Raw genomic sequence first — 54,971 nt, forward strand, 5'->3', positions numbered from 1 at the left:
CCGCCAGCGCGACCTTGCCGTGCAGCGGGCGCTCGCAGTACTCGTGGATCTGCACCCCGGCCCGGAGCAGGTAGTCGTAGGTCAGGCGTGCGGCGAGCTTGGCCACCTGCATGTCCGGCTGGCCCTGGAGGATCAGCCGCACCTCGACGCCGCGCCGGGCCGCGTTGCGGATCTCGCGCAGCAGCCGGTAGCCGGGGAAGAAATACGCGTTGGCGATCACCACCCGACGCCGGGCGCTGCGCAGCACTTGCAGGTACACGTCCTCGATGTCGCGGGGGTGGCGGTCGTTGTCGCGGAACACCAGCCGCACCTGACCGTCGTGCCCGTCCAGCGCCAGTTGCGCACGGCGGTCGCGGCGGCGCAGCCACCAGAACCGCGCCCGGCCCGGACGGCCGCTCTGCAGCAGGGCGAAGTGGTGGATGTCGGCCACCGCCGGCCCCTGGATCTGCACCGAGTAGTCCTGCTTGGCTTCGGGGCCGAAATCCGCCAGGTGGTCGCCGGAGAAGTTGATCCCGCCCATGAACGCGATTTGGCCGTCGACCACCACGATCTTGCGGTGCAGGCGCCGGAACCAGTTGGTGCGGATGCCCAGGCGCTTGGGCGCCGGGTCGAAGATCTGCAGGTGCACGCCGGCCTCGCTGAGCGCCGCGAGGTAGCCGGCGCTCAATTCGCCGCAGCCGAACCCGTCGAAGTTGACGGTGGTGCGCACGCCCCGCCGGGCGGCGTCGATCAGGATCTGCTGCAGTTCGAGGCCGACCTTGTCCTCGAACACGATGAACGTCTCCAGCAGGATTTCGCTCTGCGCCCCGCGCAACGCGGCGAACACCTTGGGGAAGTAGGCTTCGCCGTTCACCAGCAGTTCGACCCGGTTGTTGCCCTGCCAGCCGTAGTCGACCTCGACGGCGCCGGGCTCGCGCACCGGGGCGGCAGGGACGGGCGCCAACCCGGATTTCTCCAGCGGTGCGCTGCTCATGCTTCGATCTCCACGGACAGCGGCACATGGTCGGAGAGGTGCGACCAGGGCCGGTTGGCCAGCACTTGCGGACGGCTGGCCTTGAGGTTGCGCACGTAGATGCGGTCGAGCCGCAGCGCAGGGAAACGTGCGGGAAAGCTGCGCGCCGGCTTGCCGTGGTGGGCGGCGAACACCTCGCGCAGGCCGCAGGGCCCGAGCATCGCATCGGCCTGCTGGCGCCAGTCGTTGAAGTCGCCGGCGACGATCACCGGCGCGTCGGCCGGCAGTTCGGCCAGGTATTCGGCGAGCCGCGTCAGCTGGCGGCTGCGGTGGCTTTCGCGCAGGCCCAGGTGCACGCAGACCGCATGCAGCTCGCGGTCGTCCCCCGGCAGGCGCAGCACGCAATGCAGCAGCCCGCGGTTCTCGTGGCCGCTGATCGACACGTCGAGGTTGTCATGGCGCACGATCTGGAATTTCGACAGCAGCGCATTGCCGTGGTCGCCCTCCGGGTACACCGCGTTGCGCCCGTAGGCGAACTGCGGCCACAGGCTGTCGGCGAGGAACTCGTATTGCGGCATGGTCGGCCAGTCGGCGAAGCGCTTGGGGTGGTGTTCGTGGGTGCCGTGGACTTCCTGCAGAAACACCACGTCGGCGGACACGCTGCGCACTGCCTCGCGCAGTTCCGGCAGGATGAAGCGCCGGTTCAGCGCGGTGAAGCCCTTGTGGGTGTTGACGGTGAGCACCGTGAACCGGCACGTGGCGACGGACACCGACGCCTGCTCGTCGGTGACGCCGATCGGCTCGGGAATGCTCATGGCCGCACCTTGCGATGCATTGGGTATTGGATTGGATTCGCCGCCATGCCGTCCTCCCGTCCGAGGGCCGCTGCGGGCCCTGTCTGTGGATGACTGACGGCATGACGGGAAAGTTTCGGCGGAGCTACGGGCGGTCGTCGGCCGGGTGCGCATCGGGCTCAGGCGATCCAGGCGGCCGCCCCAGAGGTTGCCCGCCGCGACCGACACGCCTCTATTTGTGCTGGATCAGTCTGTTGCGCAGCGCCGTCATGGCGTCCGGCGCCAGCTCCAGCCAGTATTGCTGTTTGCCGGCGATCTCGGCGGCCGCCGGCACGCCGTCGCGGTACACCAGCCGGTTGCCCGCCAGCGCCGGCACTTTCGCGCCCGGCAACAGGGTGCCGGCCAGGTTCAGCGGGTCGACCCCGCACACCGCCACGAGGCTGCCGTCAGGGGGCCGGCGACGGACCTCGCGGAGCAGCGGGATCGCTTCGGGCAGGGCGAACTGCTCGCCCGCCAGGCCGCTGACGAAGCGTCCGCCGCGGATCTCGCCCCGGGCCTCGAGGCGATGGAAGGTGTGGAGCAGCTCGCGCCAGCTCGGCAGCCAGTCCGCCTCGCGCTCCAGCAAGCGCCAGAACACCACGCCGTAGCGGCGCAGCAGGGTCATGGCGATGTGTTCCAGGGCCTGGTGTTTATCCACAGGCGCGCCGCGCCGCAGCAAGGCCCAGCGTCCGGCATCGTCCATGCCGCCTGTGAAGGCGCCGCGACCGCGCCGGTGGCTGCGTTGCGGGCGTTTGCCGGCCGGGGCGGTCAGCGCCCGCAGGCCGGCGAAGCTGTCGGCGTTCACCAGGCCCGCGCCCACCAGTTCCTGCAAGGCGGTCTCCAGTTCCGAACGCAGCAGGTGCGCTTCGTGGATCAGTTCGTCGAAAAACAGCGCGCCGTGCAGGCTCAGGGCCTCGAACACCTTTTGGGCTTTGGGCGACAGTTCATCGCTCGGCGTCTGCTCGGCCAGCCCGCTCCACAGCCCCACCCGGCTGCGCGGCAGCAGCACCACCGGCGTGCTGCGCAGGGCGTTGCCGCCCGGGGCAGGGCGGGCGTTCAGGCGCATCCACACCTGTTTGCCGCTGCGGCACAGCTCGTCCAGCCAGCCCGGCGAATAGTCTTTGAGCCTGGCCGGCAGCAGGTCGCTGTCCCAGGCCGACGCGGCCGCCGGGTAGCCTTCGAACTGGGCGACGATGGCCGGCAGCACGGCGTTGCCCTGGCCTTGGGTGGCGGCCGACAGATGCTGCCAGTCGAACAGGAACCGCATGAAGTCCTGCAGCGTCACCGGTTCGATTTCCCGGCGCAGGCGCTTGACCGTGTAGCGGTGGATCCGCGCCAGCAGGTGCCGCTCGCACCACTCTTCGGTGTCCAGCCCCGGCGTGAAGCGCCCGCGCAGCACATAGCCCTCGTGCTCCAGGCGGGCCAGGGCCTGCTGGACGAGCGACGCCGACAACGCCAACGGCTCGCCGATGGCCTGCACCGGCAACGGGCCGAAGCCGCTGAGCCGGGCACGGATCACCTCGACCAGCGCCTCATCGGCCGACCAGGCCTCGTCGAAGCCGGGCAGCGGCGCTACGGCCGGATGCCGTTCGGCCTGTGGATAAAGCGCCAGCAGGCAGGCCAGGCGTTCCCGCGCCAGCCACAGTTGCCGCTGCGGATCGATCCGCAAACGGCAGGCGCGGCCGCTGTCGGCCAAGGTCTCCAGCCATTGCGGCCAGCGGGGATTGGCCTGGGCCTCGCGGTCGCTGACGCAGGCCAGGCTCATCAGCGCTTCGTGCATTTCGTCGATGTTGCCCGGCGCCGGCCAGGCCTCTTGCGCCACGGCGGCAATCGCCTCGGCGTCCAGCGCGCCGAGGTCGTCGGTGGACTGCGGGTCGCTCCAGCGTCGGTTGAGCACCGCTTGGGTGCGGCGTTCCTCCAGCGGTGCGTCGTCGAGGAAGGTGTAGGGGCGGGCGCTGAGGATCTCGGCGGCCAGCGGCGAGGGCGCCGGCAGGTCGCGGCTGACCAGGCGCACGTCGCCGCGCTCGATGCGCCGCAACAGGGCGAGCCAGCCTTCGGTGTCCATCGCTTCGTGCAGGCAGTCGTCGAGGGTCTGCTCGACCAGCGGATGGTCCGGGATCTCACGCTCGCCGGCGAGGTTCTCGAGGCAGGCGATCTGGTCGGGAAACACGCTGGCGATCAGGTCTTCGCTTTTCATCCGCTGCAATTGCGGTGCGACCTTGCGCCCGCCGACGAAACGCGGCAAGGCCAGCGCCACCCCGGCGTTCCAGCGCCAGCGCACGCCGAACAGCGGTGCGTCCAGCAGCGCCTGGATCAGCACGTGTTCGGCGCTGTCGCTGCGCAGGTAACGCCAGACGTCGTCGAGGGCGAAGCTGTGGCTGGTGGACAGCGACAGCACGATCGCGTCTTCGCTGGCGGCCGCCTGCAGCTCGAAGTTGAAGGTGCGGCAGAAGCGCTTGCGCAGGGCCAGGCCCCAGGCGCGGTTGATGCGGCTGCCGAACGGCGAGTGGATGATCAGTTGGGTGCCGCCGGACTCGTCGAAGAAACGCTCCATCAGCAGCGTGTCCTGCGAGGGCAGGGCGCCGAAGGACTGGCGGGCGCAGGCCAGGTAGTCCACCAGTTGCCCGGCGCTTTCAGGGTTCAGGCCGAGGATCGCGGTCAGCCAGTCGAGGGCCGGTTGCAGCTCGCCGGGGCGGGCGCCGAGCAAGGCGTCGAGCTGCGCATGCAGGCGGGCCACCGCCGCCGACAGCTCGGCGCTGCGTCCCGGCGCCTCGCCGAGCCAGAACGGAATGGTCGGCGGCTGACCTTGGGCGTCTTCGACCCGTAGCTTGCCGGTCTCCACCCGCAGGATGCGGTAGGACGTGTTGCCGAGCTGGAACACGTCGCCGGCGATGCTCTCCACGGCGAAGTCTTCGTTGACGCTGCCGACGTTCAGGCCCTGAGGCTCCAGCAGCACGCTGTAGTCGGCGTTGTCCGGGATGGTGCCGCCGCTGGTCACCGCGGTCAGCCGCGCGCCGCGCCGGCCGCGCAAGGTGCGGCCGACGGCGTCGCGGTGCAGGTAGGCGCTGCGGATGCCCTGGCGGCCGTTGTAGCCTTCGGCGAGCATCGTCAGCAGCGCCTGATAGTGCTTGTCGTCGAGGCCGGCATAAGGCTCGGCCTGGCGCAGCAGCGCCAGCAGCCCGGCTTCGTCCCATTCCCGGCAACTGACTTCGGCGACGATCTGCTGCGCCAGCACGTCCAGCGGCGCCTCGGGGATGTGCAGGCGGTCGAGTTCGCCCCGGCGCACGCAGTCGAGCAGGGCCGCGCATTCGATCAGGTCATCGCGGGAGGTGGCGAACAGGCGGCCCTTGGGCGTGCCGCCGACCTGGTGCCCGGAACGCCCGACCCTTTGCAGGAACGCGGCGATCGAGCGCGGCGAGGCGATCTGGCACACCAGGTCGACTTCGCCGATGTCGATGCCCAGCTCCAGCGCGGCAGTGGCCACCAGCACGCGCAGCTCGCCGCGCTTGAGCCGCTGTTCGGCCTCCAGCCGCGATTCCTTGGCCAGGCTGCCGTGGTGCGCCGCCACCGCGTCCTTGCCCAGGCGCTCGCTCAGGTGCCGGCTCAGGCGTTCGGCCAGGCGCCGGGTGTTGACGAACACCAGGGTGGTGCGGTGCTCGCGCACCAACGTGGCGAGGCGCTCGTAGACCCGTTCCCAGACGTCGTTGGCCATCACCGCCGACAGCGGCACGGGCGGCACCTCGATGCCCAGATCCCTCGGCCGGGCATGGCCGATATCGATGATCTCGCAGGGGCGGCCATGGCCGACCAGAAACCGCGCCACCGTCTCGATGGGCGTCTGCGTGGCCGACAGGCCGATGCGCAAAAGCGGCTCCGGGCACAATGCCTGCAAACGCTCAAGGCTCAGGGCCAGGTGGCTGCCGCGCTTGCTGGCGGCCATGGCGTGGATCTCATCGACGATCACCGTGCGCGCGGTGCCGAGCATCTGCCGTCCGGACTCCGAGCCGAGCAGCACGTAAAGCGATTCGGGGGTGGTCACCAGAATGTGCGGCGCACGCTTGCGCATCGCGGCGCGGTCGTTCTGCGGGGTGTCGCCGGTGCGTACGGCGGTGGTGATCTCCAGCGCCGGCAAGTCCGTGCGGCGCAATTGGTCGGAGATGCCGGCGAGCGGATCCTGCAGGTTGATGCGGATGTCGTTGGACAACGCCTTGAGCGGCGAAACGTAGACCACCAGGGTCGCGTCCGGCAGCCCGTCGGGGTTTTCCAGGCCACGGCGGACGAGATCGTCGAGCACGGCAAGGAAAGCGGTGAGGGTCTTGCCGGAGCCGGTGGGCGCCGCGATCAGGGTCGAGCGGCGCTGGCGGATCAGCGGCCAGGCGCGGGCCTGGGCGGCGGTGACCGTCGGGAACGTGCTGGCGAACCAGGCGCTGACGGCGGGATGAAAGCCTGCCAGGGCGCTGTCGGCGGGGAGGGGCAGATTCATGGGCCAGTTATGCGGGCGGGCGTTCGAAGATGCAAGTACCGCTGGGGATCTTCGGTGACCCCGATCGCCGCACCACAAAACCGGGGGGATCTACACTTTGCGGGTGACGGTTGCGCACTAAACCCGCAAAATGCAACGATTCCGGCAATGACCGGCGGCGGCGCCCGCCGCGCCGCCGCCATCGCCATGTTTCCCATCAGACTGGGCCTGCTGACTCTATGCGAATGCGCCTTATGTTACTGGGCGGCGGAAATGCCCTTGGGCAGGCGCTGATTCGCCTCGGTGCAGAGGAAGACATCGGTTTCCTCGCCCCCCGCCCGCCCGAAGACGGCTGGGATGCCGCGAGCCTGACCCAACTGCTCGACGACACCCGTCCCGACGCGTTGATCAACCTCGCCTACTATTTCGACTGGTTCCAGGCCGAGGCCGTCAGCGAAAGCCGCCTGGCCGGGCAGGAACGCGCCATCGAGCGTCTGGCCGAACTGTGCCAGCACCACAACATCATCCTGTTGCAGCCTTCCAGCTACCGGGTGTTCGACGGCTCCCGCGCCACCGCCTACAGCGAAAAGGACGAACCGGTTCCGCTGGGCCTGCGCGGCCAGGCCCTGTGGCGCATCGAGCAGAGCGTGCGCGCCACCTGCCCGCAGCATGTGCTGCTGCGCTTCGGCTGGCTGCTGGACGACAGCCCTGAGGGCACGCTGGGCCGTTTCCTCGCCCGCGCCGAACAGCCGGACGAACTGCTCCTGGCCGATGACCGCCGGGGCAATCCGACCCCGGTGGACGATGCGGCACGGGTGATCATTTCGGTGCTCAAGCAACTCGATTGCGCGGCGCCGCTGTGGGGCACCTACCATTACGCCGGCCAGGAGGCGACCACGCCGTTGGCGCTGGGCCAGGCGATCCTGACCGAAGCCCGCGGCCTGCATCCGCTGGCCGTCGAGGCGCCGACCGCCCAGGCCCACGCCGCGCGTCCCGACGCCGCCGAAGAGCCGCAGCACGCGGTGCTGGCCTGCAAGAAAATTCTGCACACCTTCGGGATCAAGCCGCGCGCCTGGCGCGCCGCCCTCCCGGGCTTATTGGATAGGTTTTACCGTCATGGCTGAAGGCCCTGTTTTAATCACCGGCGGCGCCGGTTTCATCGGCTCGCACCTGGTCGACGCCCTGCTCGCCACGGGCCGTTCGGTGCGGGTGCTCGACGACCTGTCCACCGGCAAGCGCAGCAACCTGCCGCTGGACAACCCCAAGGTCGAACTGGTGGTCGGCGATGTCGCCGACGCGGCGCTGGTCGCCACGGCGATGCAGGGCTGCAGCGCGGTCGCCCACCTGGCCGCCGTGGCATCGGTGCAGGCATCGGTGGACGACCCGGTGAAGACCCACCAGAGCAACTTCATCGGCACCTTGAACGTCTGCGAGGCCATGCGCGTGGCCGGCGTCAAGCGTGTGCTGTTCGCCTCCAGCGCGGCGGTGTACGGCAACAACGGCGAAGGCCAGGCAATTGACGAAGACACCCCCAAGGCCCCGTTGACGCCCTACGCGTCGGACAAGCTGGCGGGCGAGCATTACTTTGACTTCTACCGCCGTCAGCACGGCCTGGAACCGGTGATCTTCCGTTTCTTCAACATTTTCGGCCCGCGCCAGGATCCGTCCTCGCCGTATTCCGGGGTGATCAGCATCTTCAGCGAGCGGGCGCAGAAAGGCCTGCCGATCACCGTGTTCGGCGACGGCGAGCAGACCCGCGATTTCCTCTACGTCGAAGACCTGGTCGATGTATTGGTGCAGGCCATCGAAAAACCGGAGGCGCAACCGGGGGCGGTGAACGTCGGCTGGAACCGCGCGACCAACCTCAAGCAGATGCTGGCCGAGCTGGAAAAGGTCGTCGGGCAGCTGCCGGCCGTGAGCTACGGCCCGGCCCGCTCCGGCGACATCCGCCACTCGCGGGCCGACAACCGGCGTTTGCTGGAGCGCTTCGACCTGCCGGCGCAGACGCCGATGAGCGTCGGCCTGGCGCGGTTGCTGGGGCAATAATCCGAAGACACAAAAAAGGCGCCTTTGCAGGCGCCTTTTTTGCGGGCGGGGTATCGCTTTGATGCTCGATGCGATCCCTGTGGCGAGGGCGCTCGCTCCCGCTCGACTGCGCAGCAGTCGCAGATCCAGTCAACGCGGTTTTTCTGAAGCACCGCTTCTGTCCGGTCCGGGGCCGCTGTCGCAGCCCGGCGGGAACGAGTCCCCTCGCCGCATTAGCCCTCATCCACCACCACGTGAACGTTCTTAGAACTTGTAGCCCAGACCGACCATGTACACAAACGGATCGACGTCCACGTTCACCCGTGCGCGGGTGCCCGGGGCCACGGCGTTGTTCTCCACGGTGGCGCGGGTGTCGATGTCGATGTAGCGCACCTGGGCGTTGAGCATGATGTTGTCGGTCAGCATGTAGTCGGCGCCGACCTGCCAGGCCAGGCCCCAGGAGTTCTTCGCCTTGAAGTTGCTGAAGCCGTTGGACTGGGCCTGGCTGCCGACGTGCTCGTCGTAGATCCAGGTGTAGTTGATGCCGCCGCCGATGTACGGCTGGAAGGCCGACTTCGAGTCCAGCGGGTAGTAGACCAGGCTCAGGGTCGGCGGCAGGTGCTTGAGGGTGCCGAGCTTGCCGTTGGCGGCGGCGAGGCCTGTGCCCTTGAGCTTCACGTCATGTTCGAACGGGGTCGCGGCGAGCAGCTCGACGCCCAGGTTCGGGGTGATCATGTAGGCGAAGTTCAGGCCCAGTTGGGTGTCGCTGCTCATGGTCGCCTTGCCGCCCAGGTTGGCGCCGCTCAACGGACCCTGGTCGACCTTGACGCTGGAGCTGTCGGCCTTCGGGTTGACGGTGATCGCACCGGCGCGAACGATGATGTCGCCGGCTTCGTGGGCATGGGCGAGCGGGGCTGCGAGCGCAAATGCAAACAGCGAGGCGCTGAGCAAGGACTTGTTCATGGGGGCTCCAAAAGGACGTTGAAAATGTTCGATGTCCAAATGGTACGGAGCCGTCTGATACGGTCTTTTGATTCAGCTCAATGAAACAGTGATCGTCGTTTTTTCTGCGGAACTTCGCCGGCCCCATCGCCAGCCTGCTGGCGATGGGGCCGCCCGGGCGCCGCCGTGAACGGCGGATTCACTCCGGCAGTTCATACACATAGATCTTGTCCGCCGCCATCTGATACCCGGCGTCGGCCAGTTCGCTGGTGGACGGCTTGACCTGCAGCGGCCCCTCGACCCAGTACGGCTGGTACAGCTCATCGAGCTTCACGCCCACTTCGCTCTTCACGTGCACGATCTGGTTCGAGGGCGGTGGCGGCACGTGGATGCAGGCGCCGAAGTACGGCACCAGCAGGAAGTCCGTGGTGCGGCCTTCCTCGCTGACCTCCAGCGGCACGATGTAGCCCGGCAGGCGTACGTTCTGCCCGTCGAGGCTCTGCACCACCGGGGCATTGGGCATGTCCTGCTTGGCGGCGGGCGCGGACTCGGCGGACAACGCGTCGCCCATCTTCGACAGATCGTGCAGCGGCGTCATGTTCGGCGTCTCCGCCGGCGCGTCCGGCGGGATCATCTCCGACCAGGTCAGGTCTTTCGGCGCGGCCGCCCACACGGGCAGGGCCATCAGCAACAGCAGCGCGAGCGCGGCGCGGGGCATGGGGAACATCCTCATAGACGGATCGACAGGCCATCGGCCAAAGATTGGCGGTAGGCGCGCCAGGCCGGCACGCTGCCCATCAGCAGCGCGGCCGCCAGAATGCCACCGAGCAGCGTCCATTCATACTCGCTCGGCCAGGCCAGCGGCAGGTACAGCCCGTAGTTGGCCTGCACGTAACCTTGCGCCACGGCGATGCCGGCGTACAGCAGGGCCAGCCCGGCCAGCGTCCCGGCCAGCGCCAGGGCGAAAGCCTCCAGCACCAGCAGGCTTGCGATGTGCCAGGGCCGTGCACCCACCGAACGCAGGATCGCCATCTCCCGGCGGCGCTCGTTGAGGCTGGTGAGGATCGCCGTGAGCATGCCGATCAACCCGGTCAGCACGACGAACAGCGACACCACGAACAGGGCCTTTTCGGCGGTGCCCATCAGGCTCCACAGCTCCTGAAGGGCCACGCCGGGCAGGATCGCCAGCAGCGGTTCGCCACGGAATTCGTTGATCTCCCGTTGCAGGGCGAAGGTGGAAATCTTGCTGTTGAGGCCGAGCATGAACGCCGTGATCGCCTGGGGCGTCAGGTCCATGTTGCGCGCCTGGTCGGCGCTGATCCGCCCGTTGCCCCGGGCCGGCACGCCGTTGTGCCAGTCGATGTGGATCGCCTCCATGCCGCCCAGGCTGATGTGCAGCGTGCGGTCCACCGGCGTGCCGGTGCGCTGGAGGATGCCGACCACGGTGAACGGCTTGTCGTCGTGCTTGACCAGGCTGATCGCCGCCACGCCGTGGGCCAGCACCAGTTTGTCGCCGAGCTTGTAGTGCAGCGCCTCGGCCACTTCGGCGCCGAGCACCACTTCGAACGGATCGGTGGCGAAGGCGCGGCCGGCGGCCAGGGCCAGGTGCTGCTGGCGGCCGTAAAGGTAATGCTCGAAGTAGGCGCCGGTGGTGCCCATCACCCGGTAGCCCCGGTGGGAGTCGCCGAGGGACATGGGGATCGCCCATTTCACTTTCGGGTCATTGGCGAACCGCTCGAAGCTGTCCCAGCGGATGTTGTTGGTGGCGTTGCCGATGCGGAACACCGAGTACAGCAGCAGGTTCACCGAGCCCGAGCGGGCGCCGACGATCAGGTCGGTGCCGCTGATGGTGCTGGCGAAACTGGCCTTGGCCTCGGTGCGCACCCGCTCCACCGCCAGCAGCAGGCAGACGGAGAGGGCGATCGCGAACGCGGTCAGCAGGGCGGTGAAGCGGCGGTTGGCCAGGCTGGCCATGGCCAGGCGGAACAGATACATCTCAGACCTCGGCGGACGTGGCGGCGCGATTGAGTTCGGCCAGGGACAGGTGACGGTCGAACAGCGGGGCCAGGCTCTGGTCGTGGCTGACGAACAGCAGGCTCGATCCGGCGTCGCGGCATTCGGCGAACAGCAGGCGGATGAAGTTTTCCCGGGCGTCGTGGTCCAGCGCCGAGGTGGGTTCGTCGGCGATCACCAGTTCCGGCTGGCCGATCAAGGCCCGCGCCGCCGCCACCCGTTGTTGCTGGCCGATGGACAGCGAATCGGCGCGGCGGCCGAGGATGCCTTCATCGTTCAGGCCCAGGTGGGCGAGCAGGGTGGCGGCGGCCTGGTCGACGCTGCCGTGGCGCTGCCGGGCCCGCTGCGCCCGCAGCTTCGAGAAGTGGCACGGCAGCTCGACGTTCTCGCGCACCGACAGGAACGGCAGCAGGTTGAACTGCTGGAAGATGTAGCCGGTGTGATCGACCCGGAAGCGGTCGCGGGCGCCGGCGCCGAGGTCGGTCAGTTCCTGGCCGAGCAGGCGGATGCTGCCGCGGCCGGGCTTCTGCACCCCGCCGAGCAAGCCGAGCAGGGTGGTCTTGCCGCTGCCGCTGGGGCCCTTGAGGAACAGGGTTTCGCCGGCCTCCAGACGGAACGCCGGGATGTCCAGCAGCGGCGGGTGGCCGGGCCAGCTGAAGCCCAGGTCCGACAGTTCGATGAGTGCTTGGGTCATGGTGCCGATCCCACTGGGTTTGGGTGGGTTCAGAGCGTCAGGGCAGCGGCCTTGGCCGTGACTTCGGTGCCTTGCTGGCCGCTCGGGCCGATCAGTTGCACCTGGATCTTTTGGGTGGCCGGGAAGGTGCTGAACACCTTCGAAAGGTCCAGCGCCTTCAGCGCACCCGGTGTCGCGCAACTGAACCGGTAATGGGCGTGGATCTCGCTGTGGTCGTGGTGATGCTCGTGGCCGTCCTTGTCGGCTTCCTCGTCATGGTCGTCGTCATGGTCGTCGGCGTCGTCGGGCTTGTCGCCGAACAGCGGGCTTTCCAGTTCCTGGCGGGTGACCTTGCAGCCGGCGGCGGCCGGCAGGCTGAACAGCGCCAGCGGTTGCTCGAGCTGCGCGCGGGCGGCGGCGACCTTGGCCTTGTCGGCTTCACTGGTGGCGGCGTGTTCGAAGCCGACCAGGTTCATCGCCGGGCTTTCCAGTTCCAGCTCCAGGGTCTGGCCGTCGAGCGCGGCGTTCAGGCGGCCGACACCATGCTCGTGGGCGCCGAGGCTGCCATGTTCGTGGTCATGGTCATGCTCGTCGGCGGCCTGGGCGACGGCCAGCGGCAACAGGGCAAACGGCAAAGCGAGCAGCAGACGGCGCATGGCGGTCTCCGGAAAGTAAAGTGAAGAGTTTGTTATGTAATCTTATAACGAAAGTGCGGAGAGTTTGCCCGCCCGCCCCGCATTGCGCAAGACATGGCGCACGCTGCCCGCGCCAGGTCGCGGGCAACGCTCAGGCGTTCGAAGGCGTCCGGACGGTCAGAACCCGTTGCCCGGATAGTCGAACCAGTAGCGGCCCGACAGCACCTGACGGATGAACCCGGCCTCCAGCACGTCCGGCGCATCGCGGTTGAAGCGCTCGCGCCAGGCCGGCAGCCACCAGTAATCGACGGCGGTGCCGCGCGGGTGCACCACCAATGTCAGCACCTCCCGGTCGATGCTGGCCTGCTCGTACAACTGATGGCTGCGGTCCATGAAGCCCAGGTACTGGCCGATCGGCAGCCGGAACATCAGCGCGGCGGTGTAGACCTTCTCGCTCTGGCTGAACGCCGGGCTCTGCAGGATCTGCACGGCCTCGCAGGCATAGGCCTGGGGCTGATCGGCAATCGTGCGGCCCTGGGGCGTGGAGAGCACGTCGAAGCGGTTGTCGAGTTCGCGCCAGTCCACCCGGCCGTTGCGTTCGAAGTAGCCGTGGACGAATGCGCTCAGGGGCCCCGGCGCGCCGTCGCCGGCCGGGCAGGCCGTCAGATCGGCGGGCGACCAGAACCGCCAGGCCGCGATCAGTGCCAGCGCCAGCACCGGGAGAATCCAGAAAAGTCGTTTCATTGGGGTTTGCTGTGCTTGTACCGTCGGAAAATGGTGAAGTCATGATCGCTGTCGATGCCGTTGCCTGCGATCTGCCGGAAGCCGGCGTCGTTGACTTCGACTCTCTCCCAGCCGGCGGAAATGCATACGCCCTGGGCCAGGATGAACCCGACATGGCCGCTCGCATTGGAATAATTGACAGCATACGCGCCAATGTCGCCGGGTAAAGCCGAACGCTCCACCTTCCAGTTGTTGAGCAGCCGGGTGTCGTCGGCCCACTCGCCGGCCAGCGGCGGGCTGAGATTCTTGACGCCCGGCAAGTATTTCGACTTGCCGTGCTCGATCAGCGCCACGTTGACCCCGATGGAGGTCAGCACGTCGTACACGAACAGGTTGCATTTGTTGGTGCCGGCCGCGAACTCCACGCTCTGCTTGAGCGTCGGGTGCTCCAGCGACTTTTTGCTCGTTTTGCCGGCCCATGCCGTGGAGCCCCGGTGCTGAAGGGCCGCGAGCAGTATCCGGCGCGGCATGTCCTGGATCATCACCTTGACGGTGCGGGTCTGGTTCTTGCGCTTGACCCCGTATTCCACCTCATAGAACACATCGTTCGTGACGGCCCCGGTGGTGGACAGGGGCACCCTGACCCAGGGCGACACGGCCACCATCGTCAGGCGTGTGCCCGGCTTCAGCGTGGCGGTGTTGAGCGCCTTCTGCGCGCCGGACGTCCCGACGACCCGCAGGCTGACTTCATGGCTGTCGCGGGTCTTGATGGTCTTGGTCTTCCCTGTGTCCTTGACGGTGACGAGGGTCTGCAGCTTGTCCGGCTGCAGCAGGTACGTCTGGTCGAGGCCGTCGGCTTGCGTGATCGCGTCGTCGACGACGTCGCCGTCGATCAGCAACTGAAACTTCACGCCACGGGGCGCCTGCATCAGGAAGTCCTTAAAGACCAGTTTGATTTCCGATTTCATGGCGACTCCTGATCCAGCGGCTCTTCGTAGGCATAGAACGACCACTCGGCGTCTTCGCCGACCAGCAGGGTGTCGTAGTCTTCGGGGTTCTCGACGGCGTGTTCGCAGCCTTCGCCGGTGGCCGTGCAGGTGCTGTCCTGGAGGATGGCGGCCTTGTTCTTGTCCTTGAGGCGGTAGGCCAGGCCCGGCTTCTCGGTGTCGTCCTGGCGCTCGACGATCACCTGAAGATACCGGCGGGACGCCAGGGCGGCGATCGGCGGGCCCATGTCGATGGGCGCCGGCCGGCCGATGCCGGCGTAGCCGCTGTGCTGCTGGGTCAGCACCTTGTTGGCCATGGGCGGACAGCCGCAGGCGACGTAGTCGCCCTCAAGCGCCGCAGGGCCTGCGGGCAGCATCAGGGTGCGCTCGCCCACCGCGACGATCGGCCCTTGGCCGGCGCTGCAGGCCGGGCAACTGGCGAGCTGCCCGACGGAGGCGATGATCTGCCCTTCGATCCTGAGGTTTTCGTTGCCTTCGAGCACCGCGCCACCGGTGGAGGTGGGGGCTCCCTTGGAGGCCAGTTTCCTGCCTGCGGACATGGGCATCCTTCCCATGGAAAAAACAGAAATATAGACGCTCCCGGGAAATCTGCCGGATGCCGCTCATCGTGCGCTTGGCGTTGCGCACCGGCCATGGGAGCATGCCGGCCATACAGATGCGGGAGCGAAACTTATGTTGCGGATACGCGGAACCGTCGGCGACCTGCCGGTGGACTTGACGCTGGAGCTGGATGACGGCGACTGGGCGCGGCTCGGTTCGCACTTCGGCGCGTCCTTGCAGGCGGCGCCCCAGGCTGGCGCAACGCCGGCGGCGAAACCGTCGAACCAGGACGACGCGCTGTGGCAGACGGCGCGGGAGCTGCTGTGCAAGGCCGGGCAACTCAGTGGGCCGGACCTGCTGGAGCAACTGGAAGGGCTGACCGGCAGCGCTGCGGCGGGCAAGCGCCTGCTGGTGCGGCTGCGGCACTGCGCGCAGGTGAAGGTAGCGAGCGGCGGGGACACGCCGCTCTACAGCTGGATCGAGTGACCGGTCAGTACAGCGCCGCGAACACCTTGCGCCGGTAGGTGGTCACCAGCGGGTGATCGTTGCCCAGCAGTTCGAACACTTGCAGCAGGGTCTTGTGCGGCAGGCCTTCGCCGTAGCTGCGGTTGCGGATGAACAGCTTGAGCAGGGCGTCCAGCGCCGCTTCGTACTGCTGGCGGGCCAGTTGCTGGATCGCCAGTCGGTACACCGCTTCATCGTCCTGCGGGTTCTGCGCAAGGCGCGCCTTGAGCTCGGCGGCGTCCGGCAGGTCCCGGGCCAGGCCGAGGAACTTGATCTGGGCCTTGGCCCCGGCCAGCGCGGCCTTGTGCTCATCGCTCTTGACCGCGTCGAGCACGGTCTGCGCCTCGCCCAGTTCGCCGCGTTCGGTGAGGCAGCGGGCGTACAGGATCAGCGCCTTGGCGTTGGTGTTGTCTTCGCCCAGGATCACCGCCAGCGCCGCTTCGGCGTCCGCGAACCGGCCGGCGTCGAACAGCGCCCGGGCCTGTTCGAACGGGTCGGCGGCGGCCGGCGGCGGCATCTGCACATGGGGCTCGAGCATCGCGCGCACGGCGGATTCAGGCTGCGCCCCGGCAAAGCCGTCCACCGGCTGGCCGTCCTTGAACAGCACCACGGTCGGCAGGCTGCGGATGCCGAAGCGGGCGACGATGTCCTGCTCGATGTCGCAGTTGACCTTGGCCAGCAGCAGCTCGCCCTGATAGCTCTCGGCGATGCCCTGGAGCATCGGCATCAGCGCCTTGCACGGCGCGCACCACTCGGCCCAGAAATCCACCAGCACCGGTTTGTGGAAGGAGTTCTCGATCACCGACCGGTCGAAATCGGCGGTCGTGGCGTCGAAGATGTACGGCGTTTGCTCGCTCATGGGGGCTCTCGTGAAAGCGTGAATGGGGCAACTATACGGCTTGGCGGGGGGCGGCCGGAAGCGTTGGGCTAGCGCCGCGCATGGTAAAGGCTGACATGCCGGAACTCCTCCGGCTCGGCCAGGTCCGGCAGGGTCATGGCTTCCAGCATCTCGATGCGGGTGTACTGCGGATGGCGGAAGTCGCGCACCCGGGAGTCGGCCACCAAGGCCTCGCGCCCGCGGCTGAGGAACGCGTCGAGCAGCGGCAGGTTGGCCCGGTCGTAGAGCACGTCGGCGACCAGGATCAGGTCGAAGCGGTCCGCCTCGGCGAAGAAGTCCGTCGAGTAGCCCATCTCCACGCCGTTGAGGCTTGCGTTCGCCCGGCATGCGGCAATCGCCAACGGGTCGAGGTCGCAGGCCACCACTTCCAGCGCGCCGGCCTTCACCGCGGCGATCCCGGCGATCCCCGAGCCCGCGCCGAAGTCCAGCACCCGCTTGCCCCTGACCCATTCGGGATGTTCGGCCAGGTAGCGCGCCACCGCCAGGCCGCTGGCCCAGCAGAAGCTCCAGTACGGCGGCTCGTGGAGGATGCGGCGGGTCTCGTCCGGGGTGAATTCCCGGGCCATGTTGTCGCCGTCGATCAGCCACAGGCGCAGATCGGCGCCCGGCAGCGGGCAAGCCACCAGCCGGGCGTCGCCGAGCAGTCCGCTCAAGGCCTGCTGCAGGTCGAACGGCGCATTCATGGTGCTTTTACAAATTGCAGCGGACCCAGGGCCTGGGTGGTCGGCTGGGCGATGGTCTGCGACGGCAAGTGCAGGATCAGTTGGCCGGACTGGCTGGCGCGGCCGCGCAGCTCGACCCGGGCGCCGGCGGGGAAGGCGTCGGGGTTGAAGCGCAGGTGGAACGGCAGCGCCTGGTCGTTGCCGATCAGCGTGGCGCTGGCCAGCAGTTGCTGCGGCCGGTCCTTCTCGTCGATCACCAGCAGCGCCAGTTCGACTTCGGCCCCGGCGGGCACGCCTTGCAGGGTGCCGCTCAGCTCGCGCTGGTAGGCCGGCAGCGGGCCGAGGTCGGCGGCTTCCCTGGCCTTTTTCTGCGCCTGCTGCGGCGCAGGTCCCGGCGTCGGCGGCTGGGGCTTGGGCGCGTCGCTGCCGCAGGCCACCAGCAGGCTGAAGAGACTGAGCAAAACGAGCGGACGTAACGGCATTGGCGGCTCCGTAAAAGTGAAATCCATGGATCGTCAGATCATGGCAGTCTGTATACCGCAAAGCCTATGGCTTGTCTTGCCACGGGGATGCGCTACCATGGCCCTCCCATTTTTTGTTGCCAGCCACCATGCACTGTCCCTTCTGCGGTGCCAACGACACCAAGGTCATCGACTCGCGTCTGGTCGCCGAGGGCGAGCAGGTGCGCCGCCGGCGTGAATGCCTGGCCTGCGGCGAACGCTTCACGACGTTCGAGACGGCCGAGCTTGTGTTGCCGCGCCTGATCAAAACCGACGGCAGCCGCCAACCCTTCGACGAAGAGAAACTGCGCGCCGGCATGCAGCGTGCGCTGGAGAAGCGTCCGGTCAGCGTCGAGCGCCTCGAGTCCTCCCTGGTGCACATCAAGCACAAGCTGCGCGCCACCGGCGAGCGCGAGGTCAAGTCCCTCGTGGTCGGTGAGCTGGTGATGGCCGAACTGAAAAAGCTCGACGAAGTCGCCTACATCCGCTTCGCGTCGGTGTACCGCCGCTTCCAGGACCTCAACGAGTTCCGCGAAGAGATCGACCGCCTGGCCCGCGAGCCGGTGAAAGAATGACCGCCGCCGAACAGGCCGTCCTCGACGCGCACTTCATGGCCCGGGCCCTGGAGCTGGCGCGCAAGGGCCACTACACGACCCATCCGAACCCGCGGGTCGGCTGCGTGATCGTGCGCGACGGGCAGATCGTCGGCGAAGGCTGGCACGAACGCGCCGGCGAGCCTCACGCCGAAGTCCATGCCCTGCGCGCTGCCGGTGAACTGGCCCGGGGCGCCACCGCTTACGTCACCCTTGAGCCGTGCAGCCACCATGGCCGCACGCCGCCGTGCGCCGACGCGTTGGTCAAGGCCGGCGTCGGGCGTGTGGTGGCGGCCATGCAGGATCCGAATCCGCAGGTGGCAGGCCAGGGCCTGCAACGCCTGGCCGACGCCGGCATCGCCACCGCCAGCGGGGTGCTGGAAGGCGAGGCGCGCAAGCTCAACGAAGGCTTTCTCAAGCGCATGGAACACGGCTTGCCGTTCGTGCGGGTCAAGCTGGCCATGAGCCTCGACGGTCGCACGGCCATGGCGAGCGGGGAGAGCCAATGGATCACCGGGCCCGCCGCACGCTCGGCGGTGCAGCGCCTGCGGGCCCAGGCCAGCGTGGTGCTGACCGGCGCCGACACGGTACTGGCCGATGGCGCACGCTTGACCGTGCGTGCTGAGGAGTTGGGGCTGGATGCGGCGCAGACCGCGCTGGCCATGAGCCGCCCACCGCTGCGGGTGCTGGTCGACGGACGCCTGCGGGTGCCGCCGGACGCACCGTTCTTCAAGGCAGGTCCGGCGCTGGTCGCCACCTGCGCGGCCGTGGAAGAGCAGCACGCCGACGGCCCCGAATGCCTGCATGTGCCGGGCGATGACGGCCAGGTCGACCTGCGCCGGCTGCTGACCGAACTGGCCGGCCGCGGCGTCAACGAAGTGCTGGTCGAAGCCGGGCCGCGCCTGGCCGGCGCCTTTGCGCAGCAGGGGCTGGTCGACGAGTTCGTGATCTTCATCGCCGGCAAGTTCTTGGGCTCCGCGGCGCGTCCGTTGCTCGACTGGCCGCTGGCGCACATGAAGGACGCCCCGGCACTGAAAATCAGCGAAATCCGCGCGGTGGGCGATGACTGGCGAGTCACCGCAATCCCTCTGCCTGCCGCGAGCGTATAATTCCCGGCCATCGCGTTAGCGCAGGCGCCGTTCTCAAGGAGAACCCCATGTTCACCGGCATCATCGAATCCATCGGCAGCATCCGTGCACTGACCCCCAAGGGCGGTGACGTGCGGGTGCATGTCGAAACCGGCAAGCTCGACCTGAGCGACGTCAAGCTGGGCGACAGCATCGCGGTCAACGGCGTGTGCCTGACAGCGGTCGAGCTGCCGGGCAACGGCTTCGCCGCCGACGTCAGCCGCGAAACCCTCGACTGCACCGCCATGAATGACCTCAAGAGCGGCAGCCCGGTCAACCTGGAAAAGGCCCTGACCCCGACCACCCGCCTGGGCGGGCACCTGGTCAGCGGCCACGTCGACGGCGTCGGCGAGGTGGTGTCGCGCTCCGACAACGCCCGCGCCGTGGAATTTCGCATCCGCGCGCCGAAGGAGCTGGCCAGGTACATCGCCCACAAGGGCTCGATCACCGTGGACGGCACCAGCCTGACGGTGAACGCGGTGGACGGCGCCGAGTTCCTGCTGACGATCATCCCGCACACCTTGAGCGAAACCATCATGGCGTCCTACAAGCCGGGCCGCCGGGTGAACCTGGAGGTCGACCTGCTGGCGCGCTACCTGGAGCGCCTGCTGCTGGGCGACAAGGCCGCCGAGCCGAGCGCCGGCGGCACCATCACCGAAAGCTTCCTGGCCGCCAACGGCTATCTCAAATCCTGAAACTCAATTTCTGAAAGAATGGGGGTGCCTTGTGGCGCTCAATAGCATCGAAGAGCTGGTTGAAGACATCCGCCAAGGCAAGATGGTCATCCTCATGGATGACGAAGACCGCGAGAACGAAGGCGACCTGATCATGGCCGCCGAATGCTGCAAGGCCGAGCACATCAACTTCATGGCCAAGCACGCCCGCGGCCTGATCTGCATGCCGATGACCCGCGAGCGCTGCGAGACCCTGAAGCTGCCGCTGATGGCGCCGCGCAACGGTTCCGGGTTCGGCACCAAGTTCACTGTTTCGATCGAGGCCGCCGAAGGCGTGACCACCGGCATCTCCGCCGCCGACCGCGCCCGCACCGTGCAGGCCGCGGCCGCCAAGGACGCCAAGGCCGAAGACATCGTCAGCCCCGGCCACATCTTCCCGCTGATGGCCCAGGCCGGCGGCACCCTGGCCCGCGCCGGCCACACCGAAGCCGCCTGCGACCTGGCGCGCATGGCCGGTTTCGAGCCGAGCGGGGTGATCTGCGAAGTGATGAACGACGACGGCACCATGTCCCGCCGCGCGGAACTGGAAACCTTCGCCGCCGAACACAACATCAAGATCGGCACCATCGCCGACCTGATCCACTACCGGATGATCCACGAACGTACCGTTCAGCGGATCGCCGAGCAGCCGCTGGACAGCGAACTGGGCCAGTTCAACCTGGTCACCTACCGTGATTCGGTCGAAGGCGACGTGCACATGGCCCTGACCCTGGGCAACGTCTGCGCCGAAGAGCCGACCCTGGTGCGCGTGCACAACATGGATCCGCTGCGCGACCTGCTGATGGTCAAGCAACCGGGGCGCTGGAGCCTGCGCGCCGCCATGGCCGCCGTGGCCGAGGCCGGCAGCGGCGTGGTACTGCTGCTCGGTCACCCGCTCGACGGCGACGTGCTGCTGGCGCACATCCGCGAAACCGGCGACCAGGCGGCGGCGAAAAAGCCGACCACCTACAGCATCGTCGGCGCCGGTTCGCAGATCCTGCGCGACCTGGGCGTGCGCAAGATGCGCCTGATGAGCGCGCCGATGAAGTTCAACGCGATATCCGGTTTCGATCTGGAAGTTGTAGAATACGTGCCCTCCGAATGATGACCGGTTGTTTCCGGCCCTTGATTCGCGGTTCAAATATCCCTGAGGGGCGCGTAACAGACGCGTCCCGGCTCTTTAAGAGATCTGACGAATGACCCTGAAGACCATCGAAGGTACTTTCATCGCTCCAAAAGGCCGCTACGCTTTGGTAGTGGGCCGTTTCAACAGCTTCGTGGTTGAAAGCCTGGTCAGCGGCGCAGTCGATGCCCTGGTTCGCCACGGCGTGAACGAAAGCGACATCACCATCATCCGCGCACCGGGCGCCTTCGAAATTCCTCTGGTCGCGCAGAAAGTCGCCCAGAAAGGCGAATTCGCGGCGATCATCGCGCTGGGCGCGGTCATTCGTGGCGGCACCCCGCACTTCGAATACGTGGCCGGCGAATGCACCAAGGGCCTGGCCCAGGTCTCCATGGAATTCGGCGTACCGGTCGCCTTCGGCGTGCTGACCGTCGATTCCATCGAGCAAGCCATCGAACGTTCCGGCACCAAGGCCGGCAACAAAGGTGCCGAAGCTGCCCTGTCCGCCCTGGAAATGGTCAGCCTGCTGGCGCAGTTGGAGGCCAAGTGATTAGCGACGACAGCGATCGTTTCAACCCGCGCGATCCGAAACCTGCGAACGCCGGCAAGCCCTCGAAAAGCGCCAAGCGCCGCGAAGCCCGTCAGCTCGCGACGCAGGCGCTGTACCAGTGGCACATGGCCCGGGCTTCGTTGAACGAGATCGAGGCACAGTTTCGGGTCGACAACGATTTCACCGATGTCGACGGCGCGTACTTCCGCGAGATCCTGCACGGGGTTCCGGCCAACCGCACCGAAATCGACAACGCCCTCACGCCTTGCCTGGACCTGACCATCGAAGAGCTGGATCCGGTCGAGCTGGCGGTGCTGCGTCTGTCCACCTGGGAACTGCTCAAGCGCGTCGACGTGCCTTACCGCGTGGTGATCAACGAAGGCATCGAGCTGGCGAAGGTCTTCGGTTCGACCGACGGCCACAAGTTCGTCAACGGCGTGCTGGACAAACTGGCCCCGCGCCTGCGTGAAGCTGAAGTGAAGGCGTTCAAGCGCTGACCGGCGCTTGAGACCTCATGGGCGAGTTTGAGCTGATCCGTAATTTCTTCGCCGCCGCGCCTTGTGCGCAGGGCGGCGAGGGCGTTGCCCTGGGGATCGGCGACGACTGCGCCTTGCTGGCGGTTCCTTCTGGGGAACAGCTGGCGGTTTCCACCGATACGCTGGTGGCCGGCGTGCATTTCGCCGACCCCTGCGATCCGTTCCTGCTCGGTCAGCGCTCGCTGGCCGTGGCGGTCAGCGACCTCGCCGCCATGGGCGCCACGCCCGTTGCCTTTACCCTTGCCCTGACCCTGCCGACGGTGACCGCCGATTGGCTGCAGGCCTATGCCCGCGGCTTGAGCCAGATGGCCCAAGGCTGCGGCGTGGCGCTGGTGGGCGGGGACACCACCCGTGGGCCGTTGAGCCTGACCATGACCGTGTTCGGCCGCGTGCCGGCGGGCCAGGCCCTGACCCGCAGCGGTGCGCGCCCAGGCGATCTGCTGTGCGTCGGCGGCGAGCTGGGCAATGCCGCCGGCGCCTTGCCGCTGGTGCTGGGGCAGCGCGCGGCGGCCGATGTCGCAGGACCGCTGCTGGCGCATTACTGGTCGCCGCAGCCGCAACTGGCCTTGGGCCAGGCGCTGCGCGGCAAGGCCACGGCGGCGCTGGACATCTCCGACGGCCTGCTCGCCGACTGCGGGCACATCGCCCTGGCGTCGAACGTGCGGCTGGAGGTGGAGCGCGAGCGGGTGCCGCTGTCGGATGCACTGGTGGCGTTCCTCGGCCAGCCGGGCGCCGAGCGTGCGGCCCTGAGCGGCGGCGATGACTACGTGCTGGCCTTCACCTTGCCGTCCGTCGAATTGCCGGCGCTGCTGGCCGACGGCTGGCCGGTGCATGTGATCGGCCGCGTGGCGCAGGGGCAGGGCGTTGTGCTGCTCGACCGCGACGGACGCGACATCACCCCGCAGATCCGGGGTTATCAACATTTTCAGGAGTCACCGTGACAGATCACCCGAAACAGGTTCCGGCCGAATGCGTTCCGCCGTCGGTCTGGCGCAATCCGTGGCATTTCCTGGCCTTCGGATTCGGTTCCGGCACCTTGCCCAAGGCGCCGGGCACCTGGGGCTCGCTGGTTGCGCTACCCTTTATTCCGTTGTGGCAGATGTTGCCCGACTGGGGGTACTGGCTGATGCTGGGCATCACCATGCTGTTCGGCTTCTGGCTGTGCGGCAAAGTGGCCGACGACCTGCGGGTGCATGACCACGAAGGCATCGTCTGGGACGAGATGGTCGGGATGTGGATCACCCTGTGGCTGGTGCCGGAAGGCTGGTACTGGCTGCTGGCCGGATTTGTGGTGTTCCGCTTCTTCGACATACTCAAGCCATGGCCGATCCGCTGGGTGGACCGGCATGTGCACGGCGGCGTCGGGATCATGCTCGACGACGTGCTGGCCGGCGTGTTCGCCTGGCTGGCGATGCAGGGACTGGTGTGGATTTTCGCCTGAGCGCTCAGGCGTGCACGGGGGACTAAGGATGGCTCGACGCTGGTTGGCGCTGTTGGTTGTTGCCTGGCTCGGTTTCGGGGGCGCTTGCCTGGCCCGGGCCGAGGATGCACCGCCTGCGGTCATTCATCTGGCCAGCGAGGAATGGGAAGACTACACCGCCGCCGACGGCCACGGCCTGGCCTGGGACGTGCTGCGGCTGGTGTTCGAGCCGGCCGGCGTGACGCTGGACATCCGCACCGTGCCGTACACCCGTTCGGTGGGGCTGGTGCAACTGAAGGAAGTCGACGCCCTGGTCGGCTCCTATCGCGACGAAGCCGAGCAGGTGCTGTACCCGCGCTGGAACTTCGACTCCGACCACATCTACGCCCTGGGCCTGGCGAGCAATCCGGCGCCGACCCAGGCCTCCCTGGGCAAGTACCGCCTGGCCTGGGTGCGGGGCTACCGCTACGAGAACTACCTGCCCAACATCAAGCGCTTCAACCAGATCGAGCGGCGCACGGGGATCCTGTCGATGCTCAAGCAGGGGCGGGTGGATTTCTACATCGATGCGTTGACGGAGATCGAAGCGGTGGTCAAGGACGCCGACGATCCGGCGCAGTACCGCTACTCGCATCTGGCGGAGCTGCCGCTGTACCTGGGCTTCGCCGACACGCCCCAGGGCCGGGCCCTGATGGCGCTGTACGACCGGCGTATGGAGCAACTGGTGCAAAACGGCGAGCTCAAGGCCGTCTTCGAACGCTGGAAGCAGCCGTATCCGTTCGATCCGAACGGCTGACGCCCCTCGCCACGACAATCTTCGCATCAAACTTTTTGATGGTTATGGCCGACAATTCAGCCTAAGCGTCTGTGAGAACCTGCTGTTACAATGCCGCCCAGCGAATCTTCAGACTTTTCAGATCAGGAGCACACCGGTGCCTGTCGTTTTTGTCGCCGCTTCCAAGCTGCCAACGCCTTTTGCGCAATTCACCATGCACGGTTTTCTCGATGAAGCCACCGGCCGCGAGCACGTCGTGCTGAGCCTGGGCGAAATCGCGGACGGTGCCCCGGTGCTGGGCCGGCTGCATTCCGAATGCCTGACCGGCGATGCCTTGTTCAGCCAGCGCTGCGACTGCGGTTCGCAACTGGAAGCCGCCCTGCGCGCCATCGCCCGCGAAGGCCGTGGCGTGCTGCTGTACCTGCGTCAGGAAGGCCGCGGCATCGGCCTGCTGAACAAGATCCGCGCCTACGAACTGCAGGACGGCGGCGCCGACACCGTCGAGGCCAACGAGCGCCTGGGCTTCGCCGCCGACCAGCGCGACTACGCCATGTGCCTGCCGATGCTGGAGCACCTGGGCGTCAAGTCGCTGCGCCTGATGACCAACAACCCGCGCAAGGTCAAGGCGCTGACCGACATGGGCATCGTGGTCGCCGAGCGCGTGCCGCTGCACACCGGCCACAACCCGCACAACAAACTCTACCTGGCGACCAAGGCCAGCAAGCTCGACCACATGATGGGCAACGAGCACCAGGGCGAGGTCGACCGGGCGTGACCCGCGGTCAGGTGCGTCGCCGCCTGTCGGTGGCCTGGTGGAAATACCTGGCGCTGGCGCTGCTGCCGCTGTTCGTGCTCAACGGCGTGTTCGGCCAGGGCGAGGCGGTCCTGCCGGTGCTGGCGATGCCGCTGTTCATCGCCGGCGTGGCGTCGATGTTTGTCAGCCTGAAATTCTTCGGCCGCTACAAGCATGCGCTGATCGCCACCCAGAAAGCCCTCGACACCCCCGAAGAGCCCGGCGCGTGGATCGCCTTGGCGGCCCGTCGCCGCACGGCGTTCCTGGCGGCGGCGTTGCCGGCCTGGATCGGCGCGCTGGCGGTGTTCGTCGGCCTCGAAGCCGTGCCGCTGATGCTGCTGGCGTTGTCCACGGCCGTGCTGTTCTACCTCTACCGCATTCCGCGTCAGCTCGGTTGATGCGGCGTCTCTGGCTGGCGGTTCTGCTGCTGGCCGTCAGCGGTGGGGCTTCGGCCGGCCTGCGGGTGGTGAGCCTCGCGCCTTCCTTGTCTGAAATCGTCGTTGAACTGGATTCGGCCGACCTGCTGGTGGGCGTGCTGGACGCCGGCGAGCGGCCGGCCGCGCTCAAGCAAGTGCCTTCGGTAGGCCGCTACGGGCAGCTCGACATGGAACGTTTGCTCAGCCTCCAGCCCGACTTGCTGCTGCTCTGGCCCGGCAGCGTCGGCCCGGCCCAGCGCGAGCAGCTCAAGGGGCTGAACATCCCGACCTTCGTGGCCGAACCCCACAGCCTCGACCAGTTGCTCGCGCAGATCGAAGCCATCGCCCGGCGGCTTGGCCGGCCGGAGCGCGGGACCGAACGGGCCGCTGCATTGCGCAAAGACCTTGAGGCGCTCCGCACCCGTTATCGCCGGGAAAGCCCTCTGCGGGTGTTCTATCAGGTTTGGGACAAACCGCTGTACACCGTCGGCGGCGGGCAGATCATCAGCGATGCGCTGGCGGTGTGCGGTGCCCGCAACGTGTTCGCCGACCTGAGTTTGCCGGCGCCGCAGGTCAGCATCGAGGCGGTGCTGCAGCGCGATCCCGAGGTGATCCTGGCCGGCGAGCAGGCGCAGCTCGATGCCTGGAATGCCTGGCCGCAGGTGGCGGCGGTACGCCAGGGGCAATTGCTGCGGGTGACCGACAAGGGCCTGGAGCGGCCGAGCGGGCAGATGATCGAGGCGACCGCCAAGCTCTGCCGGATGATTGCGCCCGGGCGCTGAGGTCGTTGCTTTGCGGTGTCTTTGATGGCGCCATCGCCAGCAGGCTGGCTCTCACAGGGGATTACGGTTGTATGCAGAATCTGCGTTTACCGCGAAAACTGTAGGAGCCAGCCTGCTGGCGATAGCTTCAGCCAAAACCCCGCAGCCGTTCCCGTCAGGGCTGCGGCGTCCAGGTCACCCCGAACATCCACGCCCGGCCTTCCTCGCGGTAGCCGTACTGACTGTTGTCATGGCTGTACAGCACCCGGCTGTAATCCTTGTCCAGCAGGTTGTCGACCTTGAGGTCCAGCTTGATCTCCCGGCTCAGCGCCCAACTGCTGCGCAGTCCGAGCAGGCCATAGCCGCCCAGGGCATGCTGGTTGTTCAGGTCGTCGTAGCTGCCGCTGACCGCCTGCCAGGAGGCGCCGAGGCCGAGCCGGTCGAACTGCCTGTCCAGGTCCCAGCTCAAGGTGCGGCGCGCGCGGCGGGCCAGGGTGTGGCCGCTGTCGCGGTCGCGCGGGTCGATGACCGCCACGCCGAGGTTGCTCTGCCAGCCGTACAGTTCCTGTTTCAGCGCCGCTTCGAAGCCGTTGATCCGCGCCGAGGCGACGTTCTGCGGCCGTGAGTTGCTGCCGAAAATGATCGCGTCCTCAAGGTCGGTGCGGTACAGCGACGCTTCGAGGCGGCTGCTGTCGCTCAACTGGCTGCGCCATTGCAGTTCGTAGCTTTTCGAGGTTTCCGGCTTAAGGTCCGGGTTGCTGAAGTCGGGGTAGTACAGGTCGTTGAAGGTCGGGGCGCGGAAGCCTTCGCTGTAGCTCAGCAACAGGTCGTTGTCCGGGTTCACCGGCACGGTGAGGGTGCCGCTCCAACTGTTCTGGCCACCGAACTGCTGGTTCTGGTCACGGCGCAGGCCCAGTTCGGTGGAAAAGCTGTCGGCCTGGTAGCGGTGCTGGATGAAGGCGGCGCGGTTCCAGCGGCTGTCCTCGTCGAACGCGGTGCTGCTGTTGACCCGGTCTTCGTACCAGTCGCCGCCCAGGATCAGGCTGTTGCGGGCATCGAGGGTCAGGTCGTTCTGCCAGTTCACCGAATCGCGGTAGGTGTTGAACACCGAGCGCTCGTCGCTGAGCTTGTCGAGGGTCTTGTCGCGGTTTTCGCTGTGGCCCAATTCCAGGCGGGACTTCCAGCGCTCATTGAGCCGTGCGTCCACGTAGCCGCTGAAACTGCTGACGGTGAAGTCGCTGTAGGGCTGCTGCTGATAAGTGGTGTCAGTGCGGTAGTCGTAGCGGCCGAACGGGCTGTCGAATTCGTTCTTGCCGCGGTTGTCCAGCAGGTTGGCGCCCACTTCGACGTCGTCGCTCAGCGCGTGGCTCAGGCTCAGGCTGAGGGACTGGTTGCGGTAGGCATCATGGTCGCCGTCGCTGGGATACGACTCATGGGTGCGGTCGATGCCGGCGGTTTCGTCGAGGCTGGCGCCAAGGTTGAAGCGGGTGTTGTCGTCACCGCCGGACAGGCCGAGGCTGCGCTCCCAGGTCTGGTGGCTGCCCAAGCCCACATGCATCCTGGGTTGCAGGCCCGCCTCGGCGCCGCGCCGGGTGAAGATCTGAATCACCCCGCCAATCGCGTCACTGCCGTAGATCACCGAGCGCGAACCGCGCAGCACTTCGACGCGTTCGATCTGATCGATGTTCAGGTGCTGCAGGTTGCTGTCGCCGGAGGTGGCGTTGCCGATGCGCTGGCCGTCCACCAGCACCAGGCTCTGGGCCGACTGGGTGCCGCGGATGTAGATCCCCGGCTGGCTGCCGCGCCCGCCGGTCTGCGCCACCTGCACGCCCGGCACCCGTTGCAGCAGATCGGTGACGCTCTGCGGCTGCAGGCGCTCGATGTCGTTGCGGGTGAACACGGTGTTGGCGGCGCTGCTGTCGTTGCGTGCCTCGACCTGGCGGTTGGCGCTGATCAGCACGTCCGGCAGCTTCAGGGCTTCGTCGCGTTCGAAGGCGTCGGCGAATGCCGGGCTGGCGGGGAGCAGGAGGAGGGGCAGGGCGAGGCGCGAGAGTTGCATCGGCAGTCCATTGAGATTTCAGGCGTACATAAAACCAATGTGGGAGCGAGCCTGCTCGCGATGGCGGTGTGTCGGTCGGCATAGGGCTGACTGACAGTGCGCTATCGCGAGCAGGCTCGCTCCCACAAGGGGCTTGCAGGGAGGGTGTGTTCAGCGGTCGAGCAGTTGCAGGCGCTCGCGCACCGCCGCTTCGATCCCGGCCTCGTCCAGCCCGCACTCGGCGAGCATCTGCGCCGGTTTGGCGTGTTCGACGTAGATGTCCGGCAGGCCCAGGTGCAGGATCGACTTGAGCACGTTCTCGCGGGCGAGGCACTCGCTGACCGCGCTGCCGGCGCCGCCCATCACCGAGTTTTCCTCGATGGTCACCAGCAGATCGTGGTTGGCGGCGGCTTCACGCACCAACGCTTCGTCCAGCGGTTTGACGAAGCGCATGTCGATGACCGTGGCGTCCAGCTTCTCGGCGACGTTCAGCGCCTCGGCCAGTTGCACGCCGAACACCAGCAGGGCGACCTTGCTGCCCTGGCGGCGCACCACGCCCTTGCCGATCTCGATCGGCTCCAGGCTCTTCTCGATGGTGGCGTTCGGGCCGGTGCCGCGCGGGTAGCGCACCGCCGCCGGGCCGTTGTACAGGTGGCCGGTGCTGAGCATCTTGCGCAGTTCGTTCTCGTCGCTCGGGGTCATGATGACCATGCCCGGGATGCAGCGCAGGTACGACAGGTCGAAGCTGCCGGCGTGTGTCGGGCCGTCTTCGCCCACCAGGCCCGCGCGATCGATGGCGAACAGCACGTCGAGGTTCTGCACCGCGACGTCGTGGACCAGTTGGTCGTAGCCGCGCTGCAGGAACGTCGAGTAGATCGCCACCACCGGCTTGGCGCCTTCGCAGGCCATGCCGGCGGCGAGGGTCACGGCGTGCTGTTCGGCGATCGCCACGTCGAAGTAGCGCAGCGGGAAACGTTCGCTGAACGCCACCAGGTCCGAGCCTTCCTTCATCGCCGGGGTGATGCCCACCAGGCGCGGATCGGCGGCGGCCATGTCGCACAGCCATTCGCCGAACACACCGGAATACTTCGGCCCGCCGGCCTTCTTCGGCGCAGCGGCGGGGGCGTCCAGCGGTTCGAGCTTGGTGATGGCGTGGTAGCCGATCGGGTCGACCTCCGCCGGGGCGAAGCCCTTGCCCTTCTTGGTGACCACGTGCAGGAACTGCGGGCCCTTCAGGTCGCGCATGTTGCGCAGGGTGGCGATCAGGGTCGGCAGGTCGTGGCCGTCGATCGGGCCGATGTAGTTCCAGCCCAGCTCTTCGAACAGGGTGCCGGGCACCAGCATGCCCTTGGCGTACTCTTCGGTGCGGCGGGCGATCTCCCAGGCGCCGGGCAGGCGCGACAGCACTTTCTTGCTGCCTTCGCGCATGCTCGCGTAGGTGCGGCTGGAGAGGATCTTGGCCAGGTAGTTGGACAGGCCGCCGACGTTGCGCGAGATCGACATGTCGTTGTCGTTGAGGATCACCAGCATGTTGGCGTCCACTTCCGGCGCGTGGTTCAGCGCCTCGAACGCCATGCCGGCGGTCAGCGCGCCGTCGCCGATCACGGCGATCGCCTTGCGGTCGCTGTTCTGCAGGCGGGCGGCGATGGCCATGCCCAGCGCGGCGCTGATCGAGGTGCTGGAGTGACCGACGCCGAAGGTGTCGTACTCGCTCTCGGAGCGGCGCGGGAAGGCGGCGATGCCGTCCTTCTGGCGCAGGGTGCCCATGCGCTCGCGGCGGCCGGTGAGGATCTTGTGCGGATACGCCTGATGGCCGACGTCCCACACCAGCCGGTCGTCCGGGGTGTCGAACACGTAATGCAACGCGATGGTCAGCTCGATGACGCCCAGGCCGGCACCGAAATGCCCACCGGTCTGGCCGACCGTGTAGAGCAGTTCCAGGCGCAACTCATCGGCCAGGGTCTCCAGCTCGGCTTCGCCTAACCGGCGCAGGCCGTCCGGCGTGTTCGCGCGGTCGAGCAGGGGCGTGGTCGGGCGCTTGCGGGGAATCTCATGAAACGTCGTGGGCATCAGGCGAATCGTTATAGGTATAAAAGATGCGGCAGTTTACCTGATGCATCGCCCCCTGCCCACGCGTAGGTCCCTTTTGGCGGATCTGCCGTCAGTGGCGGCGCTCGACGATGTACCGGGCCAGGTCGCGCAGCGGCTCGGCGGCCGCGTCAAACGGTCGCAGCGCGTGCAGGGCCTGATCGCGCAGTTCCAGCGCATAGGCCTTGGCCGCGTCGAGGCCGAGCAGGGCCGGGTAGGTCGGCTTGTCGCGGGCGATGTCGGCGCCCTGGCGCTTGCCGAGGGTTTCGGTGTCGCTTTCGACGTCGAGGATGTCGTCCTGCACCTGGAACGCCAGGCCGATGGCCTGTGCATAAGTCTGCAGGGCCTTGAGCTCGTCCTTCTCGGCGCGGCCGCTGGCCAGGGCGCCGAGCTTGACGCTGACCTCGATCAGCGCGCCGGTCTTGTGCCGGTGCATCTGCTCCAGGGCCTTCTGGTCGAGCTTGAGGCCCACCGAGCCGAGGTCGATGGCCTGGCCGCCGACCATGCCGGCCGGACCTGCCGCGTGGGCGAGGGCGGTGACCATCTGCAGGCGGATGTCGGCGCCCAGGTCGCTCAGGCGCGGATCCAGCAGGGCGCTGAACGCCAGGCTCTGCAGGCCGTCGCCGGCGAGGATCGCGCAGGCTTCGTCGTACTTCTTGTGGGTGGTGGGCTGGCCGCGGCGCAGATCGTCGTCGTCCATGGCCGGCAAATCGTCGTGCACCAGCGAGTAGGCGTGGATCAGCTCCACCGCGCAGGCTGCGCCGTTGGCCTGCCCGGCCTTGCCGCCGAGGGCTTCGCACGCGGCGTAGGCCAGCAGCGGACGCACGCGCTTGCCGCCGATCATCACGCTGTAGTGCATCGCCTCATACAGGCGCGCCAGTTCCGGCAGCGGGGCCTTGAACAGGATCTCCAGCGCCGCGTTGACCCGTGCCTGGCTGGCGGCCGAATACGCGGCGATCATTCCGGCAGGTCCGCATCGAACGGGGCTTCGGCCAGTTCGCCGTCGCGCTCCAGCAGGATCTGCACCTTCTGCTCGGCCTGGGCCAGCGCCGCCTGGCAGTCGCGGGTCAGGCCGATGCCCTGCTCGAAGGCGGCCAGCGAGTCCTCCAGCGACAGTTCGCCGTTCTCCAGACGCTCCACCAGCGTTTGCAGGTCGGCGAGGGACTGTTCGAAATCCAGTGCAGCTTTTTTGCGGGCCATGGCGGCGGTTTCCGGTAGACGTTAAACCGGCGCGACACTAGCAGATAGGGGGGGCAGGGGCAAATGAGCGGGGCGTTCCCCGTGGCGGGGAGCTTGCTCCCGCTGGGCTGCGCAGCCGTCCCGGGCATGGCCGGAGCCAGGGCCGGATCGTTGGGGTCGGGGTCGCTTCGCAACCCGGCGGGAGCGAGCGCCCTCGCCACGGATTGATGTGTTTTGCCTGGGGAGATCATTATTCGGCTCGTTTTGTGAGCCGAATAAATCCGCCATTCGGCTCACACACCGTAAATGTGCGTGATTCCCACCGCAAATCCAGATGTATCCGATTGTTAAAAAACGGCCGAATCGTTAATCTTCGCGCCTTCCACGACCCCGTTTTCAGGGGCTTTCAGACGAAACGCAGTGCGCGCCACTGTGAAGCGCCGAGGATCGGGCGCAAGGTTTCGTCAGGCATGGCAGGAGGCATCACATGCGTTCGTTTCTTTTGCTGCTGATCGGGTTGGCCTGCACGCCCGCGCTGCTGGCGGCGCCGAGTGCCGAATTGACGGAGCCCCAGGGCGGCTGGCGCTACCACGGCCTGCTCGACCGCACGGAAAACCCCCAGGTCGCCTACCCCACGCCGCCCATCGACCGCGGCATCCAGCGCAACCGCACGATGATCCAGGGCCAGCTCAAGGCCCTCGGCCGCCAGCGCGGGCCGCACACCCTGGCGGTGAACGGCAATCCGCTGAACCTGTACACCGACGATGACGGACGCTTCGCCCGGCCCTATGCCTTCGGCGCCGGCTCCAACAGCGTCGAGGTGCGCAGCGCCGAAGGGCAGTCGCTCAAGCGCGTGCAGTTCTACGAGGCCAACGACCTGCGCACGCCGGCGCGGATCCGCGTGGTGCTGGGCTGGGACGACCCCAAGGCCGAGCTCGACCTGCACATCGTCACGCCGGACGGCCAGCACGCCTTCTGGGCGCGTCCGGCCTTGAGCAACGGCGGCGGCCTGGATCCGGACGGCGTCGACGGCCCGGGCCCGGAAATGTTCACCATGACCGCGCCGCTGCACGGCACCTATCTGGTTTACGTCAACTATTGGGGCAACTTCGGCGACGGCGGCTATAACTTCGAGGAGGCCAGCAATCAGAACGAGGTGATCACCTCGCAGATCACGCTGGTGACCCAGGAAAACACCGTCGACGAAAAACGCGAAACGTTCATCGTGCCCCTGCGGGCGATCGGTGATCTGCTGCTGGTCAAGACTTTCAACTATTAAGCATCCCGTCCACGGATGAATCTCGGGTTTTGTGAACATGAGTGATAACGCTGCTTCTCCGGCCGTCCCGACACCGACCGGCCAACCTCCCCGGCGCTGGCCGCTGCTGCTGGCCGGGCTGTGCCTGGTGGCCGGCGTGGCGGGCGGCCTGGGCTGGCTGCTGCACAAGCCCAAGGCGCCACCGGCGGAGCTGGCGAGCGACAAGCTGGGCATGAGCCGTCCCGACGCGCTGCTGGAGACCCGCTCCCTGAGCCAGTTGCCCAAGGACCTGTTGTCGGTGCCGTTCCTCAAGGCCACGCTCACCGAGGATTTCGTCTTCTATTACGAGAGCCATGCCGACCGCCTCGGCCTGATCGGCAGCCTGCGGCGGATCGTCTACGAACATGACCTGAAACTGCAGGACAGCCTGATCGAGCAACTGTTCGACCAGCCGGCGGACGTGGCGCTGTGGCGCGGGGCCGACGGCCGGCTGAAGGATTTCTTGTTGGTGATGGATCGCGGCGGCCTGGCCAAGGTGCTGGAGCCGTTGGCGAAAGTGGCGCTGGACGACTCGCAGTTGGGCCAGTTGGGCGAGCTCAAGGTCGGCGGCGACACGGTGCCGCTGTACCAGCTCAGCTACAACGCCGGCAAATCGCTGCTGTTCGCCTCCCATGGCGACAAGTTAGTGGTGCTGTCCAACCCGAGCAAATACTACGACCCGCAAAGCGGCGCGTCCGAGGAATCGGGCCATGTGTCGCCCGAAGCGCTCGCGGCGCTGCTGGGCGGCCAGAAGCTGTTCCCCGAGGCCTTCGGCCTGCCGGCCAAGGCGCCGCAGATCAAGCAGCGCCTGTCGGCGAACGCCAGTGTGCTTGCGATGGGCTACCAGCGCTTCATCCCGAACTTCGCCGGCCTGCGCTTCGACATGGACGACAAGGGCTGGCACAGCTTCCTGGCCATGGACGAGCTCGACAATCAGCCGGACTTCGACTTCAAGCCGGTGTGGCAGGCCATGCCCCTGGGCGCCAGCGCCTGCGTGACCTTGCCGGTGGCCGCCGAACCGCAGAAGCCGCTGCTGGTGAAGCTGGGTGCCGAAGAGGCCGCCGCACAGAAGCTCACCGAACACGTGGCCGGTGCGGCGGGGCTGTGCTGGTACGCCGATTCGCGGCTGTACACGCCGCTGCTGGTGGCCAGCCTGAACGACGGCGACAAGCTCGACGGCGACCTCGGTGCGCTGTTCGGTTCGATGGTCGGCGCCTATGAAAGCAACGTCGACGAACACGCGTTCCCGGTGGTGGAGAAGCAGGAAGGCCAGAGCCACCTGTGGCAGCGCCAGGTCAGCTCGAACTTCGGCCCCTATGCGGCCAGGGACGCCGAGAACCCCGACGCCATCACCGGCCGGGCCTTCATGAAGGTCAGCCTGGCGCGCCACGGCTCGACCCTGTTGTTCTCCCTCGACGACAAACTGGTCGACAAGGCCCTCGGCACCCTCGACAAGCGTTTCCCGCCGATGGCCGACGTGCTGCCCAAGGATGTGCTGATGCCGGTCTACTTCGGCCCGGACGCGATCGCCCAACTGATGCAGCAGGAAACCCTCGACAGCCTGCCGCAGGACATGGAGCCGGTGTTCTACAACGCCGCGCAGACCTACCTGATCCCGAAACTGCGCACCCTCGGCGGCTACGGCAAATACGCCCTGACCCTGCCCGAAGGCAGCGAGCCCGACGGCCACTGGCAATGGCTGCCGCTGGAGTGGAAAGCACTGTGACCGGACTGATCCGCCGCCTCGGCCTGCTGGCGCTGCTGTGCTGCGCCCAGGCCGGCGCCATGGAAACCCCTGCGCTCGATCCGCAGCAGTCCCAGGTGTTCCGCGCCTGGTTCGTGCGCATCGCCCAGGAACAGCTGAGCCAAGGCCCGAGCCCGCGCTGGTATCAGCAGGACTGCGCGGGGCTGGTGCGTTTCGCCGCCAACGAAGCGCTGAAAGTGCATGACGACAAGTGGCTGCGCAGCAACGGCCTGTCCAACCGCTACCTGCCGCCGGAGCTGGCGCTGAGCGCCGACCAGCGCAAGCTCGCCCGGCAGTGGCAGCAGGGCGGCGGCAAGGTCGGGCCTTACGTCAACGCGATCAAGCTGATCCAGTTCAACAGCCGTCTGGTGGGCCGCGACGTGTCGCAGGCGCGGCCGGGCGACCTGATGTTCTTCGATCAGGGCGACGACCAGCACCTGATGATCTGGATGGGCCGCTACATCGCCTACCACACCGGCACCACCACCCCAACCGACAACGGCATGCGCTCCGCAAGCCTGCAACAACTCATGACATGGAAGGACACCCGATGGATTCCCGACGCAGCCAACCCCAACTTCATCGGCGTCTATCGACTGAACTTTCTCTCCCAATGACCGGTGCCCGCATGCTGCGCATTTGCTCGAAAATCCCTCTGCTGCTGGCGCTGCTGCTGCCATTGGCGACCGTGAACGCCGAAGACACCGTGGCGCCCAGCGGCTACACGCCGGTGGCCGGCGAGAGTTTCTTCCTGCTGGCCGACAGCAGTTTCGCCAGCGACGAACAGGCGATGGTGCGCCTCGAAGCGCCGGGCCGCGATTACCGCAGGTTCCGCATGGAGCCTTACGGCGGCGCCGACATCCGGGTGTACCGGATCGACAAGCCGCTGGACTTCCTCAAGCGCCAGAAGAACCTGCACCGGGTGGCCAGCGACGGCCAGTTCAAGGGTGAGGGCCTGTCCAACACCTTGGCGTACCTGTGGGACAACTGGTACCGCAAGTCCCGTCGGGTGATGCAGCGGGCGTTCTCCTACGAGTCGCGCAAGCAGGTCACCGACGAGGTGCCGGAGCTGAAGATGGGCAACGCCATCGCCGCGCCGACGCCGTATGACGCCCAGCCGCAGTTCGCCCTGATTCCGGGCCTGCCGGTGGTCACCCAGTTCCGGTATCCGCTGTGGCAGGCCAAGCCGATCCAGCCGCCGGAAGGCGTGAAGCTGGCCGGTTCGTCCAGCGAGTTCGTCAGCGTCGCGCCGGGCAACGTCTACATCCCGCTGGGCCAGCTGAAGCCGGGCCTGTACCTGGTCGAAGCGCTGGTGGGCAAGTACCGGGCGACCACCATGGTGTTCGTCTCCAACACCGTGGCGGTGAGCAAGATCGCCGGCGACGAGTTGCTGGTGTGGGCGGCGCGCAAGCATGAAGGCAGTTCGGTGGCCAAGGCCAGCGTGCTGTGGACCGACGGCCTGGGCGTGATGAGCAGCGGCGCCACCGATGCCGATGGGTTGCTGCGCCTGAAGCACGTCAGCCCCGAGCGTTCGTTCGTGATCGGCGAGGACGAAGAGGGCGGGGTGTTCGTCTCCGAGAACTTCTACTACGACAGTGAAATCTACGACACCAAGCTCTATGCGTTCACCGACCGGCCGCTGTACCGGCCGGGGGACTGGGTGTCGCTGAAGATCGTCGGCCGCGAGTTCAAGAACGCGCGGGACTCCGTGCCGCCGGGCGCGGCGGACGTCAGCGTCAGTGTGCTCGACGCCACCGGTACCGAACTGCAGACCCTCGACCTGAAACTCGATTCGAAGGCCGGCACCCAGGGCCGCTTCCAGTTGCCGGACAACGCCGTGGCCGGCGGTTACGAGCTGCGCTTCAACTACAAGGACCAGGCCTACAGCAGCGCTTTCCGGGTGGCGGAGTACATCAAGCCGCACTTCGAGATCTCGCTGAACCTGGCCAAGCAGGATTACCGCACCGGCGAGCCGGTCAAGGGCAGCCTGGTGCTGCTCTACCCGGACGGCAAACCGGTGGCCAACGCCAAGCTGACCCTGAGCCTGCGGGCCCAGCAGCTGTCGATGGTCGACAACGAGCTGCAATACCTGGGGCAGTTCCCGGTGGAACTGACCAGCACCGAACTGACCACCGACGGCAAAGGCAACGCGACCCTGGACCTGCCGGCCGCCGACAAGCCGAGCCGCTACATGCTCACCGTGTTCGCCAGCGACGGCGCGGCGTACCGGGTCAAGACCACCAAGGAAATCCTCATCGACCGGGGCGCGGCCAGTTTCCGCCTGAGCGCGCCGCAGCGCTTCAGCGCGGCGGGCGACAAGGTCGCGTTCAGCTACGTCAACGAGGGCGGCAGCGAACCGGCCAAGGCCGTGACGCCGAGCGGCTACAGCTGGGTGCGCCTGGAAGACCAGAGCACCGGCGAAGGCAAGCTGGCGGCCGGCGACAAAGGCTTCAGCCTGGCCTTCGAGCGTCCGGGCACCTACAACCTGACGCTCAAGGATCAGCACGGCCGCGTGCTCGGCGCCACCGGCCACTCGGTGACCGGCGAAGGCGTGAAAGCAGTGCCGGGCACCGTGGAGATCGTCCTCGACAAACCCGAGTACAAGGCTGGCGACGAAGCGCTGGCGTTGATCACCTTCCCGGAACCGGTCAGCGATGCGCTGCTGTCGCTGGAACGCGACAAGGTCGAAGCCACCGCGCTGCTGGCCAAGGGCGGCGACTGGCTGAAGCTGGAAAAACTCAGCGACACCCAGTACCGCGCGCGCATCCCGGTCAAGGACACCTTTGCGCCGAACATGACGTTCTCGGCGCTGTACACCAAGGGCGGCCAATACAGCTTCCAGAACGCCGGGATCAAAGTGGCCGCGCCGCAGATCGATGTGGCGATCAGCACCGACAAGCCGGTGTACCTGCCGGGCGATACGGTGACGGTGGACCTGTCCACCCAGTTCGCCGGCAAAGCGGTGCCGGCGCACCTGACGGTCAGCGTCGTCGATGAAATGGTCTACGCGTTGCAGCCGGAGATCGCGCCGACCATCGACCAGTTCTTCTACCACCCGCGCCGCAACAACGTGCGCACCAGCGCCAGCCTCTCGTTCATCAGTTACGACGTGGCGCTGCCGGGCAGCCCCGGCGCACCGGGCAAGGCCAACCGCAGCGAGCGCGGCGTGAAGGTGCTGGAGCGTCCGCGCCGCGAAGACGTCGACACCGCCGCCTGGCAGCCGGAGCTGTTGACCGGCGCCGACGGCAAGGCCCGCTTCACCTTCAAGATGCCGGACTCGCTGACCCGCTGGCGCATCACCGCACGGGTCATCGCCGATGACGGCCTGGTGGGGCAGAAGAAGCAGTTCGTCCGTTCGGAAAAACCGCTGTACCTGAAGTGGAGCGGGCCCGGCACGTTCCGCAAGGGCGACCGGCCGCAACTGGGCGTGTTCGCCTTCAGCCAGGCCGAGAAACCGGTCAAGGCCGAACTGGTGACCCGTTACGCCGGCGCCGAGCAGCGCCTGCCGGTGACCCTCGAAAACGGCATCAATTACCTGCCGCTGCCGGCGTTCACCCTGGCGTCCGGCGAGTGGACGGCGGAGCTGGTGCAGGACGGCAAGACCGCCGACTCGCTCGTCGTGCGCCTGACCGCGACCGGCGAAGGCTGGCAGGTCACCCAGACCCAGAGCCTCGACGTGGCCGCCGGCGACACGCCGCTGAGCCTGCCGCCGGACGCCACGGATATCCGCCTGCGCCTGGATGACAGCCCGCAGGCGCTGTTCCGCTCGGCCCTCGATGACTTGCTGAGCTACCCGTACGGCGGCGTCGAGCAGACCGCCAGCCGCCTGCTGCCGCTGAGCATCGCCTACCCGTCGCTGGCGTCGAGCCCGCAGATCCGCGACCGCCTGCGCCTGATCATGCAGAACAGCCGCCTGCGCCTGGTGCAGATGGCCGGGCCGTCGGCGAGCTTCACGTGGTGGGGCTTGGACGGCGAGCCGGACGCGTTCCTGACCGCCTACGCCTACTACGCCGACTGGAACGCCAGCCGGGCGCTGGAACTGACCCTGCCGCCGGAGCACTGGCAACGGGTGCTGGAGGTCTACGCCAAGCAGGCGCCGAACACGCCGCTGCTGCAACGGGCGCTGATCCTGTCGTTCGCCCGGCAGATGCACTTGCCGGTCAACACCTTGCTCAGCGGCCTGATGGACGATTTGGCCAAGGCCGGCGAAGGCAATGCCGAAACCCTGCTGGATGACGGCGAGGACAGCCTGGTGATGGGCGATCCGGACTCGGCGCTGGGGCTGGCGGCGGCGCGGGTGCTGACCGCCTCGTTGGCCAAACAGGTGAAAGTCGCGCTGCCGGAGGCGTTCAACCGTCAGGTGGAGGCGGCGCAGCAACGGTTGGCGGTGAGTTCGCAGCCGTTCGCCGAAGCCCTGAACCTGTCGCTGCAAGCGTTCGATCAGGCCCGGGCGAAGGCCTTGCTGCAACGCCTGCTGCCGCAGCAGTCGACCCTGGAACGCGCATTGGCGCTGACCTGGCTGCAACGCAGCATCGAACAGGCGTCGCCGACCATTGCGTTGGCGCCGGGCGAAGGCTGGAAGAAACAGTACGGTGCGAGCGGCGAGATGTTCTGGACCTGGCAGGGTGCCGCGCCGGTGCCTTCGGTGCTGTCGGTGTCCGGCACGCAGGAGCGTCCGCTGCGTGCGGCGGTGAGCTTCAAGACCGCGCAACCTTCGGTCGAGCCGATGGCCGTGACCGTCACCCGGCGCCTGTCGCGCCTGGTGCCGGGCGACGAAGCGTTCACCTTCAAGCTGGAGCCGGTGGGCAACAAGCCGTTGTCCAGCGACAGCCTGTACCTGGACGAAGTGATCCTCACCGGCAAAGCCGCCAGACCGCTGCGCTACGGCATGCTCGAAGTGCCGCTGCCGCCGGGTGCCGATGTCGAGCGCACCACCTGGGGCATCAAGCTGCAAGGCAAGGACGGCACCGAACCGACCGCGCTGGAGAAGGCCCGCTTCGAGCCGGGGCAGCTGGCCTACGCGGTGCCGGTGGATGCCCTGAGCGGCGAACTGCGCCTGCGGCATCTGGTGCGCTTCTCGCAGAAGGGCCAGTTCAACCTGCCGCCGGTGCGTTTCACCCAGGTGTATGCGCCGCAGCATCAGGCCCAGGAAGCGAAAGCGGCCCTGGGTCAGGTCACGGTCAACTGACATGAGCCGGCCGCTGGTCTGGCTGCTGTTGTGTCTGGTTCCTGCGCTGGCGACGGCGCAGGACGAGCCGTTGCGCCTGGCGTACAAGGGTGAGTTGCTGTCGCTGAACCGCACGCAGCTGATCAACCGTGAGCCGTTGCCCGCGACGTTGCAGACGCCGCTGGGCAGCCTGTGGAAACTGTTCGTCTACGCCTGGCTGGCGGACACCGGTGCCCGGGAGCCGGCCTATGAATGCCGCGGGCAGTCGAAAGAGGAAGTCTACTGCTGCTCCGCCGGCGGCAAGGTCGAGCGCGATCAGGCGTTGGTGAAGTCCTGCGGGCTGTATTTCGAGCCGGCGCGGCTGGGCATTTCCGCTGCCGATTGGCGTCGTTACTGGCAGGTGCGCAACGCACCGGGATGGTTGCTTGACTTGCCGTCGGTGCAACCGGCGCAACGGGTTTCGGTGGCCGAACTGCTGCGGGTGTTGGCGTCCGTTCCCGCCCAGGCGCAGATGCGCCGGGTGCTGCTCGATGTGGTGCTGGGCGCGGCGGACGGCAACGTCGTCGGCGAGCTGGGCGGACGCTTGCGGGTGAAGACCTGGAGCTGGCTCGGCGATCAGGACGCGGCGTCGCGCCAGGGCGGGTTCGCCGGCTGGACCGCGGACGGTGCGCCGGTGTGGGCGGGCGGGCGCGGCACCAGTCAGGTGGTGCTGCGCCAGTACGGGCAGGCGCTGGCTTCGGTGCTGCCGGCCCCGTGGCCGGCGGAGTCCGGGCGTTGCGTCGAAGTGGGGCTGTTCTCGCGCTACCCGCTTGCGCGTGTGATGTCGGCGGGGCACGCCGTGACCTCCGGTCCGCTGGCCGGCGACTACCGCGTCGAGTTCGCCAACGGCAATGCGCTGGATATCCACAGCGCTGGCGAACTGTTCCTGCTCAACGACAGGCTGGTGGCGCGGCTGGACCGCGAAGAGTACGTCGCCCGCGTCCTCGACCGCGAAGCCAGGTCCGAACCCGCCGAAGCCGCCAAGGCCCTGGCCGTGGCGATCCGCACCTACCTGCTGCAGAACGCCGCGCGCAGCGGCGAGTGCCTGAGCATCGACGACAGCAGCAACCGCCAGCGGGTCGCTCCGCGCCCGGCGTCCGCCGAGTCACGCGGGATCGCGGCGTGGACGGCGGATCTGGTGCTGGCCGGCAGCACCGTCACCTATCACTCCGACCAGCCGGGCCCGGACAGGCTCGCCTGGCAGCAGGCCGTCGAACAGGCCAACGCCGGCCAGCGCTACGACGCGATCCTGCTGCACGCCTATCCCCGCGCCAGCCTCAGCCGCTGGGACAACCCGGTCGCCTCCTGCGAGGCGCTGCCTGCGGCCCAGGACTGGCTGCAGAAGCAGCGGCGCGGCTGGCGCCCGAGGCTGGAAGGCGAAACCGGGTACAACGAGGTCAGCACCTTTGCGGTCTGCAAGCTCGCGTTCGGGCGGCCGTTCGTCGACCGCGAACGCCAGCGCATCTACGTGCGCGGCGTCCTCACCCTGCAGGACCGCCTCGACCTGACCCACGAATACCTGCACCTGGCCTTCGAGGCACACCCCAACGGCCAGGACGAAACCTACATCGAAGGGCTTGCCCGTCACCTTTTGCTGGAATAGACCATGACACTCCGTTATCCACAGGTCTTGCTGTTGCTCTGTGCCTTCGCCGCGCTGTCGCCGGCGTCGGCCGCCGACGGCGTCAAACTCGACACCCCGGTCGGCGGCTGGCGCACCGGCGCGCCGGAGGGCGAAAGCGAAAGCTTCCGCCAGACCGTCAACTACCCGGCCTCGTCGGTCAACACCCCGACCGGCCAGGCCAACACCGCGCGCATCAGCGGCCAGATCCAGGCCGCGCCCAAGGGCAACGCGCCCGGCCGGCTTATCGTCAACGGCGTCAGCATGCCGCTGAAGATCGATGACGCCGGCCGCTTCGACCGCCCGTTCTCCTTCCCCAACGGCAGCAACAGCGTCGAAGTCCGCAGCCCCGACGGCCAGCAGCGCCACCGCACCCAGTTCCTCAACGCCAGCGGCGGCGCCACCCCGGCCAAACTGCGCGTGCTGCTGGCCTGGGACAGCGACGGCACCGACCTCGACCTGCACCTCGTCACCCCGGACGGCGCCCACATCTGGTACGGCGACCGCACCGCCCCCAACGGCGCCGCCCTGGACGTCGACGTCACCACCGGCTACGGCCCGGAAATCTTCGCCATGCCCGCGCCGATCAAGGGCCAGTACCTGGTCTACGTGAACTACTACGGCGGCGGCTACCGCGGGGACGACGAAGGCGGCGAGGAGGCGGTGCAGCCGCTGACCACGGCGCAGGTGACGGTGATCACCGAAGAAGGCACGCCGAGTGAGAAGATGGAGACGTTCGTGGTGCCGATGAGGGCGGTGGGGGAACTGACGCTGGTGAAGTCGTTCAGTTATCCGTGAGGCTCAGGTACAGCTGACGCAGGGTCAGCACGCGGTTGCGCCCCCTGTCCTTGGCGCCGTACAACGCTTCGTCGGCTTCCGAGAGCAGGCGTGACAGGTCATAACCCGACTCCCGTGTCGTGACCACACCGATGCTGACGCTGAGCAGGCCCGGCGCCGGCATGGGCAAGCGCGAGAAGGTCAACCGCATACGCTCCGCCACCTGCACAGCGGTCTGTTCGTCACAGGCCCCCAGCAGGCAGGCGAACTCCTCGCCACCGATCCGGCCGGAGACGTCTTGCTTGCGCAGGCTCTGGGCCATCACCTGGCTGAACGCAACCAAGGCCTGATCGCCTGCGGGATGCCCATAGGTGTCGTTCAGGTTCTTGAAGTGATCCAGGTCGCAGAGCAGCATTGCCGCCGTCTCTCCCCGCCGTTTGCTGTCGGCCAGCTTTTGCGCAGCGTGAAGCATGAAGGCGCGGCGGTTGCCGATGCCGGTCAGCGGGTCGGTCAATGCGGCGGCCCTGAACTTCAGTTCGGCGCGTTCCTTCACCATCGCCAGCGTCATGTAGCCGATGCCGATGACGTACAGCATCGACTCGAACAGCATGAACGCAAAGAACTGCGCACCGCTGACCGTGCCCGATGCGCTGTGATCCGGTTTCAGGCCTTGGTCGGTGACGCTGCGCACGGCATAGAACACGGTGTGCAGCAGGATCAGCGCCAGCGCCGGCATGAACGCGACCTCCAGATGCTTGCGGCCGCGCCAGAACTCCAGCGCCGTGAGCACACCGTAACCGACCGTCAGCAGCGAATACGCCGTCACCCGGGCCGACATGTCGCCGTAGAAGGCAGGGATCAGGCACAGGCTCAGCCAGATGACGGCCCCGGCCAACATGCCCGGAACCGAGGGCGAGCGACCGACGAATACGCGGATCGCCGTCCAGTTCAGCGCCGCGCCGAGCAGCAGGATCACGTTGCCGATCACGATCGGAATGATATCGATGCCGTGGTCGCGCCAGCTGACCAGCAGCATGCCCAAGGTTGCCGACAACATCATGCCGCCCAGGTACGCCAGCGGCCGTTCGCGGGTCTCGCGATGCCAGGCATGGAGCGTCAACAGCCCCATCAAAAAGAACACGAAGACCGACACGGCCAGCAGGGTAGGGATGTGAAGCGCCATTCCTTGGGTTCCCTACGGGGCTCAGTACCGAAATCCGGTCGGTGGAGGGGGAGTCGTTGAGGTTCGCTGCAAGGGCGGGATTTAGCACCGAGGGGGGTGAGGTTGGCAAGTGGCGGGTTTTGCCGGGACATGCACGGGTGAGGCTTCAACATGTGCAGCAGAGTTGCGGCACATGTTTTCGTCATCATCGTTGGAGGCGAGGTAGATCGGGGGCTGGGGCCAGTGAGTCGCTCAGGCCGCCAGCTCGGGGCGGAAACTACTGGAGGTCAGGCGTTTGAGTGCGATTTCAAGTGCCCGATCATTGAACAATCTGTTCTTGCGGGTGGCAGCGCCGACGCCACCGTCCCAATGCTGCAAAGCTTCGCGAACAGCCGCTACAGTCGGGGAAATGCCTTGCTGGCTCAAGAGCCAGTCCACTGTCGCCAGCAATTCCATTCCAAAGGGCGATTCAAACCCGTCGATCAGTTCGGCGGTGCGTTCCAACGCCGGAGAATATTCCTTGGCCTCAGTGTTGAGATACGTCTGTAAAAAGGTTTTGCGTGTCTGGTCAAACCAGATCACGTCATCGATGCCGGCATCGCTGATGCGCTTTTCACAGTGCAGGTAACTGCCGTCGAGATTGTCGAGCAGGTGCTCCAGCCGATTGGCGTAGGGGCCGAATTTATGCGCGACAAACTTCAGGTTTAGCGGGTTCTCTGTCTCCGGAAGCTTCTCGATGGCGCGTTCAAGGAACCACGCCAGCTTTTGAATCTCCAGCAGACTGCACTCCATGCCCAATACCCAGTAGCGCCTCACCAGTTCGGCGATGAGGGCACGGGCCGGCGTGAGCTTCTCCACACCGCTGCGTTTGGCAACATTCAGATACTGGTTGGAGGGCTCGAAGACCAATACGTCGGCATCCACATCCCCCAATACCTCCACGATTTGTTCACGGACTTCAGGCCACTTCAATCCACCGTTGCCGGCGCCGAGTGGTGGAACCGCAACGGACTTCACGTCATTTTCAATCAAGAACCGGCGCAAATCGTGCAGGCCTTCCGTTATCCAGGCCATCTGTGACGGTGAGCGCCAATGGCGCTTGGTCGGGAAGTTGATGATCCAGCGAGGGCCGTCCAGTTCGTTGGTGGCCGTCACGTGCATCTTTCCGGTTTCCACTTCTCCGGCCTTGCAAGCGGCTGCATACAAGCGGTAGTTCTGCGCAAAGCGTTCCTTGAACATCAGGGCGATGCCCTTGCCCATCACGCCCACGGTATTCACCGTGTTGACGAGGGCTTCGGTCTTGGCTTCCAGAAGGTTGCCTTGGGTGAATCGGATCATTGGAAATACCATGTCGGACGTGCATGGACAGGCAACGTCAGGCTCCTGGCGGCGACGTCTTGCTCAATGCGTACTTTCATCGCATCGGAGTAGCACATGATGCCCAGCAGTCCCGTAATCGGCAGGTGATGGTGGATCAGCGCTTCAGCCTGATACCGCTCCATTTTGCGGGGGTCATCAGGATCGCGCTTGAAGTCGCGCCGTTGAAGGATAGACCAATCGATCTGGCCTAGATTCGCCAAGTCGCTGTAATAGTCAGTCCAACCCGGATAGGCGTGTGCGTTTGTGAAGACAAACGGCAGGCCGAGTTCCGCAATCCGATACAGGCTGGACACCAGAATCACGATTTCGTCGTTGTGACGCTGCTGAACGCTCCAGCCCGAGTGGATGTTCTGCATCATCACCGAGAAAGGGGTGAAATAGAAGGGCACGTAGTCGGCCAGCACTCCTCCCGGCGCGATAGGCACCTGACGGGTTCGGCGCTTGTCGATCAGATCGACGTTGTCGATGTTCACGTACTGCGGTGCTTGTGTTTGCGAGTTGGAGCAGTGCAGACCGTTTTCCAGAATCCAGGGCAGGTTGTCGCGATGGACGATACGCCAAATCAGAGCTTTCTCTGGATTCAGGTTGGTGTAGTTCATTGATAAAACATTCTCTGATTGACGCCGGTGAGTACATTAACACCGGCGGCCCGCATTTTAGCTGCGCAGAGCGCATCGACTTCGTCGTTGGGCGTGAAGATCTTGAAGAAGTCAGCAGGCTTCACGACCCCTGGGGCAAGACATTCGGCCATGCAGATGCTTTTACAATGTGAATCATGATATTCGCGACTGTTCATGATATCCCAATCGATGCTTTCAAAGCCTTGGTCATAGTCGAGCAAATCTATCGAGTCTCCCGCCAGTGGGTGACGAGGAATGACTTTCCAACCGTTTTTCTTTGCCGTGGATCGATAGACCGTGATCAGCACAAACTGGGTGAAAGGCCTGTTACGTTGCACACTTCCGTCGAATGGGTTTCCTGCAAACCAGTGAAAGGGGACGTAGTGTTCCAACTGCAAAGCTTGTCGCTTCTTGAGGATGTCGGGATCTGCCACATCATTGAATCCCGAAAGGCTGGCGCGTGGTTTCAAGCCTTCCTTGAAAATGCCATCCAGGTTTTCAACCGAAGTGAGATGGTAGAGAAGTTTCTGTTCCTTGATGTTTCTGATTTCCGACATGGTGGTCTCCTTGACCTGCATATCATTGCAACTGGCTAAAGCCTGATCTGCCCCACGCAAATGGTGACCCGCAATCCGTGGGGCCTTGAAACAGTGGAGTGATTCTAGAGTGCCATCTTTTCTGGCCGCAAGCGCTGCATCGGAAACTACAGGGCTTTTCTTTCAGGCATTAAAAAGCCGGCTTGTGGCCGGTTTTTTATTCGCCTAAGGTGCTGTATTTAAAGGATTTCAACGGTTCATGTGTGCCTGTACCCCCATTTGTTCCCCCAGATGAGCTAGGCGTGAGGGATTCAAGGGAGGCAAGGGTGACACAGATGATCGACTTTACCAGAAAGCTGGGCTAGGGATTGTGTGCCATAGCTCTCTCGTCCGAGGAGTAGGTGGTTCCTGGCGGCATAAAAGGGGCAAGCTCAGTTGCCCCTGTTCTTCCGCTTACCGCATGCCTATTGGAGTGTCGTTTTCGTCGTAGCAAATAGGATACTCGCAATAGCCCCCGGCAGCGCTGACCTGCTCCGGAGTCACCTGGGGCAGGTACTCACCTAGCTTTTTCTTGGGCACTTTGTTCTTGTTGATATAGCAATCGTCGTCTGCTTGGGGATTGCACCAGGCCTCAGTGACTTTGATGTTCTTACTTTGGTGCTGGGACCGAGACTTGCCCGATCTATCTAGTTCGAATTGCTTAACGCCCCCATCGTAGCGGCGGTTGAACGTGTTCGCAAAAAGCTTATCGTTAACCCCTGAGTCTTTATAAAATTTCCATAGCATCTCGCCTGCTTGGGCGTAGCTGGCAGGCTTGCCGTTCTTTACATACGGGCCGCCATCATTTCTATACGCCACGGGCTTTCCGTCAGTGCTTTCAGCGATGTAGTACCAAATTGAAAGCTTAAAGTTAGTATTGTTTTTCCAGTTCCCCACCTGAGCGCTACCGTCGCTCAGCATACAACGATCATTGATGCAACGACCTGAATATTGGTTGCTGTAACTTACGTTTCGGCCTTGGCTTTTGTCATACTCAACGATGCTTCTAGGGAACTCAAGCCAAGTGCAGCTTATAGATTTATATTCGCCAAAGTCGTTATTTTTACATGGGATGGCGTAAGGCAAACCTTGCCGTGATTTCTCGTCTGGGAAGATAGCCCCATTAGTGTTATAGGTGTCATTGGCGAAAGCAGTAGCCGATATTAGCATGAGCATGCTGGCGGCGATTTGTATTTTCATTGCATCTATTCCTTGTGTAAGGCTATTTCCTAGGATTCACTTTTAAATGATGGAGTCGTCGTTGTGATCTTGACTCGGGGTTAGTCGGTGCTGCCCGGTGCAGTGGCCAAGCCATTCTCACTGAATGGGTCGTAAATGCCGTGGTCTTAGAGGCATCATAGCGAGACGATTTTGCCCATGGCAAGAATCTCCGCAATCCTCGACACTGATGGCAACCTCAAGAAGTTGGGCTCCGCGATCCGAGCTCGCCGATTGTCCCTTGACCTATCGCAAGAAGCTTTGGCTGATGCTGCGGGGGTAGATCGTTCTCACATGGGAAAAATTGAGAGGGGAGAGAGGAACGTTACTTTTCTCAACATTTTGCGGATCGCCGATGCGGTCCACTGCAAACCCTCAGATCTCCTCAGGGATGCGTGCCTGTGATCACAGGCACGCAGCTAGGCAGCCTCCTGCGAAGCACCGCAACCTAGAGCTCCTCCACGACGCACGCATCCAACGTGGAAGGTCTCTGCGGTAGCGGTTACTCGACTGGCAAATTGAAGCGGTGTCCACAAATCTGACATTGGTTGTGCGCCAAGACATGGCGGTCGAGTTTCTCGCCCAACTGAGCCCCGAAAACGCAACCAGCGACTCCTCCAGCTAAGCCTCCCAAGATTCTCCCGGCTAATGATCCCAAAGGGTGGGCCAGGGTACTCAAGGCACACAGCCTTGCTCCAATCCGGCTGCCGACGATAGCGCCAGCAGCTCCCTGCACTGCCCCCCCTATCGTGCCGATGGTGGCGGTGATCTTCATCGCTTGGCGGGAAAACGTGACTTTCGGCGAGTTACAACGTGGGCAGTGTGATGACATGATTAACAGCTCCTTGATGGGATATCATGACTGTCATGTAGTGCCAAAATTGCTTCCATTCGATGCGTTTAAGGATGGGGTTACTATTTGAAAAGGAGGTTGAGCCGTGCCGCTTACGTCAAAGCAAATTAGTCAAATTCAGAGTCAGTTAGAGAGCAAGCGCAAAACCGTATCTTTTGATAGTTATGATTTGTCGGTAAGACAAATCCTCGATATGGTTGAATCGGATGCCATTTTTGTACCGCCGGAGTATCAGCGTCAATTCATCTGGGAGCCTGAACGACAATCTGTTCTCATCGAGTCGGTATTCCTCGGTATACCTGTTCCTAGTCTTTTCATGGCCACTAATCCGGATTCCACTTGGGAGGTGGTTGATGGAGTACAGCGGCTGGGCTCATTAAGCCACTTCGTTGGCACGGCAGCACTGTTGGAAAGAATAAAACGAGATAGTCCGCTGGTCATTAAGGGTGTAGATAAACTCAATCATCTAGATGGGGTGAAATTTGACGACCTGCCGAAATCAATACAGCTTCACTTTTTGACAAGGCCAGTGCGGGTAACGGTTCTAAATGATCGAAGTGATCTAGCGGTAAGGTTCGACCTGTTTGAGCGTCTTAACACAGGAGGTGTTTCGCTAACGGCTCAAGAAATTCGAAACTGTGTCTATCGGGGGCCATTCAACGAAGATATAAAAGCTCTTGCTTCTCTGGACACGTTCCGCAGTGTAGTCAAGGTCAAAGACAGCAAAGGGGCGAATGGCACGTATGAAGAGCTGGTTTTGCGATTCTTCGCCTATCTGGATGGCTATGATAAGTTCAATCATCTCGTTAAAGACTTCCTTAACGATTACATGAACAAGCGTCGAAATGTGAAGGTAACTGCTGCTGAGAAGGCAGTTTTCGAGCAAACTATGGATTTACTTCACGCAGCGTTCCCTAACGGCATATCCCGAGGAAGAACGGTTACTCCAGTGAACCTTTATGAGGCTTTTGCTGTTGGTGTGGCTTTAGCCTTGCGTCAAGGAACGGCAGTTGACTCTAATAAGCTACCGCCTTTGATTGATGACAAAACGTTAAAAACGTATACGGGCGCTGGATCTAATCAGCGGAAGTATGTTGTGGGTCGAATTGAATTTGTGCGTGACGCGCTATGACGATATGTAGCTTTGTTCGGGACGGCTTTAACCAAAGACTTGGAGAAGCACGCGAGCTGTTTGCTAGGATAAAGCTAGAAGAGCCTCAAGAAGGCCTGCCAAGCCCGCCAACAGCTTTGTCGCTAACTTTGCGAGGCATGGTATACGTTTCGTTGTACGGTACGCTTGAGTACACTATCACCCAAGGAGTGCAATGCTTTATTAACCATTTATCCGGGCTGAGTGTTAGTACAAAACATCTAGAGCACTCGCTAAATTCCATTGCCATGAATTCTCAATTAACATCAGTGCGTGATAGCGGGGAGAAGAAGAAGTGGGAAGCGAGGAGGGCTCTTTTCAGTGCAATGGAGTCTCAGGATGCCTGTGTGATCCCGGATACTGTATTTGGTACTTTTCTGCACAACGTTTATCCCAAGACAGTATTGGAAATATTTTTGTGCTTGGGTATTGAAAAGCCTGCAACCGCAAATGAAAGTGAGGTTGGATATTTCAAGGAGATAACAGAAAAGCGCAATGCTGTAGCGCACGGGCGTGAGTCTGCAAGCGAAGCCGGAAGTGGCCTCACTATTCAGGATGTAGAATTGAGAATGAACGTCGTATACAGCGTATGTTCTTATTTTTTGGATGTAATTGAAGAGCATGCGTTAGAGCTAAAATTTGTGAAGCCTCGATATAGATCTAACTATCGAAATTGAGTGGCTAGATCAAAGTGCCTTTTCAAAAAAAAGAACACTCTCGATGGTGGAACGCTTTCCAATATATTTTTTTGAGTTTTTATTCAAATCTACCATTGAGCGGGTTGCGTTAAAATCCGCTCGGTGCGTAGGTTTGAGTGATAAGCTCTCGGACATTTGGCAAATGATCTTTGCTATGTCATTCCTGATTTCTTTATAATAAGAATTCTGTACGACAAGAACGCACGGGGCAGAGGGCTTCAAAACTCTGCTAGTCTCGCTGAGTGACTTGTAAAGCGATTCAAAATACTGTACATGGTTTTTAAGATAATAAGTGCTTGAAGCTTTGGATGGATGATTCATCAATGCATTCAGAAAGGCAGAACATTCATTACCCCATTCGTGCTTAATTTCCCCGCTGGTCTTTCCAACTGTAGAGCTTCCTGTCAGTGAGCGGCGCAGTTGTGAAAATCTTTCTCCGCCAATACGCAGGACTGCAAGCTCGACATAAGTGGCAACTGCATAATCTATTCGCGTGCAATAAGGCGGTGATGTAATAACCGCATCTACGCTAGCCTTCTCAAGGGGAAGGTTCTCTGCGTTGGAAAGCTTCAGCTTTATACGCTTTGTGTCAAAGTCACTTGAGCTTATGAAGTGATGCTGGTCACGCAGGGTCTCAACCTCTTTTAGGAAAAGACTGATGGCTTGCGTGCCTGTTAATTGTTTCTTGCTAGAGTCATCTTTTGGAACCTTAATCCAGGTTGGATTAGAGGCAACAAATTCCTGTGTCAGGCGTCGGGTAACCCTGAAAAGAGCAAGGTAGAAAAACGATGCTAAGGGTGTTAGTTTTTCTAACGACTCAGCATTGTCTAATGATAGATAGGTCGAGTGCGAAACCAATGTTTGATTTATTCTCGTTTCGATTTCTCTAAGCAATCGTGCGGATTTATCACTGAACCAGTTACTAAGCGGCTCATGAATTAATGGCTCCGACAAGAAGCTCATGTTATCAACGATAGAATGAGACAGGGGCACGAGGCTGTCTATATCAAGCTTAGAGACGAATCCCGCTTTAGCGACCAAAATCATCGCAGGATTCAAGTCCGACCCTATCGCAGTAAAGCCCTTCTGGAATGCTGTAGATGTAGTAGTACCGCTACCATTCCATGGGTCTAGAATGACAGCCTCTTTTGACAACTCAATAGTGGCTAATGTGCTCTCTACAAACGCAGCCGAAAAACCAGCGTAGTAAGGAAACAGCCGTCTACTTTCTGCTTCAGAAGAGTCCAAATGGCGCTTTGGATTAGTGATCTCAGGGTATGGAAGAGAAATTCTATTCACTGCATTCAGACTGTCAGAGGCTTGGGCTGGATTCTACCCTGCTTGATCGCTTGTCGCGAGTCAAAAGGCTGCTCACTCGTCCGGGCGATAGCGGCACCACCGATAGCCCATGCTGAAACGCGGCAACCACGCTGCATCCTTACGCCAAGGCGTCCGAGGGATGGATTTGAAGCAATCGGCTGGGCTAGCGTAGGGGGTACGACGGGCCTCTAGCCCCCGGAATTAGGGATCGGGAACTAAATGTTTCGGCGTGGGAACCAGGTTTTCAGCTGAAATCGGAACTAAAAAATACAGGTCCCACGGCACTGTGGTTTTACCCGACGTACCATCTAGCTAGGCTTGTCCTCGGTTTATGAAGGCGGAGGAAGCCATGCCAATTGTTAACGGTTCAGATCGCGTCTTACGTTTGAAGCAAGTCCAAGAAAGGACAGGGCTGGGACGCTCTACGATTTATGACCGTCTAAATCCACGTTCGTCTAGGTTTGATGATTCGTTTCCTAGGCCTTTTAAGCTCGGCTTATCAGCAGTGGGTTGGCTCGAAAGTAGCGTGGATGAATGGATTGCATTGCGAGCGTCCGAGGTCGTTCTTTATCAGGAACAACACTAACTGTTTGCTATCTAGCTTATTGGTTTTCTGCTATCCAAGGGGAGGGTCAGTCCACTTTCCCCGAGGTGGCTGAAGATTTCACTCGTGAGCATTTTTGGTTTTTATAAGTATTTATAATCTAATCGATTCTTTGTGGATGGTTGGAGGGGGTCGTGCTTGCTGAGATATTAGATGACGAATACCTGATCGATCAAATGGTCGAAGGTCAATGGGCCTTGATGACCACGGAAGAGGGAGGTGACATCTTGATTAAGTCCGATGAGTCGAGCTTGATTTATGACGTATGCTCCGTGATTCAGGTTGTTATGGGGCTGCTATTTAAAAGAGAGACGGTTACGGTAAATAGAAGCGGAAGGAGGAGCTTAACGCCGCTTGGGCGAAAGACTCTTGAGTGCCTGCGAATTGATTTTACTTGCCTTGCAGTAAAATTCTCAGCTGAAGCTTTTAATCCGTATGTCTCTGCATTTGCAAGGGCCATAGAACGCTTGCGGAGCGATGATGCTTTTTGGGGGGTGTCTGCATATCCCAATAACTTTCTAATGGACGACGCTGTGAAAACCTTTCAGATTCTAAAAGATGAGATTTTGGGGTCTGATGACGGCGGTGCATTAAAAAACACCCTGAGAAATTCCGAGCGTAATGCGAGAAAGAATTTAGCAGGACTGAACTTATATGTGGATGCCTTGCTTCACAGGTATTCGAGATTAGTAGTCGTGAGGGTTGATTTAAGATACGAGATCGGGGGGGTAATCGGAAGGAAGGTTCTGCTGATATTGCAAGGAGTGATTTTAATAATTTCTTGAGGTTTGTGAAGGGTAAACGCTTTGGTAAAGACGTTTGTGGATATGTCTGGAAGTTGGAGTATGGGCCGCTCCAGGGATGGCATTATCATTTCTTACTGTTCTTGAATGGGGCAAGGCATAGAGAAGATGTCTCGATAGCTAAGGAGCTTGGAGACGCGTGGGTGGAAATTACTCAAAGCAAAGGATGTTATTTTAACTGCAATGCTAGGAAGGAAAAATATAATAAGCCCGCCCTGGGGGTGGTTAGTTGGCGCGATTTTGACAAGGTTCAGAATCTTAAGATGGCGGCGGGCTATCTTGCAAAATCTGACCTGCTTATACGCCCTAATCTTGCTGGCGGCGAAAGGGCGTTAGGAAAGGGCCGGATGCCTAAAAGTCATTCTGGGAAAGGTCGGCCTAGACTGTGAAGTTCGGAGTTAAAAAGTAGTTTAGTTTTTAGGCGTACCCTTTCTTTTTCTTTGTACATGCTGCGAGACAGCAAGCGCTACGTCTGGATATTCGCGTGCCCACCGCATGAGTCTAGTAGTGATATCTTCCGGGGAATTAAGTTTAAGGGTAGTTCTTTCGTAGTTTACGATATGGTCGGATAGCTCTGAGGCAAGATGACTTGTTGTCTTCCAGCCACTTTCTGGGCTTTTTTCATTTATGCACTTGATGAAGTAGCTTCGCGATTCTGCATAGACTGAGTTTTTTGCTTTTGCTGCTGCTTCGTTTTTCTCTAATGTATCTATATGTTTGTTTGTAATTATGTCGGATGCTGTGCTGGTCGCCCCTAGGAAGTAGGCAGACATTATAAGTCCCCAGATAGCCGCAGGCTGGTTGCTATCCCTGTCTAGCTGATCAGCCATGGTTCGGAAAGTTAGACACATTTTTCCGTAGTAATCTAGGTTGCTGTTATGATTGAGTATATTTCCTTGTAGTTTTTCAAATGCCTTGTCTATGGTCTTTATCGTATGTTTCTCGTCAAGGATTTTTTTAGAATGATTTTCTAGTAATTCTGCGTATGGGCGTAATGAATAAATTTCCATAAAGCGTTTCTCAGCCAGCCTATCGAAGTCGTTGAAGACATCATCTAAGGTGTGAGGTGGATTTGACATCAATGACATTATGTCGTTGGGGAGTTTTTTATTTTCTTTCATGGTCTGTTTTCTGTTGTGGGCGCTATTTGCCTTCCCTGGCAAATTTTTATATGTTTATCCGGGTTGTCGACGCAAGTTACTTCGTGATACTGCTCAGAGAAAATGTAGCCCACTCACTCATCAAGGCTCTGCGTTTGTCAAGGAAGTCTGATCGAGAATATGCACCTTCGGTTTGGTCTCGCTCATCGTGAGCTAATGCTATTTCGCATACTTCTCTAGGATGATTCGTGCATTCATTTGCCCAGTCTCGAAATGTTGATCGGAAACCATGGCGCGTTATTTCTTTTTCTCCGATGCTGTGCAGCAGATTTCGAATAGCATTAGCATGCATCACTCCAGATTTTCCATGGCCAGGAAAAAGGAAGCGACTGCTTTCAATTTTAGGCACTGCTTTGACAAGCGTGATCACTTGTTCGGGTATTGGAATCACAAAAGGCTTGCGCATCTTCATCCGTTCGCCCGGTAGTGACCAGAGCCCAGCCTGTAGGTCAAACTCATCCCAGCTTGCGAATCGCACCATGTGCGATCGGGCGCCTGTGAGGATGAGGAGCTGTGCTGCGATTGAAGTTGACGTTTCAATGCCCTGAAGCGTTGACATCAATGGAGGTATGTCTTGCCAGCGCATTGCCGTGAAGTGCTCTCGTTTCCGTGCTTTTCTTTTCTCGATTCGGCTCAGCAAGCTGTCTAGGTGACCGCGCCAGCGTGCCGGGTTTTCACCCTGGCGAAGCCCACGGGCCTTTGCAGCATCCAATACCTGCTCTATTTGGCCCCGTACCTCGTCCGCTGTCCGGGGCTTAACCGACCAGATCGGTTTCAGGACGGCCAGAACTTCCTCAGTTCCGACTTGATCAGCTGAAAGGGAGCCTATGTGCTCGAATGCATAGAGTTCTAACTTTCTGAGCCAGCCCTTTCGCCACTTGTCAGACCAGCTACTCCCATGTGCTTCACAGTAGCTCTCGGCAAGCGTTTCGAACTTGATCCTCTTCGCTTCGCTGGCCTTCTGATGCTCGAGCAAAGCAGCCCGCTCCACGTCACGGGCGTGAAGGGGATCGATGCCGTCCACCAGTTGGCGTCGTTTGGCAGCGGCGTCCAAGCGCGCTTCTTTCAGGCTGACCGTGGGGTAAGCCCCTAACCCCATTTCTCTACGTCGGCCAGCAAGCTGGAATCTGAGAACCCAAGATTTTCGCCCAGTGATTTTCACGACCAGTCGCAGGCCTTCGCCGTCCTCATACGTACCGGGCTCTACCAGATTCTCGACCTGCTTCGGATTTAGCTTTCCCATTCTGTCCTCCGAGGGATGCATATCTGTCCCCCCAGTCGTCCCCCCACATTTATGTCGGA

General features: G+C 63.6%; 55 protein-coding genes (1 of these 55 cut by a window edge). 27 read left to right on the plus strand and 28 right to left on the minus strand.

Features of this window, described 5'->3' with window-relative positions; translation table 11 throughout:
- From clsB to KVG96_RS00340, 3 genes are all read right to left on the minus strand, one after another.
- A protein-coding gene (gene clsB / locus KVG96_RS00330) for a cardiolipin synthase ClsB (RefSeq protein ID WP_217890393.1) crosses the window boundary here: on the minus strand, window positions 1-973 show its 5' portion. It extends 311 nt beyond the left edge of the window; the window shows 973 of its 1,284 coding nt (coding positions 1-973); the start codon lies at window positions 971-973; its stop codon lies beyond the left edge, outside the window.
- Window positions 970-1,767, minus strand: a complete 798-nt coding sequence (locus KVG96_RS00335; RefSeq protein ID WP_217890394.1) for an endonuclease/exonuclease/phosphatase family protein — start codon at window positions 1,765-1,767, stop codon at window positions 970-972. Before KVG96_RS00335 ends, clsB begins: the two co-directional genes overlap by 4 nt.
- A 211-nt stretch (window positions 1,768-1,978) precedes the next feature.
- Window positions 1,979-6,268, minus strand: coding sequence for a DEAD/DEAH box helicase (locus KVG96_RS00340; protein WP_217890395.1), 4,290 nt, complete (start codon window positions 6,266-6,268; stop codon window positions 1,979-1,981).
- A gap of 218 nt (window positions 6,269-6,486) precedes the next feature.
- Between KVG96_RS00340 and KVG96_RS00345 the strand changes: the two genes are divergently transcribed.
- Together KVG96_RS00345 and KVG96_RS00350 are read left to right on the plus strand one after the other, a co-directional pair.
- A complete protein-coding gene (locus KVG96_RS00345; RefSeq protein ID WP_085585855.1) occupies window positions 6,487-7,371 on the plus strand; it encodes a sugar nucleotide-binding protein in 885 nt (294 codons plus the stop codon).
- Complete coding sequence (locus tag KVG96_RS00350; protein ID WP_217890396.1) at window positions 7,364-8,293, plus strand: NAD-dependent epimerase/dehydratase family protein; 930 nt, start codon at window positions 7,364-7,366, stop codon at window positions 8,291-8,293. The genes KVG96_RS00345 and KVG96_RS00350 overlap by 8 nt, the downstream gene beginning before the upstream one ends.
- A gap of 243 nt (window positions 8,294-8,536) precedes the next feature.
- Here KVG96_RS00350 and KVG96_RS00355 read toward each other — a convergent pair whose 3' ends face one another.
- The 8 genes from KVG96_RS00355 to KVG96_RS27445 all read right to left on the minus strand — a co-directional run bounded on the left by KVG96_RS00355 (window position 8,537) and on the right by KVG96_RS27445 (window position 14,804).
- Entirely contained in the window at window positions 8,537-9,235 is a 699-nt protein-coding gene (locus KVG96_RS00355; RefSeq protein ID WP_085585859.1) for an OmpW/AlkL family protein, read from the minus strand.
- Between the two features lie 178 nt (window positions 9,236-9,413).
- Window positions 9,414-9,932 (minus strand): DUF3299 domain-containing protein, encoded by a 519-nt coding sequence (locus KVG96_RS00360; RefSeq protein ID WP_217890397.1) that lies wholly within the window; start codon window positions 9,930-9,932, stop codon window positions 9,414-9,416.
- An 11-nt stretch (window positions 9,933-9,943) separates the two neighbouring features.
- Window positions 9,944-11,209, minus strand: coding sequence for an ABC transporter permease (locus KVG96_RS00365; RefSeq protein WP_217890398.1), 1,266 nt, complete (start codon window positions 11,207-11,209; stop codon window positions 9,944-9,946).
- Window position 11,210: 1 nt separating this feature from the next.
- Window positions 11,211-11,921 (minus strand): ABC transporter ATP-binding protein, encoded by a 711-nt coding sequence (locus KVG96_RS00370; RefSeq protein WP_217890399.1) that lies wholly within the window; start codon window positions 11,919-11,921, stop codon window positions 11,211-11,213.
- A 29-nt stretch (window positions 11,922-11,950) separates the two neighbouring features.
- Window positions 11,951-12,556, minus strand: a complete 606-nt coding sequence (locus KVG96_RS00375) for a DUF2796 domain-containing protein (protein ID WP_217890400.1) — start codon at window positions 12,554-12,556, stop codon at window positions 11,951-11,953.
- A 156-nt stretch (window positions 12,557-12,712) separates the two neighbouring features.
- The gene (locus KVG96_RS00380; RefSeq protein WP_217890401.1) at window positions 12,713-13,279 is read right to left on the minus strand and encodes a hypothetical protein; all 567 of its coding nucleotides are present in this window, start codon (window positions 13,277-13,279) and stop codon (window positions 12,713-12,715) included.
- Window positions 13,276-14,226 (minus strand): CHAP domain-containing protein, encoded by a 951-nt coding sequence (locus KVG96_RS00385; protein WP_217890402.1) that lies wholly within the window; start codon window positions 14,224-14,226, stop codon window positions 13,276-13,278. The genes KVG96_RS00380 and KVG96_RS00385 overlap by 4 nt, the downstream gene beginning before the upstream one ends.
- Window positions 14,223-14,804 (minus strand): PAAR domain-containing protein, encoded by a 582-nt coding sequence (locus KVG96_RS27445; RefSeq protein ID WP_225927193.1) that lies wholly within the window; start codon window positions 14,802-14,804, stop codon window positions 14,223-14,225. Before KVG96_RS27445 ends, KVG96_RS00385 begins: the two co-directional genes overlap by 4 nt.
- Before the next feature lie 133 nt (window positions 14,805-14,937).
- Between KVG96_RS27445 and KVG96_RS00400 the strand changes: the two genes are divergently transcribed.
- Window positions 14,938-15,291 (plus strand): hypothetical protein, encoded by a 354-nt coding sequence (locus KVG96_RS00400; protein ID WP_217890403.1) that lies wholly within the window; start codon window positions 14,938-14,940, stop codon window positions 15,289-15,291.
- A gap of 4 nt (window positions 15,292-15,295) precedes the next feature.
- On the opposite strand, the gene trxA is transcribed toward KVG96_RS00400, so the two are convergent.
- The 3 genes from trxA to KVG96_RS00415 form a co-directional block, all read right to left on the minus strand.
- On the minus strand, window positions 15,296-16,168 hold the full coding sequence (trxA, locus tag KVG96_RS00405) for a thioredoxin (protein WP_217890404.1): 873 nt from the start codon (window positions 16,166-16,168) through the stop codon (window positions 15,296-15,298).
- 68 nt (window positions 16,169-16,236) lie between these two features.
- Window positions 16,237-16,890 carry a class I SAM-dependent methyltransferase gene (locus tag KVG96_RS00410; protein ID WP_217890405.1) on the minus strand — a complete coding sequence of 218 codons (654 nt, stop codon included), beginning with the start codon at window positions 16,888-16,890 and terminating at the stop codon, window positions 16,237-16,239.
- Window positions 16,887-17,351 carry a YbaY family lipoprotein gene (locus KVG96_RS00415; RefSeq protein WP_217890406.1) on the minus strand — a complete coding sequence of 155 codons (465 nt, stop codon included), beginning with the start codon at window positions 17,349-17,351 and terminating at the stop codon, window positions 16,887-16,889. Before KVG96_RS00415 ends, KVG96_RS00410 begins: the two co-directional genes overlap by 4 nt.
- A gap of 128 nt (window positions 17,352-17,479) precedes the next feature.
- On the opposite strand from KVG96_RS00415, the gene nrdR reads away from it, so the two are divergent.
- The 12 genes from nrdR to KVG96_RS00475 all read left to right on the plus strand — a co-directional run bounded on the left by nrdR (window position 17,480) and on the right by KVG96_RS00475 (window position 26,197).
- Window positions 17,480-17,944, plus strand: coding sequence for a transcriptional regulator NrdR (nrdR, locus tag KVG96_RS00420; protein WP_007906838.1), 465 nt, complete (start codon window positions 17,480-17,482; stop codon window positions 17,942-17,944).
- Entirely contained in the window at window positions 17,941-19,071 is a 1,131-nt protein-coding gene (gene ribD, locus KVG96_RS00425) for a bifunctional diaminohydroxyphosphoribosylaminopyrimidine deaminase/5-amino-6-(5-phosphoribosylamino)uracil reductase RibD (protein WP_217890407.1), read from the plus strand. Before nrdR ends, ribD begins: the two co-directional genes overlap by 4 nt.
- 47 nt (window positions 19,072-19,118) lie before the next feature.
- Window positions 19,119-19,784, plus strand: coding sequence for a riboflavin synthase (locus tag KVG96_RS00430; protein WP_217890408.1), 666 nt, complete (start codon window positions 19,119-19,121; stop codon window positions 19,782-19,784).
- Between the two features lie 31 nt (window positions 19,785-19,815).
- A complete protein-coding gene (gene ribBA / locus KVG96_RS00435; RefSeq protein ID WP_085585886.1) occupies window positions 19,816-20,907 on the plus strand; it encodes a bifunctional 3,4-dihydroxy-2-butanone-4-phosphate synthase/GTP cyclohydrolase II in 1,092 nt (363 codons plus the stop codon).
- Window positions 20,908-20,998: 91 nt separating this feature from the next.
- The gene (gene ribH / locus KVG96_RS00440) at window positions 20,999-21,475 is read left to right on the plus strand and encodes a 6,7-dimethyl-8-ribityllumazine synthase (protein ID WP_217890409.1); all 477 of its coding nucleotides are present in this window, start codon (window positions 20,999-21,001) and stop codon (window positions 21,473-21,475) included.
- Complete coding sequence (nusB, locus tag KVG96_RS00445; RefSeq protein WP_217890410.1) at window positions 21,472-21,972, plus strand: transcription antitermination factor NusB; 501 nt, start codon at window positions 21,472-21,474, stop codon at window positions 21,970-21,972. The genes ribH and nusB overlap by 4 nt, the downstream gene beginning before the upstream one ends.
- Before the next feature lie 17 nt (window positions 21,973-21,989).
- Window positions 21,990-22,952 (plus strand): thiamine-phosphate kinase, encoded by a 963-nt coding sequence (gene thiL, locus KVG96_RS00450; RefSeq protein ID WP_217890411.1) that lies wholly within the window; start codon window positions 21,990-21,992, stop codon window positions 22,950-22,952.
- Complete coding sequence (locus KVG96_RS00455) at window positions 22,949-23,452, plus strand: phosphatidylglycerophosphatase A family protein (RefSeq protein ID WP_085585892.1); 504 nt, start codon at window positions 22,949-22,951, stop codon at window positions 23,450-23,452. Before thiL ends, KVG96_RS00455 begins: the two co-directional genes overlap by 4 nt.
- A 28-nt stretch (window positions 23,453-23,480) precedes the next feature.
- Entirely contained in the window at window positions 23,481-24,227 is a 747-nt protein-coding gene (locus KVG96_RS00460) for a substrate-binding periplasmic protein (protein WP_217890412.1), read from the plus strand.
- Between the two features lie 136 nt (window positions 24,228-24,363).
- Window positions 24,364-24,981, plus strand: a complete 618-nt coding sequence (gene ribA, locus KVG96_RS00465) for a GTP cyclohydrolase II (RefSeq protein ID WP_085585896.1) — start codon at window positions 24,364-24,366, stop codon at window positions 24,979-24,981.
- Window positions 24,978-25,397, plus strand: coding sequence for an MFS transporter (locus KVG96_RS00470; RefSeq protein ID WP_217890413.1), 420 nt, complete (start codon window positions 24,978-24,980; stop codon window positions 25,395-25,397). Before ribA ends, KVG96_RS00470 begins: the two co-directional genes overlap by 4 nt.
- On the plus strand, window positions 25,397-26,197 hold the full coding sequence (locus KVG96_RS00475) for a cobalamin-binding protein (protein ID WP_217890414.1): 801 nt from the start codon (window positions 25,397-25,399) through the stop codon (window positions 26,195-26,197). The genes KVG96_RS00470 and KVG96_RS00475 overlap by 1 nt, the downstream gene beginning before the upstream one ends.
- Before the next feature lie 154 nt (window positions 26,198-26,351).
- Here the strand turns inward: KVG96_RS00475 and KVG96_RS00480 are convergent, their stop codons facing one another.
- The 4 genes from KVG96_RS00480 to KVG96_RS00495 form a co-directional block, all read right to left on the minus strand.
- The gene (locus tag KVG96_RS00480; RefSeq protein WP_217890415.1) at window positions 26,352-28,235 is read right to left on the minus strand and encodes a TonB-dependent receptor domain-containing protein; all 1,884 of its coding nucleotides are present in this window, start codon (window positions 28,233-28,235) and stop codon (window positions 26,352-26,354) included.
- Window positions 28,236-28,385: 150 nt separating this feature from the next.
- A complete protein-coding gene (dxs, locus tag KVG96_RS00485) occupies window positions 28,386-30,284 on the minus strand; it encodes a 1-deoxy-D-xylulose-5-phosphate synthase (RefSeq protein WP_217890416.1) in 1,899 nt (632 codons plus the stop codon).
- A gap of 91 nt (window positions 30,285-30,375) precedes the next feature.
- Window positions 30,376-31,263 carry a (2E,6E)-farnesyl diphosphate synthase gene (gene ispA, locus KVG96_RS00490; RefSeq protein WP_217890417.1) on the minus strand — a complete coding sequence of 296 codons (888 nt, stop codon included), beginning with the start codon at window positions 31,261-31,263 and terminating at the stop codon, window positions 30,376-30,378.
- Entirely contained in the window at window positions 31,260-31,502 is a 243-nt protein-coding gene (locus tag KVG96_RS00495; RefSeq protein ID WP_085585908.1) for an exodeoxyribonuclease VII small subunit, read from the minus strand. The genes ispA and KVG96_RS00495 overlap by 4 nt, the downstream gene beginning before the upstream one ends.
- Before the next feature lie 466 nt (window positions 31,503-31,968).
- Between KVG96_RS00495 and KVG96_RS00500 the strand changes: the two genes are divergently transcribed.
- From KVG96_RS00500 to KVG96_RS00515, 4 genes are read left to right on the plus strand one after another with little or no spacing between them, the layout of a single operon-like run.
- On the plus strand, window positions 31,969-32,760 hold the full coding sequence (locus KVG96_RS00500) for a YfaP family protein (RefSeq protein ID WP_217890418.1): 792 nt from the start codon (window positions 31,969-31,971) through the stop codon (window positions 32,758-32,760).
- A 37-nt stretch (window positions 32,761-32,797) separates the two neighbouring features.
- The gene (locus KVG96_RS00505) at window positions 32,798-34,504 is read left to right on the plus strand and encodes a DUF2138 domain-containing protein (RefSeq protein WP_217890419.1); all 1,707 of its coding nucleotides are present in this window, start codon (window positions 32,798-32,800) and stop codon (window positions 34,502-34,504) included.
- Window positions 34,474-35,139 carry a DUF1175 domain-containing protein gene (locus KVG96_RS00510; protein WP_437180474.1) on the plus strand — a complete coding sequence of 222 codons (666 nt, stop codon included), beginning with the start codon at window positions 34,474-34,476 and terminating at the stop codon, window positions 35,137-35,139. The genes KVG96_RS00505 and KVG96_RS00510 overlap by 31 nt, the downstream gene beginning before the upstream one ends.
- Window positions 35,136-39,710: an alpha-2-macroglobulin family protein gene (locus tag KVG96_RS00515; RefSeq protein WP_217890421.1), complete on the plus strand. Its 4,575-nt coding sequence runs from the start codon at window positions 35,136-35,138 to the stop codon at window positions 39,708-39,710. The genes KVG96_RS00510 and KVG96_RS00515 overlap by 4 nt, the downstream gene beginning before the upstream one ends.
- On the opposite strand, the gene KVG96_RS27690 is transcribed toward KVG96_RS00515, so the two are convergent.
- Window positions 39,703-40,008 carry a hypothetical protein gene (locus KVG96_RS27690; protein WP_225927256.1) on the minus strand — a complete coding sequence of 102 codons (306 nt, stop codon included), beginning with the start codon at window positions 40,006-40,008 and terminating at the stop codon, window positions 39,703-39,705. The genes KVG96_RS00515 and KVG96_RS27690 overlap by 8 nt on opposite strands.
- Between KVG96_RS27690 and KVG96_RS00520 the strand changes: the two genes are divergently transcribed.
- The gene (locus tag KVG96_RS00520; RefSeq protein ID WP_225927257.1) at window positions 39,907-41,331 is read left to right on the plus strand and encodes a DUF2300 domain-containing protein; all 1,425 of its coding nucleotides are present in this window, start codon (window positions 39,907-39,909) and stop codon (window positions 41,329-41,331) included. The two genes, KVG96_RS27690 and KVG96_RS00520, sit on opposite strands and share 102 nt — an antisense overlap.
- 3 nt (window positions 41,332-41,334) lie before the next feature.
- Window positions 41,335-42,147, plus strand: coding sequence for a YfaP family protein (locus KVG96_RS00525; protein ID WP_217890423.1), 813 nt, complete (start codon window positions 41,335-41,337; stop codon window positions 42,145-42,147).
- Here KVG96_RS00525 and KVG96_RS00530 read toward each other — a convergent pair.
- The 5 genes from KVG96_RS00530 to KVG96_RS00550 all read right to left on the minus strand — a co-directional run bounded on the left by KVG96_RS00530 (window position 42,134) and on the right by KVG96_RS00550 (window position 47,063).
- Window positions 42,134-43,309, minus strand: a complete 1,176-nt coding sequence (locus tag KVG96_RS00530; RefSeq protein WP_217890424.1) for a GGDEF domain-containing protein — start codon at window positions 43,307-43,309, stop codon at window positions 42,134-42,136. The genes KVG96_RS00525 and KVG96_RS00530 overlap by 14 nt on opposite strands.
- 231 nt (window positions 43,310-43,540) lie before the next feature.
- Window positions 43,541-44,626: a type II toxin-antitoxin system antitoxin DNA ADP-ribosyl glycohydrolase DarG gene (gene darG, locus KVG96_RS00535; protein WP_217890425.1), complete on the minus strand. Its 1,086-nt coding sequence runs from the start codon at window positions 44,624-44,626 to the stop codon at window positions 43,541-43,543.
- Window positions 44,623-45,267 carry a type II toxin-antitoxin system toxin DNA ADP-ribosyl transferase DarT gene (gene darT / locus KVG96_RS00540; RefSeq protein ID WP_217890426.1) on the minus strand — a complete coding sequence of 215 codons (645 nt, stop codon included), beginning with the start codon at window positions 45,265-45,267 and terminating at the stop codon, window positions 44,623-44,625. Before darT ends, darG begins: the two co-directional genes overlap by 4 nt.
- On the minus strand, window positions 45,264-45,845 hold the full coding sequence (locus KVG96_RS00545; protein WP_217890427.1) for a DarT ssDNA thymidine ADP-ribosyltransferase family protein: 582 nt from the start codon (window positions 45,843-45,845) through the stop codon (window positions 45,264-45,266). Before KVG96_RS00545 ends, darT begins: the two co-directional genes overlap by 4 nt.
- Window positions 45,846-46,277: 432 nt before the next feature.
- On the minus strand, window positions 46,278-47,063 hold the full coding sequence (locus tag KVG96_RS00550; RefSeq protein ID WP_217890428.1) for a hypothetical protein: 786 nt from the start codon (window positions 47,061-47,063) through the stop codon (window positions 46,278-46,280).
- Between the two features lie 177 nt (window positions 47,064-47,240).
- Between KVG96_RS00550 and KVG96_RS00555 the strand changes: the two genes are divergently transcribed.
- A complete protein-coding gene (locus tag KVG96_RS00555; RefSeq protein ID WP_031638638.1) occupies window positions 47,241-47,486 on the plus strand; it encodes a helix-turn-helix domain-containing protein in 246 nt (81 codons plus the stop codon).
- Between the two features lie 97 nt (window positions 47,487-47,583).
- Here the strand turns inward: KVG96_RS00555 and KVG96_RS27455 are convergent, their stop codons facing one another.
- Window positions 47,584-47,913, minus strand: a complete 330-nt coding sequence (locus KVG96_RS27455; RefSeq protein WP_049885380.1) for a hypothetical protein — start codon at window positions 47,911-47,913, stop codon at window positions 47,584-47,586.
- Window positions 47,914-48,019: 106 nt separating this feature from the next.
- Here KVG96_RS27455 and KVG96_RS00560 point away from each other — a divergent pair, with 106 nt between their 5' ends.
- Together KVG96_RS00560 and KVG96_RS00565 are read left to right on the plus strand one after the other, a co-directional pair.
- Window positions 48,020-49,066 carry a GmrSD restriction endonuclease domain-containing protein gene (locus tag KVG96_RS00560; RefSeq protein WP_217890429.1) on the plus strand — a complete coding sequence of 349 codons (1,047 nt, stop codon included), beginning with the start codon at window positions 48,020-48,022 and terminating at the stop codon, window positions 49,064-49,066.
- Complete coding sequence (locus tag KVG96_RS00565; protein ID WP_217890430.1) at window positions 49,063-49,761, plus strand: MAE_28990/MAE_18760 family HEPN-like nuclease; 699 nt, start codon at window positions 49,063-49,065, stop codon at window positions 49,759-49,761. The genes KVG96_RS00560 and KVG96_RS00565 overlap by 4 nt, the downstream gene beginning before the upstream one ends.
- A 9-nt stretch (window positions 49,762-49,770) precedes the next feature.
- Here KVG96_RS00565 and KVG96_RS00570 read toward each other — a convergent pair whose 3' ends face one another.
- Entirely contained in the window at window positions 49,771-51,081 is a 1,311-nt protein-coding gene (locus KVG96_RS00570) for a DNA methylase (protein WP_367617466.1), read from the minus strand.
- A gap of 370 nt (window positions 51,082-51,451) precedes the next feature.
- Here KVG96_RS00570 and KVG96_RS00575 point away from each other — a divergent pair, with 370 nt between their 5' ends.
- From KVG96_RS00575 to KVG96_RS27715, 3 genes are all read left to right on the plus strand, one after another.
- Window positions 51,452-51,688 (plus strand): helix-turn-helix transcriptional regulator, encoded by a 237-nt coding sequence (locus KVG96_RS00575; protein WP_217890431.1) that lies wholly within the window; start codon window positions 51,452-51,454, stop codon window positions 51,686-51,688.
- A 152-nt stretch (window positions 51,689-51,840) separates the two neighbouring features.
- Complete coding sequence (locus KVG96_RS00580; RefSeq protein WP_217890432.1) at window positions 51,841-52,491, plus strand: hypothetical protein; 651 nt, start codon at window positions 51,841-51,843, stop codon at window positions 52,489-52,491.
- A 5-nt stretch (window positions 52,492-52,496) separates the two neighbouring features.
- The gene (locus KVG96_RS27715) at window positions 52,497-52,898 is read left to right on the plus strand and encodes a YagK/YfjJ domain-containing protein (RefSeq protein WP_217890433.1); all 402 of its coding nucleotides are present in this window, start codon (window positions 52,497-52,499) and stop codon (window positions 52,896-52,898) included.
- 21 nt (window positions 52,899-52,919) lie between these two features.
- Here KVG96_RS27715 and KVG96_RS00590 read toward each other — a convergent pair whose 3' ends face one another.
- A complete protein-coding gene (locus KVG96_RS00590; protein WP_217890434.1) occupies window positions 52,920-53,630 on the minus strand; it encodes a hypothetical protein in 711 nt (236 codons plus the stop codon).
- Between the two features lie 76 nt (window positions 53,631-53,706).
- Entirely contained in the window at window positions 53,707-54,912 is a 1,206-nt protein-coding gene (locus KVG96_RS00595; RefSeq protein ID WP_217890435.1) for a tyrosine-type recombinase/integrase, read from the minus strand.
- Between the last annotated feature and the right edge of the window lie 59 nt (window positions 54,913-54,971).

This window comes from Pseudomonas ekonensis (assembly GCF_019145435.1).
Lineage (GTDB): Bacteria > Pseudomonadota > Gammaproteobacteria > Pseudomonadales > Pseudomonadaceae > Aquipseudomonas > Aquipseudomonas ekonensis.

Excerpts from the sequence above, each read along its gene's own strand:
- KVG96_RS00460 (WP_217890412.1), top strand. The coding sequence starts at position 23,481 with ATGGCTCGACGCTGGTTGGCGCTGTTGGTTGTTGCCTGGCTCGGTTTC.
- darT (WP_217890426.1), bottom strand. The coding sequence starts at position 45,267 with ATGAACTACACCAACCTGAATCCAGAGAAAGCTCTGATTTGGCGTATC.
- KVG96_RS00590 (WP_217890434.1), bottom strand. The coding sequence starts at position 53,630 with ATGAAAGAAAATAAAAAACTCCCCAACGACATAATGTCATTGATGTCA.
- KVG96_RS00360 (WP_217890397.1), bottom strand. The coding sequence starts at position 9,932 with ATGCCCCGCGCCGCGCTCGCGCTGCTGTTGCTGATGGCCCTGCCCGTG.
- KVG96_RS00515 (WP_217890421.1), top strand. The coding sequence starts at position 35,136 with ATGACCGGTGCCCGCATGCTGCGCATTTGCTCGAAAATCCCTCTGCTG.
- KVG96_RS27455 (WP_049885380.1), bottom strand. The coding sequence starts at position 47,913 with ATGTCATCACACTGCCCACGTTGTAACTCGCCGAAAGTCACGTTTTCC.
- dxs (WP_217890416.1), bottom strand. The coding sequence starts at position 30,284 with ATGCCCACGACGTTTCATGAGATTCCCCGCAAGCGCCCGACCACGCCC.
- KVG96_RS00500 (WP_217890418.1), top strand. The coding sequence starts at position 31,969 with ATGCGTTCGTTTCTTTTGCTGCTGATCGGGTTGGCCTGCACGCCCGCG.
- KVG96_RS00495 (WP_085585908.1), bottom strand. The coding sequence starts at position 31,502 with ATGGCCCGCAAAAAAGCTGCACTGGATTTCGAACAGTCCCTCGCCGAC.
- ispA (WP_217890417.1), bottom strand. The coding sequence starts at position 31,263 with ATGATCGCCGCGTATTCGGCCGCCAGCCAGGCACGGGTCAACGCGGCG.
- KVG96_RS00410 (WP_217890405.1), bottom strand. The coding sequence starts at position 16,890 with ATGAATGCGCCGTTCGACCTGCAGCAGGCCTTGAGCGGACTGCTCGGC.
- KVG96_RS00550 (WP_217890428.1), bottom strand. The coding sequence starts at position 47,063 with ATGAAAATACAAATCGCCGCCAGCATGCTCATGCTAATATCGGCTACT.
- nrdR (WP_007906838.1), top strand. The coding sequence starts at position 17,480 with ATGCACTGTCCCTTCTGCGGTGCCAACGACACCAAGGTCATCGACTCG.
- KVG96_RS00475 (WP_217890414.1), top strand. The coding sequence starts at position 25,397 with ATGCGGCGTCTCTGGCTGGCGGTTCTGCTGCTGGCCGTCAGCGGTGGG.
- KVG96_RS00530 (WP_217890424.1), bottom strand. The coding sequence starts at position 43,309 with ATGGCGCTTCACATCCCTACCCTGCTGGCCGTGTCGGTCTTCGTGTTC.
- ribH (WP_217890409.1), top strand. The coding sequence starts at position 20,999 with ATGACCCTGAAGACCATCGAAGGTACTTTCATCGCTCCAAAAGGCCGC.
- KVG96_RS00335 (WP_217890394.1), bottom strand. The coding sequence starts at position 1,767 with ATGAGCATTCCCGAGCCGATCGGCGTCACCGACGAGCAGGCGTCGGTG.
- KVG96_RS00340 (WP_217890395.1), bottom strand. The coding sequence starts at position 6,268 with ATGAATCTGCCCCTCCCCGCCGACAGCGCCCTGGCAGGCTTTCATCCC.
- KVG96_RS00480 (WP_217890415.1), bottom strand. The coding sequence starts at position 28,235 with ATGCAACTCTCGCGCCTCGCCCTGCCCCTCCTCCTGCTCCCCGCCAGC.
- darG (WP_217890425.1), bottom strand. The coding sequence starts at position 44,626 with ATGATCCGATTCACCCAAGGCAACCTTCTGGAAGCCAAGACCGAAGCC.
- KVG96_RS00415 (WP_217890406.1), bottom strand. The coding sequence starts at position 17,351 with ATGCCGTTACGTCCGCTCGTTTTGCTCAGTCTCTTCAGCCTGCTGGTG.
- KVG96_RS00400 (WP_217890403.1), top strand. The coding sequence starts at position 14,938 with ATGTTGCGGATACGCGGAACCGTCGGCGACCTGCCGGTGGACTTGACG.
- trxA (WP_217890404.1), bottom strand. The coding sequence starts at position 16,168 with ATGAGCGAGCAAACGCCGTACATCTTCGACGCCACGACCGCCGATTTC.
- KVG96_RS00575 (WP_217890431.1), top strand. The coding sequence starts at position 51,452 with ATGCCAATTGTTAACGGTTCAGATCGCGTCTTACGTTTGAAGCAAGTC.
- KVG96_RS00350 (WP_217890396.1), top strand. The coding sequence starts at position 7,364 with ATGGCTGAAGGCCCTGTTTTAATCACCGGCGGCGCCGGTTTCATCGGC.
- KVG96_RS00375 (WP_217890400.1), bottom strand. The coding sequence starts at position 12,556 with ATGCGCCGTCTGCTGCTCGCTTTGCCGTTTGCCCTGTTGCCGCTGGCC.
- thiL (WP_217890411.1), top strand. The coding sequence starts at position 21,990 with ATGGGCGAGTTTGAGCTGATCCGTAATTTCTTCGCCGCCGCGCCTTGT.
- KVG96_RS00370 (WP_217890399.1), bottom strand. The coding sequence starts at position 11,921 with ATGACCCAAGCACTCATCGAACTGTCGGACCTGGGCTTCAGCTGGCCC.
- KVG96_RS00355 (WP_085585859.1), bottom strand. The coding sequence starts at position 9,235 with ATGAACAAGTCCTTGCTCAGCGCCTCGCTGTTTGCATTTGCGCTCGCA.
- KVG96_RS00565 (WP_217890430.1), top strand. The coding sequence starts at position 49,063 with ATGACGATATGTAGCTTTGTTCGGGACGGCTTTAACCAAAGACTTGGA.
- KVG96_RS00525 (WP_217890423.1), top strand. The coding sequence starts at position 41,335 with ATGACACTCCGTTATCCACAGGTCTTGCTGTTGCTCTGTGCCTTCGCC.
- KVG96_RS00385 (WP_217890402.1), bottom strand. The coding sequence starts at position 14,226 with ATGAAATCGGAAATCAAACTGGTCTTTAAGGACTTCCTGATGCAGGCG.
- KVG96_RS00510 (WP_437180474.1), top strand. The coding sequence starts at position 34,474 with ATGGCTGCCGCTGGAGTGGAAAGCACTGTGACCGGACTGATCCGCCGC.
- KVG96_RS00505 (WP_217890419.1), top strand. The coding sequence starts at position 32,798 with ATGAGTGATAACGCTGCTTCTCCGGCCGTCCCGACACCGACCGGCCAA.
- KVG96_RS00555 (WP_031638638.1), top strand. The coding sequence starts at position 47,241 with ATGGCAAGAATCTCCGCAATCCTCGACACTGATGGCAACCTCAAGAAG.
- ribD (WP_217890407.1), top strand. The coding sequence starts at position 17,941 with ATGACCGCCGCCGAACAGGCCGTCCTCGACGCGCACTTCATGGCCCGG.
- KVG96_RS00365 (WP_217890398.1), bottom strand. The coding sequence starts at position 11,209 with ATGTATCTGTTCCGCCTGGCCATGGCCAGCCTGGCCAACCGCCGCTTC.
- KVG96_RS00545 (WP_217890427.1), bottom strand. The coding sequence starts at position 45,845 with ATGTCGGAAATCAGAAACATCAAGGAACAGAAACTTCTCTACCATCTC.
- KVG96_RS00595 (WP_217890435.1), bottom strand. The coding sequence starts at position 54,912 with ATGGGAAAGCTAAATCCGAAGCAGGTCGAGAATCTGGTAGAGCCCGGT.
- KVG96_RS00430 (WP_217890408.1), top strand. The coding sequence starts at position 19,119 with ATGTTCACCGGCATCATCGAATCCATCGGCAGCATCCGTGCACTGACC.
- KVG96_RS27445 (WP_225927193.1), bottom strand. The coding sequence starts at position 14,804 with ATGTCCGCAGGCAGGAAACTGGCCTCCAAGGGAGCCCCCACCTCCACC.
- KVG96_RS00380 (WP_217890401.1), bottom strand. The coding sequence starts at position 13,279 with ATGAAACGACTTTTCTGGATTCTCCCGGTGCTGGCGCTGGCACTGATC.
- KVG96_RS00345 (WP_085585855.1), top strand. The coding sequence starts at position 6,487 with ATGCGAATGCGCCTTATGTTACTGGGCGGCGGAAATGCCCTTGGGCAG.